This is a genomic window from Stenotrophomonas sp. SKA14, assembly GCF_000158575.1.
Classification (GTDB): Bacteria; Pseudomonadota; Gammaproteobacteria; order Xanthomonadales; family Xanthomonadaceae; genus Stenotrophomonas; species Stenotrophomonas forensis.
Map to the genome: position 1 here is coordinate 1,523,926 of NZ_DS999412.1, position 57,082 is coordinate 1,581,007.

Annotated in this window: 51 protein-coding genes (2 of these 51 running past the window's edge); 33 read left to right on the forward strand and 18 right to left on the reverse strand. The window is 66.1% G+C overall.

Translation table 11 applies throughout. The features are described from left to right. Positions 1 to 139 carry the final stretch of a LysR family transcriptional regulator gene (locus tag SSKA14_RS06970; protein ID WP_008268675.1) on the forward strand. Its footprint begins 752 nt before the window's first position, so 139 of the gene's 891 nt are visible here — the last part of the coding sequence; the start codon falls outside the window, past its left edge; the stop codon is at positions 137 to 139. Positions 140 to 174: 35 nt separating this feature from the next. Here SSKA14_RS06970 and SSKA14_RS06975 read toward each other — a convergent pair whose 3' ends face one another. Beyond that, entirely contained in the window at positions 175 to 480 is a 306-nt protein-coding gene (locus tag SSKA14_RS06975; RefSeq protein WP_033940882.1) for a helix-turn-helix transcriptional regulator, read from the reverse strand. A 121-nt stretch (positions 481 to 601) separates the two neighbouring features. Between SSKA14_RS06975 and SSKA14_RS06980 the strand changes: the two genes are divergently transcribed. Then, positions 602 to 1,243, forward strand: a complete 642-nt coding sequence (locus SSKA14_RS06980) for a substrate-binding domain-containing protein (RefSeq protein ID WP_033940883.1) — start codon at positions 602 to 604, stop codon at positions 1,241 to 1,243. Between the two features lie 440 nt (positions 1,244 to 1,683). Further along, positions 1,684 to 2,517, forward strand: coding sequence for a hypothetical protein (locus tag SSKA14_RS06985; RefSeq protein WP_040007209.1), 834 nt, complete (start codon positions 1,684 to 1,686; stop codon positions 2,515 to 2,517). On the opposite strand, the gene SSKA14_RS06990 is transcribed toward SSKA14_RS06985, so the two are convergent. Continuing rightward, entirely contained in the window at positions 2,504 to 2,869 is a 366-nt protein-coding gene (locus tag SSKA14_RS06990; RefSeq protein WP_232281370.1) for a hypothetical protein, read from the reverse strand. The two genes, SSKA14_RS06985 and SSKA14_RS06990, sit on opposite strands and share 14 nt — an antisense overlap. Positions 2,870 to 3,034: 165 nt before the next feature. Here SSKA14_RS06990 and rimK point away from each other — a divergent pair, with 165 nt between their 5' ends. The 12 genes from rimK to SSKA14_RS23310 all read left to right on the forward strand — a co-directional run bounded on the left by rimK (position 3,035) and on the right by SSKA14_RS23310 (position 15,760). Continuing rightward, positions 3,035 to 3,913, forward strand: a complete 879-nt coding sequence (gene rimK / locus SSKA14_RS06995) for a 30S ribosomal protein S6--L-glutamate ligase (RefSeq protein ID WP_005410807.1) — start codon at positions 3,035 to 3,037, stop codon at positions 3,911 to 3,913. Between the two features lie 246 nt (positions 3,914 to 4,159). Further along, positions 4,160 to 4,636, forward strand: coding sequence for a hypothetical protein (locus SSKA14_RS07000; protein WP_008267453.1), 477 nt, complete (start codon positions 4,160 to 4,162; stop codon positions 4,634 to 4,636). Between the two features lie 89 nt (positions 4,637 to 4,725). Then, on the forward strand, positions 4,726 to 5,199 hold the full coding sequence (locus SSKA14_RS07005) for a hypothetical protein (RefSeq protein WP_040007214.1): 474 nt from the start codon (positions 4,726 to 4,728) through the stop codon (positions 5,197 to 5,199). 8 nt (positions 5,200 to 5,207) lie between these two features. After that, the gene (locus tag SSKA14_RS07010; protein ID WP_005410804.1) at positions 5,208 to 5,885 is read left to right on the forward strand and encodes a response regulator transcription factor; all 678 of its coding nucleotides are present in this window, start codon (positions 5,208 to 5,210) and stop codon (positions 5,883 to 5,885) included. Further along, complete coding sequence (locus SSKA14_RS07015; RefSeq protein WP_040007217.1) at positions 5,848 to 7,218, forward strand: HAMP domain-containing sensor histidine kinase; 1,371 nt, start codon at positions 5,848 to 5,850, stop codon at positions 7,216 to 7,218. The genes SSKA14_RS07010 and SSKA14_RS07015 overlap by 38 nt, the downstream gene beginning before the upstream one ends. A gap of 264 nt (positions 7,219 to 7,482) precedes the next feature. Further along, positions 7,483 to 7,887, forward strand: coding sequence for a hypothetical protein (locus SSKA14_RS07020; protein ID WP_008267008.1), 405 nt, complete (start codon positions 7,483 to 7,485; stop codon positions 7,885 to 7,887). 232 nt (positions 7,888 to 8,119) lie between these two features. Next, a complete protein-coding gene (tssI, locus tag SSKA14_RS07025) occupies positions 8,120 to 10,729 on the forward strand; it encodes a type VI secretion system Vgr family protein (RefSeq protein WP_050413347.1) in 2,610 nt (869 codons plus the stop codon). Next, positions 10,722 to 11,537, forward strand: a complete 816-nt coding sequence (locus SSKA14_RS22985; RefSeq protein ID WP_050413348.1) for a DUF4123 domain-containing protein — start codon at positions 10,722 to 10,724, stop codon at positions 11,535 to 11,537. Before tssI ends, SSKA14_RS22985 begins: the two co-directional genes overlap by 8 nt. Next, entirely contained in the window at positions 11,534 to 12,172 is a 639-nt protein-coding gene (locus SSKA14_RS22990) for a DUF3304 domain-containing protein (RefSeq protein ID WP_050413349.1), read from the forward strand. The genes SSKA14_RS22985 and SSKA14_RS22990 overlap by 4 nt, the downstream gene beginning before the upstream one ends. Further along, on the forward strand, positions 12,169 to 12,795 hold the full coding sequence (locus tag SSKA14_RS22995) for a DUF3304 domain-containing protein (RefSeq protein WP_083797315.1): 627 nt from the start codon (positions 12,169 to 12,171) through the stop codon (positions 12,793 to 12,795). Before SSKA14_RS22990 ends, SSKA14_RS22995 begins: the two co-directional genes overlap by 4 nt. 176 nt (positions 12,796 to 12,971) lie before the next feature. After that, the gene (locus tag SSKA14_RS07045) at positions 12,972 to 14,957 is read left to right on the forward strand and encodes a DUF2235 domain-containing protein (protein ID WP_232281371.1); all 1,986 of its coding nucleotides are present in this window, start codon (positions 12,972 to 12,974) and stop codon (positions 14,955 to 14,957) included. Between the two features lie 416 nt (positions 14,958 to 15,373). Then, positions 15,374 to 15,760: a hypothetical protein gene (locus tag SSKA14_RS23310; RefSeq protein WP_008267903.1), complete on the forward strand. Its 387-nt coding sequence runs from the start codon at positions 15,374 to 15,376 to the stop codon at positions 15,758 to 15,760. 58 nt (positions 15,761 to 15,818) lie between these two features. On the opposite strand, the gene coaE is transcribed toward SSKA14_RS23310, so the two are convergent. From coaE to SSKA14_RS07065, 3 genes are read right to left on the reverse strand one after another with little or no spacing between them, the layout of a single operon-like run. Continuing rightward, a complete protein-coding gene (gene coaE / locus SSKA14_RS07055; RefSeq protein ID WP_008266008.1) occupies positions 15,819 to 16,430 on the reverse strand; it encodes a dephospho-CoA kinase in 612 nt (203 codons plus the stop codon). A gap of 11 nt (positions 16,431 to 16,441) precedes the next feature. After that, complete coding sequence (locus SSKA14_RS07060) at positions 16,442 to 17,305, reverse strand: A24 family peptidase (protein ID WP_008268831.1); 864 nt, start codon at positions 17,303 to 17,305, stop codon at positions 16,442 to 16,444. 7 nt (positions 17,306 to 17,312) lie between these two features. Next, complete coding sequence (locus SSKA14_RS07065; RefSeq protein WP_040007221.1) at positions 17,313 to 18,572, reverse strand: type II secretion system F family protein; 1,260 nt, start codon at positions 18,570 to 18,572, stop codon at positions 17,313 to 17,315. Positions 18,573 to 18,926: 354 nt separating this feature from the next. Between SSKA14_RS07065 and SSKA14_RS07070 the strand changes: the two genes are divergently transcribed. From SSKA14_RS07070 to pilB, 3 genes are all read left to right on the forward strand, one after another. Beyond that, on the forward strand, positions 18,927 to 19,349 hold the full coding sequence (locus tag SSKA14_RS07070; RefSeq protein ID WP_008268066.1) for a pilin: 423 nt from the start codon (positions 18,927 to 18,929) through the stop codon (positions 19,347 to 19,349). Positions 19,350 to 19,476: 127 nt separating this feature from the next. Further along, entirely contained in the window at positions 19,477 to 19,890 is a 414-nt protein-coding gene (locus SSKA14_RS07075; protein WP_008265158.1) for a pilin, read from the forward strand. 221 nt (positions 19,891 to 20,111) lie between these two features. Further along, entirely contained in the window at positions 20,112 to 21,842 is a 1,731-nt protein-coding gene (pilB, locus tag SSKA14_RS07080; RefSeq protein ID WP_040007223.1) for a type IV-A pilus assembly ATPase PilB, read from the forward strand. Positions 21,843 to 21,949: 107 nt separating this feature from the next. On the opposite strand, the gene SSKA14_RS07085 is transcribed toward pilB, so the two are convergent. Next, positions 21,950 to 23,323 carry a sigma-54 dependent transcriptional regulator gene (locus tag SSKA14_RS07085; protein ID WP_008265059.1) on the reverse strand — a complete coding sequence of 458 codons (1,374 nt, stop codon included), beginning with the start codon at positions 23,321 to 23,323 and terminating at the stop codon, positions 21,950 to 21,952. Positions 23,324 to 23,383: 60 nt separating this feature from the next. Beyond that, positions 23,384 to 24,997, reverse strand: a complete 1,614-nt coding sequence (locus tag SSKA14_RS07090) for an ATP-binding protein (RefSeq protein WP_008267659.1) — start codon at positions 24,995 to 24,997, stop codon at positions 23,384 to 23,386. 404 nt (positions 24,998 to 25,401) lie between these two features. Between SSKA14_RS07090 and sucC the strand changes: the two genes are divergently transcribed. From sucC to SSKA14_RS07105, 3 genes are all read left to right on the forward strand, one after another. Beyond that, on the forward strand, positions 25,402 to 26,571 hold the full coding sequence (gene sucC / locus SSKA14_RS07095) for an ADP-forming succinate--CoA ligase subunit beta (protein ID WP_004154430.1): 1,170 nt from the start codon (positions 25,402 to 25,404) through the stop codon (positions 26,569 to 26,571). 21 nt (positions 26,572 to 26,592) lie between these two features. After that, entirely contained in the window at positions 26,593 to 27,468 is an 876-nt protein-coding gene (gene sucD, locus SSKA14_RS07100) for a succinate--CoA ligase subunit alpha (protein ID WP_005410793.1), read from the forward strand. Positions 27,469 to 27,674: 206 nt separating this feature from the next. Then, a complete protein-coding gene (locus SSKA14_RS07105; RefSeq protein ID WP_008264628.1) occupies positions 27,675 to 29,309 on the forward strand; it encodes an NAD+ synthase in 1,635 nt (544 codons plus the stop codon). Positions 29,310 to 29,456: 147 nt separating this feature from the next. Here the strand turns inward: SSKA14_RS07105 and SSKA14_RS07110 are convergent, their stop codons facing one another. Then, complete coding sequence (locus tag SSKA14_RS07110) at positions 29,457 to 30,344, reverse strand: outer membrane protein assembly factor BamD (protein WP_004154436.1); 888 nt, start codon at positions 30,342 to 30,344, stop codon at positions 29,457 to 29,459. Between the two features lie 113 nt (positions 30,345 to 30,457). Here SSKA14_RS07110 and rluD point away from each other — a divergent pair, with 113 nt between their 5' ends. The 4 genes from rluD to SSKA14_RS07130 are packed head-to-tail and all read left to right on the forward strand — an operon-like array spanning position 30,458 to position 33,150. Continuing rightward, entirely contained in the window at positions 30,458 to 31,447 is a 990-nt protein-coding gene (rluD, locus tag SSKA14_RS07115) for a 23S rRNA pseudouridine(1911/1915/1917) synthase RluD (protein WP_008267489.1), read from the forward strand. Beyond that, positions 31,447 to 32,217 carry a peptidoglycan editing factor PgeF gene (pgeF, locus tag SSKA14_RS07120; protein ID WP_008266573.1) on the forward strand — a complete coding sequence of 257 codons (771 nt, stop codon included), beginning with the start codon at positions 31,447 to 31,449 and terminating at the stop codon, positions 32,215 to 32,217. The genes rluD and pgeF overlap by 1 nt, the downstream gene beginning before the upstream one ends. Before the next feature lie 20 nt (positions 32,218 to 32,237). Further along, complete coding sequence (locus tag SSKA14_RS07125) at positions 32,238 to 32,744, forward strand: DUF4166 domain-containing protein (protein ID WP_008267991.1); 507 nt, start codon at positions 32,238 to 32,240, stop codon at positions 32,742 to 32,744. Continuing rightward, entirely contained in the window at positions 32,719 to 33,150 is a 432-nt protein-coding gene (locus SSKA14_RS07130) for a thiol-disulfide oxidoreductase DCC family protein (RefSeq protein WP_008265349.1), read from the forward strand. The genes SSKA14_RS07125 and SSKA14_RS07130 overlap by 26 nt, the downstream gene beginning before the upstream one ends. A gap of 19 nt (positions 33,151 to 33,169) precedes the next feature. On the opposite strand, the gene SSKA14_RS23000 is transcribed toward SSKA14_RS07130, so the two are convergent. From SSKA14_RS23000 to SSKA14_RS07155, 5 genes are all read right to left on the reverse strand, one after another. Beyond that, positions 33,170 to 34,468 carry an OmpA family protein gene (locus SSKA14_RS23000; protein ID WP_008265838.1) on the reverse strand — a complete coding sequence of 433 codons (1,299 nt, stop codon included), beginning with the start codon at positions 34,466 to 34,468 and terminating at the stop codon, positions 33,170 to 33,172. 351 nt (positions 34,469 to 34,819) lie between these two features. Continuing rightward, positions 34,820 to 36,184 (reverse strand): alpha,alpha-trehalose-phosphate synthase (UDP-forming), encoded by a 1,365-nt coding sequence (otsA, locus tag SSKA14_RS07140; protein WP_040007228.1) that lies wholly within the window; start codon positions 36,182 to 36,184, stop codon positions 34,820 to 34,822. Then, entirely contained in the window at positions 36,181 to 37,962 is a 1,782-nt protein-coding gene (locus tag SSKA14_RS07145) for a glycoside hydrolase family 15 protein (protein WP_040009428.1), read from the reverse strand. The genes otsA and SSKA14_RS07145 overlap by 4 nt, the downstream gene beginning before the upstream one ends. A 43-nt stretch (positions 37,963 to 38,005) precedes the next feature. After that, a complete protein-coding gene (gene otsB / locus SSKA14_RS07150; protein ID WP_004154453.1) occupies positions 38,006 to 38,764 on the reverse strand; it encodes a trehalose-phosphatase in 759 nt (252 codons plus the stop codon). Between the two features lie 147 nt (positions 38,765 to 38,911). After that, positions 38,912 to 41,347 (reverse strand): TonB-dependent receptor, encoded by a 2,436-nt coding sequence (locus SSKA14_RS07155; protein ID WP_008265489.1) that lies wholly within the window; start codon positions 41,345 to 41,347, stop codon positions 38,912 to 38,914. Positions 41,348 to 41,564: 217 nt separating this feature from the next. Between SSKA14_RS07155 and SSKA14_RS07160 the strand changes: the two genes are divergently transcribed. The 4 genes from SSKA14_RS07160 (at position 41,565) to SSKA14_RS07175 (ending at position 47,004) form a co-directional block, all read left to right on the forward strand. Continuing rightward, positions 41,565 to 42,047 (forward strand): DUF3574 domain-containing protein, encoded by a 483-nt coding sequence (locus SSKA14_RS07160; RefSeq protein ID WP_008265564.1) that lies wholly within the window; start codon positions 41,565 to 41,567, stop codon positions 42,045 to 42,047. A 36-nt stretch (positions 42,048 to 42,083) separates the two neighbouring features. After that, the gene (locus SSKA14_RS07165; RefSeq protein ID WP_040009431.1) at positions 42,084 to 42,941 is read left to right on the forward strand and encodes a hypothetical protein; all 858 of its coding nucleotides are present in this window, start codon (positions 42,084 to 42,086) and stop codon (positions 42,939 to 42,941) included. Positions 42,942 to 43,050: 109 nt separating this feature from the next. Then, a complete protein-coding gene (locus SSKA14_RS07170) occupies positions 43,051 to 44,769 on the forward strand; it encodes a thiamine pyrophosphate-dependent enzyme (protein WP_040007231.1) in 1,719 nt (572 codons plus the stop codon). Between the two features lie 630 nt (positions 44,770 to 45,399). Further along, positions 45,400 to 47,004, forward strand: a complete 1,605-nt coding sequence (locus tag SSKA14_RS07175) for a hypothetical protein (protein WP_008267572.1) — start codon at positions 45,400 to 45,402, stop codon at positions 47,002 to 47,004. A 79-nt stretch (positions 47,005 to 47,083) separates the two neighbouring features. Here SSKA14_RS07175 and SSKA14_RS07180 read toward each other — a convergent pair whose 3' ends face one another. Next, the gene (locus SSKA14_RS07180) at positions 47,084 to 47,794 is read right to left on the reverse strand and encodes a glutathione S-transferase (protein WP_008265275.1); all 711 of its coding nucleotides are present in this window, start codon (positions 47,792 to 47,794) and stop codon (positions 47,084 to 47,086) included. Between the two features lie 171 nt (positions 47,795 to 47,965). On the opposite strand from SSKA14_RS07180, the gene SSKA14_RS07185 reads away from it, so the two are divergent. Further along, positions 47,966 to 48,790, forward strand: coding sequence for a DUF3014 domain-containing protein (locus SSKA14_RS07185; RefSeq protein WP_008266821.1), 825 nt, complete (start codon positions 47,966 to 47,968; stop codon positions 48,788 to 48,790). 74 nt (positions 48,791 to 48,864) lie between these two features. Further along, positions 48,865 to 50,217, forward strand: coding sequence for an aspartyl protease family protein (locus SSKA14_RS07190; protein WP_157635917.1), 1,353 nt, complete (start codon positions 48,865 to 48,867; stop codon positions 50,215 to 50,217). 7 nt (positions 50,218 to 50,224) lie between these two features. On the opposite strand, the gene SSKA14_RS07195 is transcribed toward SSKA14_RS07190, so the two are convergent. The 4 genes from SSKA14_RS07195 to SSKA14_RS07210 are packed head-to-tail and all read right to left on the reverse strand — an operon-like array spanning position 50,225 to position 55,653. Then, entirely contained in the window at positions 50,225 to 51,322 is a 1,098-nt protein-coding gene (locus SSKA14_RS07195; RefSeq protein WP_008264995.1) for a cytochrome c peroxidase, read from the reverse strand. A 35-nt stretch (positions 51,323 to 51,357) separates the two neighbouring features. Further along, positions 51,358 to 54,147, reverse strand: a complete 2,790-nt coding sequence (locus tag SSKA14_RS07200; protein WP_040007233.1) for a TonB-dependent receptor plug domain-containing protein — start codon at positions 54,145 to 54,147, stop codon at positions 51,358 to 51,360. Positions 54,148 to 54,200: 53 nt separating this feature from the next. After that, a complete protein-coding gene (locus SSKA14_RS07205) occupies positions 54,201 to 55,169 on the reverse strand; it encodes a FecR domain-containing protein (RefSeq protein ID WP_008267341.1) in 969 nt (322 codons plus the stop codon). Beyond that, positions 55,159 to 55,653 (reverse strand): sigma-70 family RNA polymerase sigma factor, encoded by a 495-nt coding sequence (locus SSKA14_RS07210; protein WP_008267485.1) that lies wholly within the window; start codon positions 55,651 to 55,653, stop codon positions 55,159 to 55,161. Before SSKA14_RS07210 ends, SSKA14_RS07205 begins: the two co-directional genes overlap by 11 nt. A gap of 12 nt (positions 55,654 to 55,665) precedes the next feature. On the opposite strand from SSKA14_RS07210, the gene SSKA14_RS24245 reads away from it, so the two are divergent. Then, positions 55,666 to 55,800, forward strand: coding sequence for a hypothetical protein (locus SSKA14_RS24245; RefSeq protein ID WP_269724173.1), 135 nt, complete (start codon positions 55,666 to 55,668; stop codon positions 55,798 to 55,800). 106 nt (positions 55,801 to 55,906) lie between these two features. Beyond that, positions 55,907 to 57,082: the beginning of an ATP-dependent chaperone ClpB gene (clpB, locus tag SSKA14_RS07215; protein WP_040007235.1), read on the forward strand. Its footprint extends 1,410 nt past the window's final position; 1,176 of the gene's 2,586 nt are visible here — the first part of the coding sequence; it begins with the start codon at positions 55,907 to 55,909; the stop codon falls past the right edge of the window.

The following is a 57,082-nucleotide window of genomic DNA, read 5'->3' on the forward strand; positions in this document are numbered from 1 at the left end:
GCGCTCCGATGTGGTGATCCGCCCCCTGGCCATGGATTCCGCAGTCATCACGACCTACTTGCTTCGGCCCGTCAGCGAGGATTTGCCGGTGTCGGCTGCGCGGTTCATCGCGCGCCTGCACGAGCACTCGGGCGATTGATCGGGCGGCAAGAGCTGCTACTGAAGCTCGGGCTGTTATGGCGAGCCTGGCGGCTCACTGCCAGAGTTGAGGTTCTTTTCAGTCGCCGCCATCAACTCGCTGGCGCTGATTCCGAGCGCGGCAGCAATTTTCAGTATCAAGGGAAGCGTCGGCACATGCTCCCCACGTTCGATCTTGCCCATGTGCGAACGCGATATTCCAGCCTGAAATGCAAAGTCGTCTTGAGCGACGCCTTGCGCGACGCGAGCGGCACGCACGGCCCGCCCGAAAGCTAATGCTGGTTCGGATTCATAGGTGGGTGTGCCAGGTGGGCGACCTGGCTGAATAGTAAGCTTCTGCATCGACAGAAGCGTCAAACAATCCTCTTAAATTAACCACGTTAAACATATAGACGTTAAAGTTCTCTCTTTACTATGATGCTGGTTTGCCCTTGACCTGCTTCGTCGCTTCTGTGGGTTCTCCATGGACAACATCACCAGCCAACCTGCCCACCTCAGGCTTGCGATAGCGCCAGGCATATCGCCATCGCAACTTTCGGCGCTGCTCGCGCTGCAACGTGCGCAAGAGCCCGAGGTCAGCATCGCGTTCTTTGAGGTTGCAGGTGACGAGTTGCTTGATGGATTTCGTGAAGGCCGCTATGACGTAGGGATGTCGCTTCAAGGGTCGAGCGATCCGGCCATCCAAACCCAGCCCTTGTGGATTGAGCACATGGCCGTTGCGATGCCGCTGCGGTTTCCCTTGCTGGATCAGGCATCGCTCACCATCGCCGATCTACAGGACTACCCGATCTTTCGCTGGAGGGCTGAGGCGTGTTCTTCGCTGGATCATCGGCTGCTCTCGCGCCTGCCTGCCGACCAGAAAAATCTTCAGTACGTCACGTCTTTCGAGATGATGGCGCTATGGGTTTCCGCCGGCTACGGTGTCGGGGTATCCGCGCAATCGCGCATCAAGCGCGCCCACGGATGGGGAATCAGCATGCGACCGCTGGACGACGGCCCCTGCGAGATCGTGACGCACCTGCATAGACCCCAGGGACAAGCGAACTCTGTTTCCGAGCGATTCGAGCGAAGGGCACTGCAGATCGCAAAATCGGTCACTTCCTGATCGCCGTGGCTGTCGGTAGCCGCCAGCGGAAGGCGTTGGAAACTCGCCTTTCGTCAAGAGGGTTGAGGTGGTATACTGATAGGCGATTTCTGGTCTGGGCAACCAGAAAAATCCTTTATTAATCAAAGGGTTGGTTGTCATAAGTGATTCCCATCGCCCGCTCCATCGCACCTCCTTCTTTCTTCTCTTGCAATGCAGATACGGGCTCTCGATGCCCGCTTTCGTGTGCCTGTCGATCCAGGCTTGTGAGCGGCATGCGGCATCACTAGAGTGAATGTCCTTCACGCCGGATGATGACGTTGGGACAAGGAATGAGGATGCGGGCCATCTCACGATGGAACACGGTTCTGCTGGCTCCAGTGCTGGCACTGGCACTGACAACCACAGCGTGCACGGACAGCACGGCCCCTTCTGAAGCCGGACATGCAGCGCGCACCGCAATGGCCCCTGCCATCCCCGCCACAGAAATCGCGAGTTCCAACATGGCGGCCAGGGGAAATACGCCCGCCGCTTATCAGAAGTACTACACCGCTCGAAACGTTCAACCGTTGTTGGCGGACCTTGAACTCCTGTCCAGGAGTGGCGACGCGAACGCGAGTTTTGTACTCAGCCGCATCCATGACGACTGTGCCGTCATTCCTGACTGGGGCCCGCTCGCGGGGTTGGACATCGCACAGGAAAAGAAGGTCGCACTCCAGCGCAGCTCAGCGTGGTTCAAGGCGCGATGCGAGGGAGTATCCGAGGACGTTGTGAGCGGCTTCCGCAATCGGAAGCGCTACCGGGAACTGGCGGTGAAGCAGGGGAGCCTCGCTGCACAGATCGAACAGGCGGCGCCTGGCCTCCACCTCGCGGATCAGGATCTTTCGGTGGAGGACCACAAGACGTTTGTCGAAGCCGTGCTGATGCAGGATGACGGCGAAGCCTACATGGCGCTTGCGGCAATCATGGGGGAAGCCGCTTCCCACCGCATCCAGGAAATGAAGCCCTACAAGGTGGGCAGTCCCGTCGAGGAGGCCGCGTGGATGCTGGCGGGCTGCCGAAAAGGCGTGCCGTGCGGCGCCGACTCCCCCATCCTCCAACGCATGTGCCGCGCCAGTGTGTGTGGTTACAACTCGCTTGAGGAGCTGTACAGCCATGGGATGCTTGCGCCCGAGCAGATGCAACAGGCGCGCGCACGCATGGAGGAAATCATCGCACTGTCGAAAGGTGTCTCCGGCGACGATGGCTCCATCGCCGGAGACGTTGCCGCGGGGCGGCCGGTCAGTCGGAATTGAATCCGGGCGCCAGCGGGCCGGGCAACGTGTGTTCCGGCCACGGCATCAACAAGGTGCAGGCGTCATACAGGCCGCAGAAATCCTGCCGCAGGTCGGCCGGTACCCAGCCTCCGTAGCTCACCTCGGTCGAGTCGCCGTTGCAGGCATAGGTGACATCGATCCAGCGGGTGTTGGTATGTGAGGCAGCCCCCTGGTGCTGGGTTCTGCCGGTGCAGTAGCGCAGGCTCTGGCCAATCAGTGTGTTGTTGGCGTCGAAATAGAGCCGGGAGACTGCATGGGTGGGCGCGGCATGCACTTCGGTGGCGCCCCCCACCAGGCCAAACAGCAACAACAGCGGAATTCCCATTCGCATCTGTGGTTCTCCTTGGGTTGTGTAAGCCGGCCGTGTTCCTGTCCTGTGGCCGGCGTGGCCATCTTGGCACAGCCTGTGCGGCGGTGCTGGCGCCACCCGGCGCGACATCATCCGTCCGCCACACGCGCGCGCTATGCTGCGCGCCTGCCGCCCGATCCCACCGCGATGAAACTCGCCATCCTGTCCCGCAACAGCTCCCTGTATTCCACCCGCCGGCTGGTCGAGGCGGCGCGCGCGCGCGGCCACACCGTGCGTATCCTCGACCCGCTGCGCTGCTACATGCGCATCGCCGCCGATGGCTTCTCGATGCACTACAAGGGCCGGCCGATGACCGGCGTGGACATGGTCATCCCGCGCATCGGTGCCTCGATCACTCGCTACGGCACGGCGGTGCTGCGCCAGTTCGAGCTGATGGGGGCCCGCACGCCCAACCCGTCCGATGCGATCCTGCGCTCGCGTGACAAGCTGCGTGCGCACCAGCTGCTGGCTGCCAAGGGCATCGACATGCCGGTCACCGTGTTCGGCGACAACCCCGACGACACCGTCGACCTGCTGTCCATGCTCGGCCCGCCGCCGCATGTGGTGAAGCTCAACGAAGGCACCCAGGGCCGCGGTGTGATCCTCACCGAGAAGGCCAGCGCCTCGCGTGGCATCGTCGAGGCGCTGCGCGGGCTGTACGCCAACTTCCTGATGCAGGAATTCATCGGCGAGGCCAAGGGCGCGGACCTGCGCTGCTTCGTGGTCGGCGACCAGGTGGTGGCCTCGATGCAGCGACAGGCACCCGAGGGCGACTTCCGCTCCAACCTGCATGCCGGCGGTACGGCGGTGGCGGCCAAGGCCAGCCGGGCCGAACAGCAGGTCGCGGTGCGCTCGGCCAAGGCGCTGGGCCTGTCGGTGTGCGGGGTGGACCTGATCCGTTCCGCGCGCGGCCCACTGGTGCTGGAGGTCAACTCCACGCCAGGGCTGGAGGGCATCGAAGCGGCGTGCGGCGTGGACGTGGCCACGCGCATCATCGAGCATGTGGAGAAGCTGAAAAAACCCTGACTATTCAGTTAGTTATAAATCTCATGGGTTGATGAGGCCGGGTTTAACATGCCTTTAATCGGCCCGGGCGTAGCCTTCAGCGAACCGCAGCTCTGCCTCTCAGCAGGATCGGTATCGGGATACAACTTCAGACCCAGGCGGGGGCACCGCCTGGGTCTTTTTTATGGGCCAGTCGCGCCGCTTGTGGAGGCGCCGTGACGGCCGTAGAGTGGCCTCCATCGTTCCAGGATGGATCGGAGGCAAGCGATGTATCGCGTCACCATGATCGCGTTGTTGCTGGGGCTGGCAGGCACGGCTGTCGCCAAGCCGGAAAAAGCCGTTGTACAGATGGACCGGCAGATGCCGGTGGCCGAGCAGGTCCGGAAGGTCGAAAAGGCCCTGGACGACGGCGACTACAGTGAGATCTCTGCGGATGACCGCGCCCAGGTGCGACAGGCACTGGCGCGCATCACCCAGCGGATGGGGGACCACAAGACGCTGCAGGAACTGCCGCCGCAGGTCCAGAACGACGTCTTCAACGACCAGGAACGGGTCAATACCCTGCTTGCCCGGGCCCATGATGACAGCCGGCAGGTCTGCCAATACACGCGCACCACCGGCAGCAACATGCCCAAAAGCCGCTGCATGACCGTGGCCGAACGGCGGCGCATCGAGGAGAAGGGCAAGGCCCTGCTCCATGACCAGCGCACCTTCACCGACCTCTCGCCTCCCGGCAACCGCTAGGCCGTCCGCCGCCCCTGCGCTTGGCACTTGCTGGCGTGAAGGCGGTGCGAATACAGTCAGCGATCCATTCAAACAAGGATTCGTTTGTCATGAAGTCCCTCCTGATGTCGGCGATGCTGTTCTCGGGGCTGACCCTGGCCACCGCCGCCTCCGCGTCCAAAGAGGCCGGTGAAGTCTTCATCCCCGGCAAGCCGCTGCAGCAGCAGATCGAGCGCATCGAAATCGAACTCAACGATGGCGAGACCTACAGCGAATTGAAGCAGACCGACCGCAGCCGCGTGCGCGAGGCGCTGGTGCGCATGCGTACGGCCGTCGAGCAGCATCCGAACCGCGATTCGATGCCTGAACAGGTGCGAACCGACATCTTCAACGACCAGCAGATCGTGAACACGGTTTTGACACAGGCGCGTGAGGATAGTCGTCTAATATGCCAACGTGAAAAGGCGACGGGTTCGAACCGGTCTACGACGCAGTGCACCACCGTCGCCGAGCGCGCCCGGCAGAAGGACAGGGCACAGCGTGATATGAGCCAGGCCCAGCGCACCGGCAAATTCGTCAATTAGAGGTGACAGTGAGAATTCTGGTAATCGAAGACAACAGCGACATTGCGGCCAATCTGGGTGACTACCTGGAGGACCGCGGGCACACGGTGGACTTCGCGGCTGACGGGGTCACCGGCCTGCATCTGGCCGTGGTGCACGAGTTCGACGCGATCGTGCTGGATCTCAACCTGCCCGGCATGGACGGTATCGAAGTCTGCCGCAAGCTGCGCAATGAAGCGCGCAAGCAGACCCCGGTGCTGATGCTGACCGCGCGCGATTCGCTGGACAACAAGCTGGCCGGCTTCGATTCCGGCGCCGACGACTACCTGATCAAGCCGTTCGCGCTGCAGGAAGTGGAAGTGCGTCTGAATGCCCTGTCGCGCCGCGGCAAGGGCGTGCAGACCCGCGTGCTGGAAACCGGCGACCTGGAGTACAACCTGGATACGCTGGAAGTGCGTCGCCAGGGCAAGCTGCTGCAGCTCAACCCGACCGCACTGAAGATCCTGCAGGCGCTGATGGAAGCGGCCCCGGCCGTGGTGACCCGCCAGGAGCTGGAAACCCGCGTGTGGGGTGAGGAACTGCCCGACTCCGATTCGCTGCGTGTGCACATCCATGGCCTGCGTGCGGTGGTCGACAAGCCGTTTGAAGTGCCGCTGATCCAGACCCGCCATGGCATCGGATACCGCATCGCCACCCCGGAAGCCTGATTCGGTGGCAGCGAAAGGGGAGCGTCGGCGCACGCCTTACCGGCGGCGCCTGCGCAGCCGCATCATCGTCTCGTTCGTGTTGTTGGGCTTCTGCCTGACAACACTGTTCGCGTTCGCCACCAACTGGGCCCGCATGCGGGTGGAAAACCAGTTGGTGGAAGACGTGATCAACCACAACATCGAAGAGTACGCGCGTCGCTTCTACGAGCACCCGGGGCGCAACCCCGCCGTGCCGGTGCAGCAGATCCGCGCATACGCCTACTCGGCGGACAAGTTCGACAAAGCGCGCGAGTCCTGGCCGCAATGGGCCGATCTGCAGACCGGCAACTACAACCTGAGCGGCACCGACGAGCAGGGGCAGCCGTATGCCTACAAGCTGGCGGTGCGCAAGAGCGATGACGCCTGGTTCTTCCTTGCCTATGACATGACCGACAGCGTGCGCGGTGGCAAACAGCTCAACCGCGCGCTGGTGTTGTCGGTGCTGGTATTCAGTGTGCTGTCGCTGGTGCTGGGCTGGTGGTCGGCGTCGAAGGTGATGAAGCCGGTCTCGGACCTGGCGGCTCGGCTGCGCGCGTACCGTGGAGGCACCAGTGATCCCGAACCGCTGGCGCCGCGCTTCCCCGACGATGAAGTGGGGCAGCTGGCACAGGCGCTGGATGATTATTCTTCGCGGTTGACCGAGGTGGTGCAGCGCGACCGCGAGTTCAATGCCGACGTCAGCCATGAACTGCGCACGCCGCTGGCGGTGATCCGCGGCGCCACCGAGCTGCTGCTGACCCGTCCCGGCCTGGATGAGAAGGTGCTGCAGCGTCTGCAGCGTATCCAGCGCGCCGAACAGCAGTGCAGCGACCTGATCGGCGCGCTGCTGCTGCTGTCGCGCAACGAGCGCGGGCAGGGCACCAGCAACGTGGCCAGGGTGGCCGAGCAGCTGCTGGATGCGCACCGTGCGCAGCTGGGTGGCAAGCCGCTGGAACTGGCGCTGGAAGGCGAACGCGATCTGGTGATCGACGCGCCGGAGGCAGCCTTGTCGGTGGCCTTGGGCAATCTGATCGGCAATGCCGTGAAGTACTCGCAGGATGGCGAAGTGCGCGTGCATGTGAGCGCCAACGCAGTCTCGGTGACCGACAGCGGCCCGGGCCTGAGCGAAGAAGATGCAGCCAAGCTGTTCCAGCGGGGCTATCGCGGCACCCATGCCGGCCATTCGCAGGGCGGCGGCATCGGCCTGTCGATCGTCAGCCGCCTGTGCGATCTGTATGGCTGGCAGGTAAGCGTGCGCCCGGGCGGCGAGCGCGGCGTAATCGCCACCCTCACGTTCTCGCCGAAGCCGTTGTAAGGGCCCCTGCTTTGGTAGGTGCCGACCTTGGTCGGCACGTGAGCCCCACGCAGCGCGCGAATCCACTGTCGTACGCAGCACGAATACGCCTGTTCGGGGCCGTCCGGCTCGCGATCTCCGCGGGCGTTGTGGCGCTGGTGCGTGTCAGGGCTCACGGTTCGGCGATCTGATTGCGCTGTTGGCGCATTTGCCCCCTGACGGACCGACGTGCAGACAGTCAGATGCTTCTGCCGGGATCACCCGCCGTCCGCCAGGAGCTGCGCCATGTCATACCGCACCCATTACCCGAACCTGTATCAACTGGTCGGCGAATCGATCAGCCAGCTGTCCGTCGACATCGCCCAGCGCGTCGAGGACGTACTGTCCGGGCCCGATGGCCTGATGCCGATGCTGAAGGGGCAGATGGACATCGACGGTTCTACGCAGCGCACCGGGCTGAGTTCCCCGGAGGCTGGCACGCTGGCAGGCATCCGGCACACCGTCGCAGGAATCACGAGCTTGACCCGGATGATGTATGCCGTGCATGTCGCGCGCACCCGGGGAAGCCCGTCGCAGGTCGTGCCCGCCGATGCGATGAGTGGCCTGCTGCTGGCTGCGCGGGAGCTGACCTGCCACGCACAACGGCAGTTGCAGGCCGAAAGGAATCGGGGTTCGGCGACGCTGCAATAGTCGTCGCGCCTCAGGTGCCGCCCCGCAGCCGCTGTCGTATTCCGCCTTCCTGGCGGCTCGGCAACGGCTGCACGCCCCCGCGATGCATCGTGCAAGCGCTGTAATACCGGGCAGAAATTGATCTTCGACGCTTTTCAGAAACTTTTCGGATTGCGTCCCCGGCATTGATCCGCCAAGGCTTGAAGCATGGAAAGCGCGTTTCTTCGCGCGCTGTGTCTGTCAAGGAACTGCCATGGATCACCGATCATCGTTCGTTGCTGCCCACGAGGCGTCGTCGCGCGTCCACCGATTCTGCGGTCCCACCGCATTGCGGTTGATCGTGGAGCGCTGGCACGGCAGCGAATCGTTGTCCGAAGGCCTGCGCTGCCAGATCGATCTGCTGGGCGAGCCATGCGAGCACAGCCTGGATGATTGGGTGACCCGGCCGGCAAGCATCACCACACGCCTGCCGGACGGTACAGACGTTGTCCGGGTAGGGCTGATCCGTAGTGTCGAGCGCCTGGCCTGCGCAGGCCGTCTCGTGCGGTACCGCGTGCACTTGGCCGACTGGACCGCCTGGCTGCATGACAGCCGCCACAGTCGCGTGTTCCAGGATCAGGACGTGGCCAGCATCATCAGCACCGTGCTCTCGGTGCACGCGCCGCTGGCGCATTGGTCCTGGCACGTTGGAAGTACTGCTGCAATCGACCGCCGCTGCCGGGGCTATCGTGTGCAGTACCGCCAATCGGACATGGCTTTCCTGCAGCAGTTGATGGCCGATGAAGGCCTGGGCTGGTGCATCCGCACGCTGCCCGATGTACCGGGCGGGCATACACTGATGATCTTCGGCGACAGTACCCGATGCTCGCTGCTGTCACGGCCCCGGCGGCTGCACCAGACCCAGCGCGTGCCCGATGACGCGGGCATCGCGCTGTTGCATGAGACCTGTCGCGTCGTGCCGACCCACATGACCCGGGTAGCAGATCTGGACGATCCGTTGCGTGTGGTTTCGGCCAGCCTGCCTGTGCGCACTGTGGCCAGTGGCCCATTGGAGGACTATTCGCCGGCACGCCACGCGGCGTGGGAGACCTCGCGCGAGGCCTTGGCCGAGGTGATGCGCGACACCGAAACCGCGTTGTGTGAGCAGCGGCGCTGGACCGGCGAAGGCACCGAGCCGGACTTCCAGCCCGGCTACGCATTCGAGGTGTTGCCAGAGCCCGGCCAGCGAGCGGTACCCGCGTTGCTGCTTACAGCGGTGCAGCACGCAGCGGTCAACACGCTGCCTGAGGTTCTCGAACTGCAGCAGCACCTGCCGCTGCACGCACTGCCCGACACCGTGCCTGCCGACCGCGCGCAGAGGCTGGGCTATGCCAATCGCTTCGAGGCCATGCCGTACGACCGTCGATGGCGACGTTCTCCGGATGGCAGGGCTGGGCGGTCGACGGCCCCCGGCCCACAACTGGCCACCGTGCTCGGCGGCGATGACGGTGCACCGCTGTATATGGACAGCAACGGGCGCATCCGTGTGCGGTTCGGCTTTGCCACCGACAGCAGGGCCGACAGCGGCTGGCTGCGCGTCGCCCAGACCTTTGCCGGCCCCGGCGTGGGCAGCCAATTCCTGCCCCGCGTCGGCCAGGAAGTGATGGTGGACTTCATCAACGGCGACCTCTGCCGCCCCGTCGTGATGGGTGCGCTCTACAACGGCCAGGGCGAGTCACGCGCTGAAGCGCTGGCGTTGTCCAGCGATGCTGGCAGCAGTGCCCAGAACAACCTGGCCGGTGGCAACGCCCCACGCTGGCATGCTGCAGGCGCGGCTGAATCGGCCCAGCGCAATGCCGGCGCCGTATGGGGCATCAGCTCGCAGAGCTGGGACGGCCATGGCGGCAACAGTCTCGAGTTCGACGACAGCGACGACCAGCTGCAGGTACGGCTTGGCACAACGCAATGCCACAGCGCGATCAGCATGGGTCATCTGCGTCACCTGCAGCACAACTTCCGCGGCAGCCTGCGCGGAAGTGGATTCGAGCTGCGCAGCGACGCGTGGGGCGCCGTGCGTGCCACGGCAGGCCTGTGGCTGGACAGCATGCAGCGCTCTGCGTCCACCCCGGCTGGTCTGCGCGCTGCGCCGGTCGCGCTGTTGCGGCAGACGCTCGTGCTGGCGCACTCCTTTGATGAATCTGCACGCCAGCAACGTACGGTGCGGCTGCGCGGCCACGCCGCCGACGGCGACGGTGCCAGCGTGCTGCAGACCCTGGCCGACAGCGTGGCGGCATCGCAGCGGCTGCAGGGCGCTGACGAAGACATCCCTGCAACCGGGTCGGCGGTGTTGGGCCTGTCCGCACCGGCAGGCATCTGCCAGGTGGCCGGGCAGGCGATCCAGCTGGGGGTGGGGCACAGTACGCTGCTGGCCAGTGGCGGCAGTTCGGCGGTGACCGTTGCCGGCCATGGGCGTTGGCAGTGCCGCCAGGCCATCGGCGTGCTGGCTGGCGCGACACGCACTCCGGGGAGTGCCGGGTTGAGCGTGGTGGCTGGCCAACAGGTGCTTGATATGCAGGCGCAGGCAGACGCCGTGCACCTGCAGGCGCGCGCTGGGCTGGTGGCGGCCAGCCAGCACGGGGAGGCGCAACTGGCGGCAGGCAACACGCTGCACATCGCAACGGCCGGCGGCGCTTCGATCACCCTGGCGGACGGGCACCTGCGGGTGAGCTGTCCAGGCACATTGACCATCAAAGCCGGCAACCGGCACTTCACCGGTCCGGTGCAGGAGCTGTTTCCGCTACCGCAGTTCGCACAGACGGTCTGCGTGGAGTGCCTGCTGAAGGCGATGCAGGCCGGCCTGCCATGGTCTGCGAAGAATGGCTGACGCCCCGTGGATCGATCCGTGGCGGCATTCCCGGTTGCCGTGGCAGGCCCCCGGCGACCAGTGTGTGGACGCGCGGCCCGCCTGTGCGCTGCTGGACATGGCATTCGCGCCGGACGCCTGGACGCAGCTGCGCGCGCTGGCCGTTGACGTGGTGCCGCTGTTTACGCATCGCTATACCGGCAAAGGGTTGGACCGGTTGTCGCCATGCCTGGTGGTCCTGCCGGACGAAGCCAGAGCACGCGAACGCTGCTGGCAGGCGCTGCTGGACCTGAGCAACGGCGCGCCGATGCTGTCGGTGCTGCGCAGCACCGGCGACCCGCATGCATTGGCCGAACATCTCCGGGGCATCTGGGAGGGTCGTTCCAGCACCGGCCAGCCGTGGTTGCTGCGCTGGGCCGATGGGCGTGCCGCCGCCCGTCTGCTGGATGCGCTGGACGATGCGCAGCGGACACGCGTACTGGGCGGTCTACACGACTGGCACCTGCCTACCCGCATCGGAGATTGGATGTGCGTGACCGGCAAGGGGGGAGTGCCGTTCGATGCCGACGCCAGGCCACTGACGTTCACTGCGGCTCAGGAGGCCGCACTACGGAGCGGAAGCCAGGCCGATGCCATCACGCGCTTCATTCTGCAGCGGCCCGTGCTGCGCCCGGACGCCACGCTGCCCTCGCAGGTGCATCGCTGCGCGGAGCACGTGCTGGCACGTTTGGCACGCCGAGGCATCGATCACCCCGCGCTGGCGCATCGGATGACGATCAAGGAGGTTGCCGTGAGGAATGGGCGCCATGGCGAAGATGAGACGCCATGAAGAAGTTTCTGACGAGGGTGATTCTGATTGGACTGGCGCTGCTTGCTGTGGCAGGTCTGGTGCTGAAGTTCATGGACTTCAGGATTGGACCACTACCGCCCGGTCCTCCGAAGCCACGCATCATCGACTCTGCTTCTGGTCACGACATTACTGATGCATCGCCAGAGATGCATCTAATGATTGGCATCGCCAACTATTCTGACGAAGGGCTGGGGAAAGTCTTCATCAATGATGTTTGGGGGGGCGGTATGCAACCACGCGCGAGCAGTAACGGACGCATCTGCTGCGTGACGCTCCCTCGTATTTGGCATCCGGGACTGAAAGTGTCAGTGGCATATCGCACCAGTAGCATGTTCCTGAATGATCCCAGCAGCTACGCGGAAAGAGATGTGATAGTGCCTCGCTATGAGCCATTTCTTGGTGGGTATATATATTTTATGTACTTTCCCGGCGATCACGTGCGAGTTGTTGCGACGCCGTACGAGCCTGGATACTCAAAGTTCGCGTACGACATTGACTTTGCACATTCCGAGCGTGACCGGGTAAAGGTCCGCGCATTTCTTGAAGTGACAGCAGGCGACAGGGGGCGGGTGAACGTGTACGCATCTCCTGTAACCGAGGGTGCATTCGAATGAGCAACCTTGAGCGAATAGCTGTTGTGAAGAAGGTGCTTGTCAGGGCTGCTCTGCTCGGGCTGGCGCTGTTTGCCTTGACTGGCCTGATGCTGAAGTTTATGGATTTCAGGATGGGTCCACCACCGCCCAGTCCTCCGAAGCCACGCATCATTGACGCTGCGTCTGGCCACGATATCACCGACGCGCCGTCAGAAATGCATCTGATGATTGGAATTGCGAACTACTCTGATGAAGGATTAGGAAAAGTCTTCATCAATGATGCGTGGGGTGGTGCGATGCGTGCCCGAGCCAGTAGCAATGGCCGAACCTGCTGCGTGACGCTTCCTCGGCTTTGGCATCCGGGCCTGAAAGTAACGGTTGCTTACCGTACGAGTAGCATGTTCCTTAAGGATCCGCATAGCTATATTGAGAAGGAGATCTTTGTGCCGCGCTACAAGCCCTTCTTGGATGGTTTCATCTTCTTTATGTATTTCCCTGATGATGAGGTAAGGGTCATAGCTACGCCATATTTTCCGGGATTCCCTAAATTTGCTTACGATCTTGATTTTGCCGACAGCGAGCGTGATCCAGAAAAGATCAATGGATTTCTTGAGGTGACGGCAAGGGGCGGGGTGGCAGAATGAGAGTAAATGTGGCGCCTCCGGTGTCAGATCCTTCGACGCAACTCAGTTTGACTGAGCTAGGGAGATACTCCTCTTCCCGCATGGGGACTGAAACGGATTGCGGAGTAGACGTGTCAATGGGCTGCTTCTTCGATGGGACTCGTAATCACAGGCTGGCATCGAAGAAGCGTAAGGACATGAGCGAGAGCAATGTGTCTCGACTCTTCGACGTCTATGATCTAGGGCGAGCCAAAGGAATTGGTCGTCGGCCAACCAATTTTGCGAGCTACATCCAAGGCGTCGGCACCGAGGCGCTGAGAGAAATTGGCGACACCGGTACCGGCTGGCATGCCCGTGCCGGCGCGGCAGCGGGCTGGGGCGGCGAGGGGCGGGTGAATTGGATGCTGATGAAGGTCCAGGACCACCTCTTGACCCATTTTGCAGAGACAACCGTCACGACCGCGATGGGCTTCGATTCCACCGTCCCCATCGCGCGCAAGATGAGTGCCGATCTCCGCTTGCACCTGCAGGACGTAGAGCGCTTGGCGCAGGCGGCGCGGATGTCGCTGTCCAACTACCTAGCGGTCAACCAGGGGCAAGAGGAAATCGATCTTCGCAACTCGCTGAGCGGCGGCTTCTGGAACATGGTCGGTGCGCTGCAACGGGTGCGTGGTACCCATCTGGCGCGTGCCGATCACACCTCGCGTCGCGCGGTGTTGCAGGAGCGCCGTGCCTTTCTGGCCAAGAAGGTCGCCCCGTTCCAGCAGCAGAATCCCCGGGTAGACCGCATCCGTTTATCGGTGTTCGGATTCTCGCGCGGCGCTACCGAGGCGCGCGTGTTCTGCAACTGGCTCGGCGATGCGTGCGACCCAGGCCCCGGGCCCCTGCGCTTGTGTGGAATTCCGGTGCAGATCGATTTCGTCGGCTTGTTCGATACGGTCGCGTCGGTAGGTGCCGCGCAGAGCTTCTTTGAGTCGATGTTCGATGGCCACGGTGGTTGGGCGTCGGCCGAAGACCTGCGCATTCCAGCCGATGTACGCCGCTGTGTGCATATGGTGGCTGCGCATGAAGTACGCGGTTCGTTCCCGGTGGACCTGGTGGACGGCGCGAACTGCGAGCAGATCATCTACCCCGGGGTACATTCGGATGTGGGCGGCGGCTACACGCCCGGTGAGCAGGGGCGTTCGCCGAAGGATGCCGACAAGCTTTCGCAGATTCCGCTATGCGACATGTACCGGCATGCGCTGGCAGCAGGGGTGCCGTTGCTGCCGATGGACGAAGCGGATAAGGAAACCGCCGCTCAGTTCGAGGTCTCCCCGAAACTGCGCCAGCACTACAACGCGTACCTGCAGGCGATGGCGCCGTTCCTGCCGGCCAGCACCCCCGCCTCCAAGGCCAACCGCACCGCGGTGCTGATGTATGCCCATTATCGCCAGTACCTGCTGTGGCGTCGGCAGCATCTGGATGACTTCGATCGCCTGCCGGGCTACCTGCAGGCGCCTGCGCAGGACCGCGCGGACCTGGGCGGCGGCAATGCCGAGCTGGTACAGGAGGCGCGGGCGATGCGCTACAACAACGCCACGGCCCGCCTGCGCACCGAGGAACCTTTCGCTGCCCACCACGGCATGGCCACGCCGCCTCGGTTCCAGGGTATTCCCGTGCAGGATTTCGTGCAGGCGAGGTTGCGGGGCAAAAAGGAACAGCAGTGGCTGGATGGCCATATCCAAGCGATCTGGGACTCGCGGCAGGCCCCGCCGGCGCCCGTGGCAGCGTTTCTGGATGGATACGTGCACGACTCGCGGGCGTGGTTCAAGCCGTTCGGGCTGGACGATGACGAGTGGGTTCACGTGCAGCGGCGCGAGCGTGAGGCGTATCAGCAGCGGATGCGCGAGCTGGATGCGATTGAGCGGTCCCATCGGCAGGAGCGCGAGCGCATCCAACGCTCCGGGCAGATGTTCCAGCCACGGGTGCCGTTGGGAATGTCGGTGCAGGAGCTGGAAGCGCTGACTGACTGGCGGCAGCGCCCTGACGACTTCGATGAGGCGTTGCAGCTGACCGGGCGCGAGTACCACTGGCAGTGGGGCTATCTGCGCTGGCGCACCTGCTATCTCAATCCGCCCGGTGTGACGGTGGCCGAGGCATCGGCGCGCAGGTCGCAGCGTGCGGAGGAGGCGGCCGCCTAGGGCGCGCGCGGAGTGTCGTAACCGGCGTGCTCGGCGCTACTGGTGCGCCTCAGCACCGAGGTGCATCGCGACACCTATGTGATGCGTTGCGCGCCTCGGGCGTGTGTCGTTGCACGAATCCTTGCAGTGGCGATTTTCCCTACAGAAATGCGCTTTGTGAGGTGGCGTGATGGCTGGGCCGGGGCGGGTGCCTTGGCCGGGATTGGCGTCCTGAAATCAACTCCAAGATGGAAAGCTTCCGATGCCCTGCACGGCGTCGCGGACAATGCACCGCGTCTGTCTTATGGCGGACGGTGCGTGGGGATTCGTCAGGATCCGCCGGAGTTTTCATCCATCTGGGAGTTGTCCGGTACGCCAACCCGCACCGTCCGCCACCTTGCTTCTGCAGGTGGCTTGCCGTCTGCGAGGAACTCACCATGTCCGTACGCCCCGAATTTCCCCATCTTTCCGCCCTCATTGGCGATGCCGTCAACCGACTGCCTGCCAATGCGGCCGAGCGGCTCGAAGCCCTGCTCGATGACCCTGAAGACCTGTTGCCGACGCTGTTGGCCCGCATGGATGGCCATGACGGCCCGGACGGCCGGCGGTGTGATGCGCAGGGTCTCAGCCCCGCGCAGGCCGCAACCCGGGCTGGGCTCGGGCGCACGCTGGCGGGCTTGGATGTGCTGGTCCAGGTGCTGCACGCCGCTGCAGCCGCACGCGAGCAGGGCGGTGCCCACCAGCAGCTCAGCCCGGATGTGGTGGACGGCTTGCTGTTGGGCGCCCGAGAGCTGGTCCGCCACGCGCGGCAACAGGTGGAGTAGAGCCGCGCGATGCGTGGACGCGCTTCGGTAGTGCCGGCCGCTGGCCGGCAGCCAGGTCTCAGCCCGCGGCCAAGCCCAGATACCGCGCATGCAGCTGTTCCACCTGCACCTGCAGATCCTCCGGCCGCCCATCGTTGACCACCACGTCATCGGCCAGCGCCAACCGCTGCGCACGGCTGGCCTGCGCAGCAATCATCCGGTCAGCCAGTGCGGCGTCGATACCATCGCGCTGCATCAGCCGTGCGTGCTGCACGGCCTCGGGGGCATCCACCAGCAGTACCCGGTCCAACCACGGGTAGGCCTGCCGCCCGCCAACCTCGGTCAGCAGTGGAATGGCGGCAATCGCATAGGGGCTGGCGGCCTGCTCGCACTGCTGTTGCATCAGCAGGCGGATGGCGGGGTGGGTGATGGCTTCCAGCGCCACCCGTTCGGCCGGGTCGGCGAAGACGTGGGCGCGCAGGCGCGCCCGGTCCAGGTTGCCGTCGGCCAGCAGCATGTCAGCGCCGAAACGTTCGGCGATGCGGCCCAGCGCCGGGCTGCCGGCGGCCACCACGGCGCGCGCGGCCAGGTCGGCATCGGCCACCACGATGCCGAGCGCCTCGAAGCGCCGGGTCACCTCGCTCTTGCCGGCGGCGATGCCTCCGGTCAGGCCAACCACATACCGGCTCATGGGGAATCCCCTCAGCGCAGGCCGCTCAGGACCAGATACTGCTCCACCAACGGCCCGCCCCACATGAAGTACAGCCAGCCGGCGATGGCCAGGTAGGGCCCGAACGGGATGGGCGTGGCGCGGTCACGGCCCCGGCTGTACAGCCAGATCGAGCCGATGATGGCACCCAGCACCGAGGACAGCAGGATGATCGGTAGGATGCCCTTCAGCCCGCACCAGGCACCCAGTGCCGCCAGCAGTTTGAAGTCGCCGTGGCCCATGCCTTCCTTGCCGGTCAGCTGCTTGAACAGCCACCAGACCGCCCAAAGCGACAGATAGCCCAGCGCTGCGCCGATCAGAGCAGGCTTGGCCGGCATGTACAGGTTGTCGATGCTGCCTATCAGCCCCAGCCACATCAGGGGCAGGGTCAACTGGTCCGGCAACAACTGGGTGCGCAGGTCGATGCCGGACAGGGCGATCAGGAAGCAGGTCAGCACGATGGCACCGAAGCCCTGCCAGCCGAAGCCGAACTGCCAGACGCAGGCCAGCACCAGCAGGGAAGTCATGGCCTCCACCAGCGGGTACTGCAGCGAGATCGGCGCCTTGCAGTGGCGGCACTTGCCGCCCTGGATGATCCAGCTGAACAGGGGGATGTTCTCGTACCAGCTCAGCTTGTGCTTGCAGTGCGGGCAGTGCGAAGGCTCGACCACGATGCCCGGTGGGGGCGGCTCGTAGTAGTCCGGTTCCTCCAGGACCTCGCGCGCATCGCGCTTCCACTGCCACTCCAGCCGCTTGGGCAGGCGCAGGATGACGACGTTCAGGAAACTGCCCAGCAGCAGTCCCAGGGCGGCCGCGGCGGGGTAGCCGAGGCCGGGATGCTGGTCGAGAAAAGCCATGTATGTGTTATCCGACGACGGAAGCGAGCTTGAAGATCGGCAGGTACATGCCGATGACCATGCCGCCGACGATGGTACCAATGATCACCATGATGATCGGTTCCAGCAGGCTGCTCAGGGCGTCAACGGCATTGTTGACCTCCTGCTCATAGTACTCGGCCACCTTGAACAGCATCGCATCCAGGGCGCCGGCCTCTTCGCCGATGCCGGTCATCTGGATGACCATGTGCGGGAACAGGTTGCGCTGCTTCATCGCCACATTCACGGGGTAGCCCACCGAGACATCGTCTCGCATGCGCAGCACGGCCTCCTCGTACACCGTATTGCCGGTGGCGCCGGCCACGATGCCCAGGGCCTCCACCAGCGGGACGCCTGCCTTGAAGGTGACGGCGGTGGTGCGGGCAAAGCGCGCGATGGCACTGTTGTGCATCAGCTGCCCGATCACCGGTACCTTCAGGACCAGTCGGTCCATGTTGTGCTGCAGTTTGGGCGAGCGCTTGTAGGCGGCGATGAAGCCGAAGATGGAGCCGATGATGACGATGAGTATCAGCCACCACCACGACACCATGAACCGGGACAGGTTGACGATCATCTGCGTGAAGGCCGGCAGGTCCGCGCCGAAGCCCTTGAACACGTCTTCGAACTGCGGCACGACCCACACCAGCAGGATGCCGCTGACGATCAGTGCGACTGCCAGCACCATGGCCGGGTAGAACATCGCCTTGCGGATCTTGCCCTTTAGGGCTTCGATGTTCTCTTTGTAGGTAGCGACGGTATCAAGCACCGTCTCCAGTACACCGGCGCCTTCACCGGCCTTGACCAGATTCCGGTACAGCTCATCGAACTGCACCGGGTGCTTGCTGACCGCCTCGTAGAGCGACGAGCCGCCTTCGATATCGGTGCGGAGCGAGTCCACCATTTTCTTCATGCGCGGGTTCTTGTGCCCGCTGCCGATGATGTCCAGCGCCGATACGATCGGCACGCCGGATTTCATCATGGTCGCCATCTGGCGGCTGAAGAAGGCGATGTCCTTCGGCGATATCCTGCTGCCTGCCGCACCGAAAAGCGGTTTGGGCTTGACCTTGACCTGGCCCGGGTTGATGCCCTGTCGGCGTAGTTCGGCCCTGAGCAGATTGGCGTTCTTTGCCATCTGCTCGCCCTTCATCTTCACTCCGCGTTTGTCGGTCCCCTCCCAGACAAACGGCTGCAGCTCCGTGGTGCTGCGCGCCACGGGCTCCTTCTTGATCGCACTGCCACTGACAGACATATAGGCTCCCCAAGACCCGCCATCCCCAGCGGGCGTCTAGCCGTCGATGGTAGCCGGTTCATGGCCGTCTGGGCAGCTGGAGGGCGGCCCAGCGTGCGATTTCGTGCCGGGGGCCGGCCAAAGGTGACGCACTGCGTCACATTGCCGCGTCCATCGCAGATTCGGATATGGGGGGTTCCCATCCGCAGAATTACTGCCATCATGGGCGCGGGGAAATCCAGGGGGAGGCGTGCCGGGGTTGGCACGCAACCTGCGTTGATCCACCCGCAGGGGGCAGGACCCGCTCAACCGGCCGCTGGCCGGACCGAACCTGTCAACTGAAATCAACCACCACTATCTTGGGGATGTACCACAATGAAGAACCAGAAGGGCTTCACCCTTATCGAACTGATGATCGTCGTCGCGATCATCGCCATCCTGGCCGCCATCGCTCTGCCGATGTACCAGGACTACGTGGCCAAGTCGCAGGCCACCGCCGGTCTCGCCGAAATCACCCCGGGCAAGACCCAGGCCGAAGTTCTGCTGAACGAAGGCAAGCCTTTCGACAAGTCTGCAGCTCAGCTTGGCCTGAAGAACTCGGATCGTTGCACCATTACCGTTGATGGTGATTCTGCAGCTGGCACCGCTTCCATCACCTGCGCGCTTGCTGGTAATGCAAAGGTTGCCAAGGGCTCGCTGGTCCTGGCTCGTGCTGCGGATGGCACTTGGTCCTGCACTGCCAGCACTCTGGATGCCAAGTACATTCCGGGTGGCTGCAATGAGGCTAAGGCGCCGTAATCGGCTCGCCATCAGTCACACGTACAGGAGCCCCGCGATGCGGGGCTCTTGTTTATGGGGGCTGCAGCGTGCGGCTTTCGTGCCTGAAGTTGAAGCTTTGACAATCTGTTTTGGGGACAGACTCGTCATGAAACATCCAGATCAAGAGGGATTCACCCTCATTGAATTGATGATCGTCGTCGCGATCATTGCGATTCTTGCCGCAATTGCTGTTCCTCTCTATCAGGACTACATGGCCAAGGCACAGGTTGGCGCAGCGTTGGCAGATGTGCGTCCCGGGAAAACCACCATGGAACACGTGGCCCAAGACAGCAGGGATGCCAGCGTTGTAACGGCAGCCTATATCGGCCTGGTGCCGACACAGCGTTGCCCGACGATCGAAGCGAAGCTGGACAGTGCGGGTATCGGCAGCATCACCTGCACGCTGCAAGGTGGTAGCGCGGTGCAGGGCAAGGATCTGATCCTCCGCCGTGCGGCGGATGGCATCTGGAGCTGCGATGGCAGTGCCTTCGAAGCGCGGTATCGTCCGGCAGGCTGTTGAGTGAAATCCGGCCCGCCAATGGGATGTTGGCGGGTCGTTGACGGGGCTATCATGCCCGGGGGAGTCAGGATCATGCCTGCCGGGCCGGAAGGTTCAGGCATGGCAGTGTTGCTTATGGATGGGCAATGCCGACGGTCACGGGGCCGTGGCAGGTTCTGCTGCCCGGTGCTGCGCCTCTGGAAGGTGCGTGGTACCGCCAGACCCATGAGCCAAGGATTCATATGAATGCTGTAACCACCGCCAACCTCGTCGGCATCACCGGCCTGGCCCGCCGCCTGGTCCAGGACGGCGCCCTGGATGAAGCGGGCGCGCGCGATGCCATGGCCAAGGCTGCCGCCGCACGCCAGCCCCTGCCGACCTGGTTCGCCCAGAACAGGGTGGTCGGTGCCGCGCAGCTGGCCGCGGCCAATGCGGTCGAGTTCGGCATGCCGCTGTTCGATGTCTCCACCTTCGACGCCAGCCAGAACGCGATGAGCCTGGTCAGCGAGGAACTGCTGCGCAAGCACAACGTGCTGCCGCTGTTCAAACGCGGCGGCAAGCTGTTCGTCGGCACCAGCAACCCGACCCACTCGTTGGATGAGATCAAGTTCCACACCAATCTGGTGGTGGAACCGATCCTGGTGGATGAAGACCAGATCCGTCGCACGCTGGAGCAATGGCATGCCAGCCACGACACGCTCGGTGACGCGCTGGGTGGTGACGACGAGGGCATGGGCAACCTGGATGTAGCGGCGGGTGACGAGGACCTGGGAACCGGCGGTGATTCCGGCATCGATGCCAAGGGCGATGACACCCCGGTGGTGAAGTTCGTCAACAAGGTGCTGGTCGATGCTATCCGCAAGGGCGCCTCGGACATCCACTTCGAGCCCTATGAAGACGACTACCGCGTGCGCCTGCGCATCGACGGGTTGCTGAAGATGGTGGCGCGCGCGCCGGTGAAGCTGAACCAGCGCATCGCCGCGCGCCTGAAGGTGATGGCGCAGCTGGACATCGCCGAGAAGCGCGTGCCGCAGGACGGCCGCATCAAGCTCAACCTGTCCAAGACCAAGCAGATCGACTTCCGCGTGAGCACGCTGCCGACCCTGTTCGGCGAGAAGGTAGTGCTGCGTATCCTGGATGGCAGTGCGGCCAAGCTGGGCATCGACAAGCTGGGCTACGAGCCGGACCAGCAGAAGCTGTTCCAGGATGCCATCCACAAGCCCTACGGCATGGTGCTGGTGACCGGCCCGACCGGCTCGGGCAAGACCGTGTCGCTGTATACGGCGTTGGGCATCCTCAACGACGAGACGCGCAACATCTCCACCGCCGAAGACCCGGTGGAAATCCGCCTGCCCGGCGTCAACCAGGTGCAGCAGAACAACAAGCGCGGCATGACCTTCGCCGCTGCGCTGCGCTCGTTCCTGCGCCAGGACCCGGACATCATCATGGTCGGCGAAATCCGCGACCTGGAAACGGCGGAGATCGCGATCAAGGCGGCGCAGACCGGCCACATGGTGCTGTCAACGTTGCATACCAACGATGCGCCGCAGACCATCGCGCGCCTGATGAACATGGGCATCGCGCCGTACAACATCACCAGCTCGGTGACGCTGGTGATCGCCCAGCGCCTGGCGCGCCGCCTGTGTGGCAACTGCAAGCGCCTGGCCACGCTGCCCGAGCATGCGCTGCTGGCCGAGGGCTTCACCCAGGCGCAGCTGGATGCAGGCATCCAGTTGTACGAGGCGGTCGGTTGCGACGAGTGCACCGAGGGCTACAAGGGCCGCACCGGCATCTACCAGGTGATGCCGATGACCGATGAGATCGCCACGATCGTGCTGGCCGGTGGCAACGCGCTGCAGATTGCCGAAGCGGCGCAGCAGATTGGCGTGAATGATCTGCGGCAGTCGGCATTGAAGAAGGCGGCTGCGGGCATTACCAGCCTGGCCGAGATCAATCGCGTCACCAAGGATTGATGTAGGTCCACGCCATGCGTGGATGCCGCGATGCATGAGGTTGCCGGCCAGCGGCCGGCACTACCGCTTGGGCCTGCGTTCGTGATCGGGATTGGGTGGTCCCGGCTCTACTCCATTCCCAGCTTCTTCAGCTTGTAGCGCAGCGCACGGAAGGTGATGCCCAGCTGCGCGGCGGTGCGGGTCTTGTTCCAGCGGTTTTCTTCCAGCGCACGCTGGATGGCGCTGCGCTCGAGCTGCTCGATGTAGGAGGGCAGGGCGGCGCTGCCCGGCTGCAGGTCGGCCACCGCCTCAGCGGGGGCGGCACTGCCCGGCGCGCGCGGCGCGTGCTGCGGCAGGCGCAGGTCATCGGCACCGATGCAGTCTTCCTCGGCCAATGCCAGCGCACGTTCCAGGATGTTCTCCAGTTCGCGCACATTGCCGGGGAAGGCGTACTGGGCCAGCGCCTCGAGTGCCGAGGGCGCCAGCAGCGGGGTGGCACGGCCATGGCTGCGGGCCAGCCGCGCCAGCACCGCCGCGGCCAGTTCCGGTAGGTCCTGGCGGCGCTCACGCAGCGGCGGTACCTTCAGTTCGATCACGTTGATGCGGTAGTACAGGTCGTGGCGGAAGCGCCCGTCCTCGACCAGTTCCGCCAGGTCGCGGTGGGTGGCCGAGAGAATCCGCACGTCCACCGGTTCCTCGTTGGGCGCACCGACCGCGCGCACCGATTTTTCCTGGATCGCACGCAGCAGCTTCACCTGCATCTGCAGCGGCAGTTCGGCCACTTCGTCCAGGAACAGGGTGCCGCCATGGGCAGCCTGGAACAGGCCCGGCTTGTCGGCGTGCGCGCCGCTGAAACTGCCCTTGCGATGGCCGAAGAATTCACTCTCCATCAGCTCGCCGGGAATGGCGCCGCAGTTGACCGGCACGAATGGGCCGGCCGCACGCGCACCCTGGGCGTGGATGGTGCGCGCGACCAGCTCCTTGCCCACCCCGGACTCGCCCAGGATGTAGACCGGCGCCTGGCTGCGCGCAACCTTGCCGATGGTGGTGCGCAGCACGTCCATGGCCGGCGAATCGCCAAGCAGGCGCGCACCCTGTTCGGCACTGGGGCCGGGCGCGGGGCGTTCGGTGTTGTTGAGTTCCAGTGCGTGCTTGACCAGGCCGCGCAGCACCGAGATGTCCACCGGCTTGCTGACGAAGTCGAAGGCGCCGGCCTTCAGCGCTTCCACCGCCAGATCCATGCTGCCGAAGGCGGTGATCATCGCCACCGGCGTGCGCGGGTAGTGCTGGGCGATCTCGCTGACCAGTTCGATGCCGTTGCCATCCGGCAAGCGCATGTCGGTGATGCACAGGTCATACGGATTGCTGGCCAGCAGTTCACGTGCTTCGGCCAGGTTGGCGGCGGTACTGATGCGCAGCCCCATGCGGCCGAGGGTCAGCACCAGCAGTTCGCGGATGTCGCGTTCGTCGTCGACGACGAGGGCGCTGCGGGTTTCGTTCATGGGCGTGAAAGATAAACGAGGGGGCTGGAAGCGACAAATGTTTGACGCACGGAATCGGAATCAGGAGGGCAACAGCGTGTGCGGACCGGGCAGCACCAGGCGGAAGCAGGAGCCACCGGCCGGCACCGGAATGTAGTCGAGCCGCGCCTGGTTGGCCCGGCACAGCTCGCGGGCGATATACAGGCCCAGGCCAGTGCCGTGCTCGGAGGTGGTGAAGAACGGGCGGAACAACTGCGCGGCCACGCTCTCGGGAATGCCCGGGCCGCGGTCCATCACGTCGATCACCGCGCTGCGCTCGTGCTGGGCCACGCGCAGGCGCACCCGCGCCGGCTGCTGGCCGATGCGCCCGTACTTGAGCGCGTTGTGCACCAGCACGGTCAGCACCTGGTACAGGTGGCGGGTATCGACCTGGGCCATCACCGCGGTGTCATTGATGATCGGTTCGATGCTGTCCGTTTCCAGCGTCTGCCCCTGCTTGTACTCCAGCACGAAGCGGCGCACGAAGGCGGCCAGGTCCACGTTCTCGGGCGTGGCGCGCTCGCGCCGGGCCAGCCCCAGCACGCTTTCGACGATGCCGTTGGTGCGCTGGCATTGCTGGCGGATGATCTGCAGCAGGCGGCGGTCGCTTTCGTTGAAGCCGGTACCTTCCTCGAGCAGCTGCACGGCGTAGTTGATGGCCGCCAGCGGGTTGCGGATCTCGTGGGCGAGGCTGGCCGAGAAGCGGCCCATCGCTGACAGGGTGAGCGATTCGGCGCGGCGGGACACCACGCTGGAATCGTCCAGGAACACCAGGGCGAGGTCGCTGCCGGCCAGCAGGCGGGCGAAGCGCGGCTGCACTTCCGGCTGGTCGGGATTGAGCTGCAGCGGCAGTTCGTCCTGCGCCCAGCCGTTGCGCCAGCGCTGCAGGCGGCGGGTCAGTTCCGGCGCGGCGCTGGCCAGGTCCAGGCGCCCGCTCTCGCCGTTGCCGTCATTGTCGCCCAGCAGCATCGAGGCGGCCTCGTTGGCCAGGGTGATGCGGTTGTCGGCGTCCACCACCAGCACGCCGGTGCGCATGCGGCGGATGATCAGTTCGTTGATCTGGAACAGGTTGGCTACTTCGTCGCCGCGCTGGTTGGCCAGCTGCTGGTTGCGCCGGGCGCGGTTGCCGACCTGGTAGCTGATGAAGGCCAGCGCCAGGTAGCTGGTGGTGAACATCGCCAGCTCGGCCAGGGTGCGGGTGGGGTCGCCACCTTCCAGCAGCTTCCAGGTGTACTCGACGCCGGTGGCCAGGCTGGCGGTCAGGGCCAGGCCCAGGCCCAGGCTGAGTGGCAGCAGGGTGGCGGCGGCGGCGATGTTGAACAGCAGCGACATCGAGATGCCGGCGCTGGCACCGGGCAGGGCATGTGACAGCAGGGTGGCGGCAACGATGTCCACCAGCACGCCGCTGACCACGATCGGCCGCAGCCAGCGTTCGTTGCGGCCGATCACCAGGGCCAGCAACGACAACGCCAGATAGATGACCGCAACCACATCGGCCAGCCGCGGGTGATGGGCCTCGCCGACCAGGCCGGACAAGGGGCTGTAGAGCAGGGCGGCGATGACGGTTGCGATCAGCACCCTGTACAGCGCGAAGAAATACAGCTCACGCCGCGGGATCGATTCGATGCGGTCGATCAATGAAGCACTGGGTGACACGCCGGAACTCCCCTTCTGGCTGCCTGGGTCTGGAATCTGCGATGCACCGGTCCGGCGTCCCCTGAAGCCGGGCCGGCGCGTCGCTTCTATGTGGCCGTGGTGGAAGCGGTCGAGCAGGCTCGACGCTGCACACCCTGGCTGACCAGTATAGGGCCCCGCAAAGCGCGCCGTGGGCGTGGCCCGGATCGCGCAATTGGCCGGCCGCGGACACCGGTGGCCAGTGCCGGGCCCGGCGCAACTGCCTGAATGACGGTGGAAATCTGGCCAGGTCTGGCGTTTTGTACAGACTTCTTTGCGCCCCGGCGCTGGCTCGGCCACAATAGTGGGCCCGCCGCGGTCCATGCCGGCGCCCCGCCGGGGCCCTGAGGAATTGCGTGCGGTCGTTCCTATTCCCACGGTGACGCATGAATTTCCACGAATACCAGTCAAAACAACTGCTTGCCGAGTACGGCATCCCGGTCCCGGCCGGCAAGGTCGCTGCGACCCCGGACGAAGCGGTTGCCGCTGCCAACTCCCTGGGCCAGGGCCCCTGGATGGTCAAGGCGCAGATCCACGCTGGCGGCCGCGGTAAGGCTGGCGGCGTCAAGTTCTGCAAGACCACCGACGACGTGAAGGCCGCTGCGGCCAAGATGCTCGGCACCAAGATGGCCACCTACCAGACCGCTGGCGTTGAACTGCCGGTCAACCTGGTGCTGGTGACCACCGCCGGCGAGATCGTCAAGGAACTGTACCTGTCGGTGCTGGTCGACCGTGGCACCAAGACCATCACCTACATCGCCTCTTCGGAAGGCGGCGTGGAAATCGAGCAGGTTGCGGCTGAAACCCCGGAGCTGATCCACTCGCTGAACGTCGACTTCGTCGAAGGCGTGCAGGGTTACCACGGCCGTGATTTCGGCTTCAAGCTGGGCCTGACCGCCAAGCAGGCCGGCCAGTTCGCCAGCATCATGGTGAACCTGTACCGCCTGTTCAACGAAAAGGACCTGGCCCTGGTTGAAATCAACCCGCTGGCCATCCTGGACGACGGCAACCTGTACGCGCTGGACGGCAAGTTCGACAGCGACGACAACGCCGCGTTCCGTCAGAAGGCGCTGGTCGCCATGCGCGACAAGACCCAGGAAGATCCGACCGAAGTGATCGCTTCGGAACTGGACATCAACTACGTCACCATGGACGGCAACATCGGCTGCATGGTGAACGGCGCCGGCCTGGCCATGGCCACCATGGACGTCATCAAGCTCAACGGCGGCGAGCCGGCGAACTTCCTGGACGTGGGCGGCGGTGCCAACAAGCAGCGCGTCATCGAAGCCTTCAAGCTGATCCTGTCCTCGGACAAGGTCGAAGGCATCTTCGTCAACATCTTCGGCGGCATCGTCCGCTGCGACATGATTGCCGAAGGCATCATTGCCGCCGTGAAGGAAGTGGGCGTCAAGGTTCCGGTCGTGGTGCGCCTGGAAGGCACCAACGTGGAAGAAGGCAAGCAGCTGCTGCGCGACAGCGGCATGGCCATCATCCCGGCTGACAACATCAACGATGGCGCCAAGAAGATCGTTGAAGCTGTCAAGAACGCCGCCTGATACCGACACCAAGGAATTCCAATGTCTGTTTTGATCAACAAGAACACCAAGGTGATCGTGCAGGGCTTCACCGGCCAGCAGGGCACCTTCCACGCCACTCAGATGATCGAGTACGGCACCCAGGTTGTGGGCGGCGTGACCCCGGGCAAGGGTGGCACCACCCATATCGACCTGCCGGTCTTCAACACCGTTGCCGACGCCGTGCAGAGCACCGGCGCCAACGCTTCGGTCATCTACGTGCCGCCGCCGTACGCTGCTGACGCGATCCTGGAAGCCGCTGCTGCCGGCATCAAGGTCATCGTCTGCATCACCGAAGGCATCCCGGTGCTGGACATGCTGCGCGTCAAGAACGTGCTGACCCGTTCGCATCCGGACACCGTGCTGATCGGGCCGAACTGCCCGGGCGTCATCACCCCGGGTGAGTGCAAGATCGGCATCATGCCGGGCCACATCCACCAGCCGGGCAAGATCGGCATCGTGTCGCGTTCGGGCACCCTGACCTATGAAGCGGTCAAGCAGACCACCGAAGTCGGCCTGGGCCAGTCCACCTGCATCGGCATCGGCGGTGACCCGATCAACGGCCTGAACTTCGTCGACTGCCTGAAGCTGTTCAACGAAGACCCGCAGACCGAAGGCATCATCATGGTCGGCGAAATCGGCGGTGATGCTGAAGAAGCCGGTGCCGAGTACATCAAGAACCACGTGAAGAAGCCGGTCGTCGGTTTCATCGCCGGTGCGTCGGCTCCGGCCGGCAAGCGCATGGGCCACGCCGGTGCGATCGCTTCGGGTGGCAAGGGCACGGCGGAAGGCAAGTTCGCCGCCATGGAAGCCGCTGGCGTCGTCACCGTGCGTTCGCCGGGCGACCTGGGCGCTGCCATCGCCAAGCTGGTGAAATAAGATCGACTGCCTCCGGCAGACGATTCTGTAGAGCCGGCCACTGGCCGGCTGCTTGAAACAGAAAGGCCGCCTTCGGGCGGCCTTTCTGCGTCGGGTGTCCTGGTCATCCGGCCAACCCCATCCACGCATGGCGTGGATCTACTGGGCAGGGTGCGTACACGGTGCGGCGCTACAATGGGCGCATTGCAACCACAGGCTGGATTCCCATGGCTTCGATCCGCATCGCGATGGCGCAGTTCGACTTCCCGGTCGGCGATGTCGCCGGCAATACCGAGCGCATCATCGAGATGATCGGCCAGGCGCGCGACGAGTACGGCGCCGAGCTGGTGATGTTCCCCGAGCTGGCCGTGAGCGGTTACCCGCCGGAGGACCTGCTGCTGCGCCCAGGCTTCCTGTACGAGTGCGAGCAGGCGATGGGCCGCATTGCCGCCGCCTGCCGCGGCATCACCGCCGTGGTCGGTTGGCCGCAGGCCGCCGGCGCGGTGGTCTACAACGCCGCCAGCGTGCTGCGCGACGGCCTGGTCGAGCAGACCTACCGCAAGCGCGAGCTGCCCAACTACGCGGTATTCGACGAGCGTCGCTACTTCGATGTGGACCCGGACGGCGGCAGCTGCGTGTTCGAGGTCAATGGCGTTCCGGTGGGACTGCTGATCTGCGAGGACCTGTGGTTCGCCGAACCGCTGGCCGACACCGTGCGCGCCGGTGCGCAGCTGGTGGTGGTACCCAACGCGTCGCCGTACGAGCGGGGCAAGCACGCCCAGCGCGACGCGGTACTGGCCGCACGTACCCGCGAGAGCGGGGCGGCGATCGCCTACCTCAACGTGGTGGGGGGGCAGGATGCGCTGGTGTTCGATGGCGCCTCGGTGGTGGCCGATGGCGACGGCACCGTGCACCCGGCGGCCGCTGCCTTCGTCGACCAATGGCTGGTGGTGGACTACGACGGCCAGAGCCGTCGGTTCCTGCCGCACGTGTGGATGGACGACGGCGACGAGAGCATGGATGCGCTGGCCTGGCGTGCGGTGACGCGCGGCATCCAGGACTACTGCCGCAAGAACGGCTTCAAGAAGGTGTGGCTGGGCCTGTCCGGCGGCATCGACTCGGCCCTGGTGCTGGCCATGGCGGTGGATGCGATGGGCGCGGAGAACGTAACCGCCGTGCGCCTGCCGTCGCGCTATACCGCTGGCCTGTCCAACGACCTGGCCGCCGAGCAGTGCCAGGCGCTGGGGGTGAAGCTGGACGCGGTGTCGATCGAGCCGGCGTTCAAGGGCCTGATGGAATCGCTGGCGCCGATGTTCGAAGGCACCACGCCGGACGTGACCGAGGAGAACCTGCAGTCGCGCAGCCGCGGCGTGATCCTGATGGCGCTGGCCAACAAGTTCGGCGGACTGCTGCTGACCACCGGCAACAAGAGCGAGTACGCGGTGGGCTACGCCACCATCTACGGCGACATGTGCGGGGGCTATGCGCCGCTGAAGGACCTGTACAAGACCGAGGTGTTCGGCCTGTCCAAGTGGCGCAATACCGTGGGTGGCGCGCCGGTGATCCCGCCGGCGGTGATCAGCCGCCCGCCGTCGGCCGAGCTGCGCGAGAACCAGCTGGACCAGGATTCGCTGCCGGCCTACGACGTGCTGGACGGCATCCTGTACCGCTACATCGATCAGGAGCAGTCGCGCGGGGAGATCGTGGCGGCCGGCTACGATGCGGCCGTGGTCGACCGCGTGCTGCGCCTGGTGCGCATCAGCGAGTGGAAGCGGCACCAGGCCGCGCCGGGGCCGAAGGTCTCGCGCCGCGCCTTCGGCCGTGAGCGTCGCTACCCGATCAGCAACGGCTACAAGGGCTGAGGCAGGCGCGCCGGGCGTGGCCCGGCCGATGGGTGGAGCCGGCCGCTGGCCGGCTGTTCCATGACCCTCAGACAGGCCATCGGGTTGCCGGCCAGCGGCCGGCACTACCGCTACAAAAGAAGAGGGCCCCTTGCGGGGCCCTTTCTCTTATTTCTTTTCCAGTCGCGCGTTGCGCTGGCCGGTGCTGGCGGACTTCTCGCCGGCGAACGGGTTCAGCTTGCGGATCATCCACGGGTACTTCGGCCACTTGCCTTCCAGCCACGGGTGGTCCGGCTGGTTCAGCTGCAGGACGCGGCGCGCGTCATCGGCCAGGGTCTTGTTGCCCAGGTGGGTGTAGGAATCGGCCAGTACAGCGACGGCATCGTACTGGAACGCGCTCTGCGGGTAGGTTTCCAGCAGGTAGTTGGCGCGGCCGGCCGCCGAGACCCAGGCGCCGCGGCGCATGTAGTACAGGGCGTTGTCCAGCTCATGCTGGGCAAACACGTCACGCAGCTCCAGCATGCGGCTGCGCGCATCGGCGGCGTAGCGGCTGTTCGGGTAGCGGTCGACCACGATGTTGAAGTCCGAATACGCCTGGTGCGGCGTGGACAGATCGCGGCGGCTGGCGTCCAGCGACCATACGCGGCGCAGGAAAACCGTACTGCGGTTGGAGTTGGCAAGACCGCGCAGGTAGTACAGGTACGCGATGTTGCGGTGGGTCGGGTAGGTACGGATGAAGCGGTCGATGCTGGACACCGCATCGTCGTGCTTGCCGGCCTTGTACTGGGCGTAGGCGGTTTCGATCATCGCCTGCTCGGTATAGGGACCGTACGGATACTGGGCCACCAGGCGGCGGAAGCTGGTCTCAGCACCGCTCCAGTTGCCACCCTGCATCAGCTTGTGGCTCTTCTCGTACAACTGTTCGACCGGCGTCCCTTCATCGGGGCGATCGCCCTTCTTGGCGCCACGGTGGCAGCCGGTGGCGGCGATGACCAGCACCAGCAGCAGGGCGGTGAGGCGGACGGGCGCAGAGAGCATGGCGGAGCGTCGGATCATGGGGTCGAGGCGGGACGCGGCTGGAATACGAAGGGTCGATGATAGCCTAGTGTCCTGTCCAGCGACTGAAACCGGCCGCCGGGACCCCAAAATTTCAAAGAATGCCCCCTGCCATGTCTGAACAACCCTCTGAATCGGCCCGCCAGGCCATCGTCCCCGACACCGCTGCCGGCCGTCGTTTCGACGCCGTCGTGGCCGAACTGTTCCCCGAATACTCGCGCTCGCGCCTGACCGAGTGGATCAAGGCGGGCGACGTCCTGCTGGATGGCGCCCAGGTGCGCCCGCGCGACCCGCTGCGCGGCGGCGAGGTGGTCACCCTCACGGTGGTACTCGAGACCCAGACCGACGCCCAGCCGGAGGACATCCCGCTGGACGTGCTGTTCGAGGACGAGCACCTGCTGGTGATCAACAAGCCGGTCGGGCTGGTGGTCCACCCGGGCGCGGGCAACCACAGCGGCACCCTGGTCAATGCCCTGCTGTTCCGCGACCCGTCGGTGGCGGTGCTGCCGCGCGCCGGCATCGTGCACCGCCTGGACAAGGACACCAGCGGCGTGATGGTGGTGGCCAAGACCCTGGAGGCGCAGACCGCGCTGGTCGAGCAGTTGGCCGCACGCGACGTGCACCGCCAGTACCTGGCCATCGTGATGGGTGCACTGGTGGCCGGCGGCACGGCCGATGCGCCGATCGACCGCCACCCGCGCGACCGCCTGAAGATGGCCGTGCGCGAGGACGGCAAGGAAGCGATCACCCATTACCGCCTGCGCGAGCGCTTCCGTGCGCACACCGCGCTGGAGTGCCGCCTGGAAACCGGCCGTACCCATCAGATCCGCGTGCACATGGCGCACGTGCGCCACCCGATCATCGGCGACCCGCTGTACGGCGGCGCGCTGAAGCTGCCCAAGGGCGCCAGCGACGAGCTGGTGGCCGCGCTGCGTGGCTTCAAGCGCCAGGCCCTGCATGCCGAAACCCTGGAGTTCACCCACCCGATCACCGGTGAGCCGGTGCGCAACACCGCGCCGGTGCCGGAAGACATGCTGCACCTGATGAAGGTGCTGCGCGACGACAGCGAAGCCTTCGCCGCGCGCGAGCGGGACCGCTGGTGATGGCGGCCGCGCTGCCGTTGCTGCAGGCCGACTGGCCAGCGCCAGCAGGCGTCCATGCGTTGACCACGCGCCGGCATGGCGCGGGCATCTCGCCGGCGCCGTTCGCGCAGTTCAACCTGGGCAACCGGCACGCGGCCGATGGCGATACCCCGGCCAATGTCGAGCACAACCGCCAGCTGCTGCAGCAGGGACTGGCGCTGCCGTCCGCGCCGCATTGGCTGCGCCAGGTGCACAGCAGTACCGTGTTGCGCTTCAACGCACCACCGGTGGAAGGAACGAGCGAGCCGGTGGCCGACGCCGCGGTGACGTCGGTGCCGGGCGTGGTGCTGGCGATCCTGACCGCCGACTGCCTGCCGGTGGTGTTCGCGGCCACTGACGGCAGCGAGATCGGCGCGGCCCATGCCGGCTGGCGGGGCCTGGCCGACGGCATGCTGGAGGCCACCGTGGCCGCCCTGCAGACACCACCAGCGCAGTTGCGGGCCTGGCTGGGCCCGGCTGCCGGGCCGGCAGACTACGAGATCGGCGAAGAGGTCTTCCACGCCTTTGTCGGGCATGACTCGGCTGCGGAGGCGGCTTTCGTGGCGACCCGGCCCGGGCACTGGAAGGTGGACCTGTTCGCCCTGGCCCGCCAGCGGCTGCAGGCCGCCGGCATGGACCCGGCGCAGGTGTATGGCGGCACGGTGTCGACCATGGCCGACCCGGACCTGTACTCGCACCGGCGCGACCGTCGCACCGGGCGCATGGCGACGCTGGCCTGGATCGCGCGCTGAGCACGCCGCTGTTCGCGCGCGTGCTGGGGCCGGCCTTTGCCACCCTGGCGGCGCCGGTACAGGCACTGCACACCGCTGCGCTGCCCTTCCGCTACGTGGGGCAGGCGCGGATCGAGCGCGGACGGCACTGGCTGGTGCCGCTGCTGGCCGCCCTGGCGCAGTTGCCGAGGGAAGGCGAGGCACTGCCGACCGAAGTCGTGTTCAGCGCACACGGGCAGGGCGAGCGCTGGGCACGCCGCTTCGGCCGCTGGCCGATGGTGTCGCGGCTGTGGGCGCACGAAGGCCATCTGCGTGAGCAGCTGGGCGCGGTGCGTTTCGAGTTCGATTTGCAGGCCCGCGAGGGCGGCATCGATTGGTCGGTGCGCCGGGTGTGGGCCTTCGGGCTGCTGCCGCTGCCCAGGCGCTGGTTTGGCGGCGTGCGCTGCCGCGAAGCGGGGCAGGGGCAGCGTTACACTTTCCGGGTTGATGTGACCTTGCCCTGGGCAGGAGCCCTGATCCGCTATGAAGGCTGGCTCGAACCGCAGTGATGCCGCCGCCCCCGGCGCGGTGATCGTGTTCGACGGTGTCTGCGCGCTGTGCAACCGGTGGGTGCGCTTCCTGCTGCGTTTCGACCGCAAGGGGCGCTATCGTTTCGCGGCGATGCAGGGCGCCCGGGGCAGTGCGCTGCTGCGCGCGCATGGACTGGATCCGCAGGACCCCAGGTCATTCCTGCTGCTGGATGCGCAGGGCGCATGGACCGACACCGACGCGATCCTGCGCGTGCTGGCCGGGTTGGGCGGCGCCTGGCGCCTGAGCGGAGTGCTGCGTGCGCTACCGCAGCGCTGGCGTGATGCGGCGTATCGGGTGCTGGCCCGCAACCGTTACCGCTGGTTCGGACGGCATGACGCCTGCCTTATGCCGGCACCGGAGCAGCCCGCGCGTTTCCTGGACTGAGTGCGCCCCTTCGGCTGGCTCACTCAAGCAGCCGGTAGCTGATGCGTCGATTCAGCGCACGCCCGTGGTCGCTGCGGTTGTCGGCGATCGGCTGCTCCTGCCCGTAGCCGGTGGGAACCAGTGCGGCCGAGCCCACCCCTTGTTCCTGCAGTGCCTGGGCTACGGCCTCGGCACGCAACTGGCTGAGCTGCTGGTTGGTTGTGGCCGAACCGGCGCTGTCGGTGTGCGCAGCGACCTCTACGCGTGCACCGGCCGGGACAGCACGCAGGGCGGAGGCAACGGCGCCGATCGTCTGCCGCGAGTCGCCGGTGAGCGTGGCGGTGCCGGCGTGGAACTTCAGGGTGGTCCGGTTCAGCGCTTCAATCCGCTGTGTGGCATCGGCCTGCGCCGGCAGCTGCGCCAGCGCAGCCAGTCCCGGTCCCCACAGGCCCGTCATGTCCAGTGCCGGGAAGTCCTGGCGCAACCTGTGCGAGATGGCCAGCCGCTGCGCGTCCTCCATCTGCGAGGTGTCGATGCGCAGCTGCGACCCGGCGAATTCCAGCCGCAGCCCATCGCCCTGCAGCTGCGGAAGATCGGCAATCAGGCGATCCAGCCAGCGCGGCGCGCGCGCGCGTGGGTCCAGCGTTATCCCGCCCTGCACGTTCTGCCGGCCGTGTACCGCCAACAGCGCGCTCCAGATACGCCGACGATCCCCTTCGGTGGGCAGGTTGCCGTGCACCCGCATCTGTGTGCCGTGCTGCTGCAGGGACAGGTATGCGTCGTGTTCGAGTGGAATGTCCGGCACCGTCCACAGGGGCGTGCGGGCCTTCAGCTGCAGCCAGGTGGTGAGGCCAAGGACAACGAAGATGGCCAGCAGCCACAACAGGCTGCGCACGGCCATCCCATACATCGCGCGCGATGGCACCGTGCCGGTCATGCGCCGGGGCGATGGGCCGGCGATGCTGCGATGGACATGGGGGGAAGGCACCAGGCCGCCGGGCGCATCCATCAGTGTGACCACCCCGGGCAGAAGATGGCAGGCGACCACCCTGAAAGCACCGGGTGACATGCCACAGCGGTGCGCGATCATGGCCAGCGTGTGCGCGCCCAGCGCGCGTTCGAGCTCACTGGCGACGATGGGCAGCCGCAACGCTGCCGGTTGCCGCCAGGAATGAAAACGGGAGGCCAGGCCTGCCTGTTCAAACCGCTGCTGAAGACCGTCCAGGCCCCGGTGATGGGAGGCTATCCAGACGCTGATGACCTCCACCACCCAGCGGGTGCGATGGCCCAGCTCCAGGCGTGTAGCGGCATCTTCGATGAAACGGTCGTACGCAGACATGCAGTGACTCCCCGGAATGTGATGTGCATCGCACCGCGCAGCAGGCGCGACGGATTGCGATAGCTCTGGGGGCGCCACTCTGGGGAGCGCGCGTCAATGCATGGTGAAAGGCTGGCGGTGGTGCCTCTTTCGTTCCGGCGGGCGATGCGGCAAAGCGTGCGGCAGGACACGATGAGGCCTTGTGCGACGCGAGCCTTACGCGCCTGCCCGGGAACGCTGGGACGGGCAGGGGCGCCATTCTCCTGTTCGGCGAATGGTTTCACGTGCACCTACTTTCGGGCTTAAAGCGACAATCTGCGAGCGCTCTTGACGCTCTTCTGTCGCTTCATGCTGGCCTGGTTGCGCAGTCCCTCAGTTCTCCAGCGCGTCCAGGTAACTGCGCCGCCAGTGGTTGATGTCGTAGGTGCGCAGGTGGTCCATCATCGCGTGCCAGCGTTCCTTGCGCCTGCGCAGCGACATCGTCGCCGCGGTGGCGATGGCATCGGCCACGCCGTCCAGGTCGTGAGGGTTCACCAGCAGTGCCTGCTTGAGTTCGTCGGCGGCACCGGCCAGCAGCGACAGCACCAGCACGCCGGGATCCTCCGGGTCCTGCGAGGCCACGTACTCCTTGGCCACCAGGTTCATGCCGTCGCGCAGCGGCGTCACCAGGCCCACCGCCGCGGCCCGGTAGAAGCCGGTGAGGGTGGCATGGGTGAAGTTCTGGTTGACGTAGCGCAGGGGGGTCCAGTCCGGCTCGGCGTGACCCCCGTTGATGTGGCCGGCGATCTGTTCCAGCTGGCTGCGCAGCTGCCGGTACTCGGTCACGTCGCCACGCGAGACCGGGGCGATCTGCAGGTAGGTCAGCGAGCCGCGCTGGTCGGGATGGCGTTCCAGGTAGCGCTCGAAGCCGAGGAAGCGCTCGGGCAGGCCCTTGGAATAGTCCAGGCGGTCGACACCGATCGCCAGCTGGCGGTCACGCAGGCTGTTGCGCAGATTCTTCACTGCGGCCTTGGTGGCGGCGGTGCCGGCCTGGCGCGCGATCAGGTCGGTGTCGATGCCGATCGGGAAGGCGGCCGCGCGGAAACGGCGCCCCCCGGGGGCTTCCAGTTCACCGTTGTCGAGCACGCGGCCACCGCCAAACAGGCGCAGGTAGGTCTGGAAGCGATCGGCATCGCGCTGGGTCTGGAAGCCGACCAGGTCGTAGGCGTACAGCGCGGAGAACAGGCGCAGGTGATCGGGCATCGCCTGCAGCAGGTCGGCCGAGGGCATCGGGATGTGCAGGAAGAAGCCGATGCGGCAGCCGATGCCGCGTTCGCGCAGCAGCGCACCGAGCGGGATCAGGTGGTAGTCGTGGATCCAGACGATGTCGTCCTCGCGCAGCAGCGGGGCGAGCTTGTCGGCGAACAACGCGTTGACCTTGTGGTAGGTCTCGCGGGTGCCACGGTCGTAGTCGACCAGGTCCAGGCGGAAGTGCAGCAGCGGCCACAACGTGCGGTTGGCAAAGCCGTTGTAGTAACCATCAACTTCGCGCTTGCTCAGGTCCAGGGTGACGAACTCGATGTCGCCGTCCTTCTGCGTGTGCAGCGTGCCACTGCCCTCGCGCACGCTCTTGCCGCTCCATCCGAACCACATGCCGCCGCGTTCCTTCAACGCGGCCAGCAGGCCGACCGCCAGGCCGCCGGCGCGGTTCTCGCCGGGCACCGCCACGCGGTTTGAAACCACTACAAGACGACTCACGATGCCTCCTGCCAGGACCGCGACAGGCGCATCGCGGCGGTGATCAGGCCGACGTGCGAATAGGTCTGCGGGAAATTGCCCCAGGCCTCGCCACTGTCAAAGGCAAGATCCTCAGACAGCAGGCCCAGATGATTGCGCTGCTTCAGCAGCACCTCGAACATCGCGCGCGCCTCGTCCAGGCGGCCGATCGCCGCCAGCGCATCGATGTACCAGAACGTGCAGATGGTGAAGCTGGTTTCCGGCTCGCCGAAGTCATCCGGGGCGACGTAGCGGTACAGCGAATTGCCATGCTTGAGGTCGCGGCCGATGGCGTCGACGGTGGCGATGAAGCGGGCGTCCAGCGCATCGATGAAGCCGATGTCGGCCAGCAGCAGCAGCGAGGCATCCAGGCGATGGCCACCGAAGGTATCGGTGAAGTGGCCCAGCTCCTCGCTCCAGGATTCGGCCATGATGCGCGCGTGGATGGTGTCGGCACGTTCGCGCCAGTAGCGTGCGCGGTCGTCGCGCTTCAGGCGCACGGCGATCTTGCACAGGCGATCGCAGGCCGCCCAGCACATCGCGCTGGTGTAGGTGTGCACCTCGGTGCGCCCGCGGAATTCCCACAGGCCGGCATCGGGTACGTCATGCAGGGCAAAGGCCTGTTCGCCGAGCGGTTCCAGGCGGGCAAACGTGTGCGCATCACCCGGGTCCTGCAGGCGGCGGTCGAAGAACAGCTGCGTGGAGGCCAGCACCACGCTGCCGTAGACATCGTGCTGGCGCTGCACCCAGGCCAGGTTGCCACGGCGCACCGGGCCCATGCCGCGGTAGCCGGACAGGCTGGGCACTTCGTCCTCATCCAGCTTGGCTTCGAAGCCGATGCCGTACAGCGGCTGCAGCGTGCCGTCGGTGGTGGCCAGGTTGAAGATGTAGCCGAGGAACTGTTCCATCGTGCGCGTCGCGCCGAGGCGGTTCAGCGCACGCACCACGAACGCGGCATCGCGCAGCCAGCAGTAGCGGTAGTCCCAGTTGCGCACGCTGCCCGGTGCCTCTGGAATGGAGGTGGTCATCGCCGCGATGATCGCGCCGCTATCCTCGTACTGGCAGAGCTTCAGGGTGATCGCGCTGCGGATCACCGCGTCCTGCCATTCCAGCGGAATGGACAGGTAGCGCACCCACTCGCGCCAGTAATCGCGGGTGCGCTGGAAGGCTTCCTGCACATAGCCGCTGATCGAGCGGTTGAGTGATTCATCGACACCCAGGATCAGGTGGATGGGATGGTTGAGTACGAACGGCAGGCCCTCGCGCACGAAGCGCACCGGCACATCGGTGGTCAGCCGCAGCACGTGCTCGGGCAGGATCCAGCGCACATGGTTGCTGCCCCAGGTGGACTCGGGCACGCGCGCGCCCCAGTCGGCCAGAGGGCGCGCATGCACGGTGATGCGTGGGCTGCCGGCCAAAGGGCGCACCTGGCGGATCAGGCTGACCGGGCGGTAGAAGCGGTCGTTCTGGCGCCAGCGCGGGGCGAAATCGAGGATTTCCAGTTCGCCACCGTGCGCGTCACGCAGCACGGTGCGCAGGATCGCGGTGTTGGTCAGGTACTCCTGCTCGCTGCTGGCGAAGTCTTCCAGCTCGATGGCGAAGTCGCCACCGGTCTGCTGGTTGGGGCCGAGCAGGGCGCAGAAGGTGGGATCGCCGTCGAAGGTGGGCAGGCAGCTCCAGACAACGCGGGCATGTTTGTCGACCAGGGCGCCGAAGCTGCCGTTGCCGACCACGCCCAGATCAAGATCGGGTTGGGTCATCACGCGGTACATCTCGTCGGTTGCGGCCGTGGGGGTGGCCGGGTCAATAGGCATTCTCACGCAGCCAGGCGTGCACGCTGCGTATGTCGGGCAGCGCGAACACCGCCGCGCTGGGTTCACGTTCGCCCACCAGCACGCTCCAGCCATGCTGGCCGTTGGCGGCGTCGAAGCCGAATTCGTCGGTGAGGTCATCGCCGAGGAACACCGGCAGGCGCCCGCGGAAGGGCAGGTACTGCATCATCCGGCGCACCGCGCGGCCCTTGTCGGTACCCACCGGGACGAACTCGACCACATGGTCGCCCGGCTGCAGGCGATAGCTGGTACGGCCGCGCACGTGGCGGTCGGCGAAGGCGCGCACCTCGCTGGCCGCGTGCGGAGCGCCACGCCAATGCAGGGCCAGGCCGACGCCCTTGTCTTCCACCAGCACGCCGGGATGGCCATGGGCGAAACGCATCGCCTGCTGGTGCAGTGCGTGCAGCCACTCGGCGGTGTCATCGTCATGTGCGTCGCGCAGCACGCGACCATCCTCGCCGCGCAGCTCGTGGCCATGCAGGCCGGCGGCCGGAAGCTGCAGAGGGGCGAACAGCTGATCCAGCTGTTCAAGGGGACGGCCACTGACCAGTGCCACGGCACCTTCCAGGCGGTCGCTGATGCGGCCGATGGCTTCACGCACATCCGGCAGCAACTGCACGGCATCCGGGCGTGCAGCAAATTCGATCAGGGTGCCATCGACATCGAGGAACAACGCGCAGGCGTCGTCCAGCAAGGGCGGTGGCGGACGCAGGGGGAGCGGTTCAGCCATGACGCTCAGCTTGCCTGCGTGGGCGTGTACGTGGGGTCGAGGTCAGGCTACGGATTGGGGTAGTGCCGGCCGCTGGCCGGCAACTTCATGGCCCATGGATGCACCTCGCGGTTGCCGGCCAGCGGCCGGCACTACCGCACGGGTGAATCAGAACGTGTAGCGGACCCGGCCGTAGTAGTACGCGCCGTTGCTGCCGATTGGCGACAACACGTCGTACGGCAGGTTGCCGAAGTAGTGGATATCGCTGTTGGATCGATCCGGGTAGTTGTCGGTCAGGTTCTGGCCACCGATCGCCACGCTCCAGCGCGGGGTGATGCGGTATTCGACTTCGGCATCCAGCTGCCATTCGGCCTGGTAGGTCTGGCGCGGGATATAGCCATCACCGAAGTTGAACACGCGGGTAGCGCTGCCATAGCGGTTCACCCGCGTGCTCAGCGACCAGTGGTCGTTGCTCCACGCCGCCGAGACGCTGCCTCGCGTGCGCGGCGTGGCATCGGTGAGCGTGTTGGTCTCTTCGATGCCGAACAGCACGTAGTCCGGGTTCAGTGCGCGCAGCTGTGCCGGCGTGGCCAGCACGTTCTTCAGCGTGGTCTTCGTGTACGCATAGGTGCCGGTCAACAGCAGCTGGCCGTTGCCCAGCGACTGGCGCCAGTTGCTCACCAGTTCGGCGCCGCGGGTGCGGGTGTCGGCGGCGTTGACGAAGAAGCTGGCGCTCTGCAGGCCGCTGACGCCGTAGTTGGCCGCCACGTAGTCGGTCAGCGCATCACCGGTGATGCTCTCCGACAATGCGATGCGGTCGTCGATGTCGATCTGGAAGAAGTCCAGCGACAGGTCGAAGTGCTCGCCGATGCGGCTGGTGAAGCCCAGCGAGGTGTTGATCGACTTTTCCGGCTTCAGGTTCTGCGCACCCAGGCCGCGCGCGATCGGGTTGTTGACCGACAGCAGGCGCCCCTGCACCAGCTGGCCGCCGGCGTTGTAGCCGGTGGAGGTGGATTCGTAGCCGATCTGTGCCAGCGACGGCGCACGGAAGTTGTTGGAGATGGCACCGCGCAGGGCGAAGGCCGGGGTGAATTCGTAGCGCAGGCCGAGCTTGCCGGTCAGTTCGCCGCCGAAGTCATCGTTGTGCTCGTAGCGCGCGGCCAGGTCGGTGGAGAACTTGTCGCCGAACTGGCTGGACAGGCTGGCATAGGCGCTGGCCACGTCGCGCGACAGGCTTGCCGCGTCCTGCGGGGTCAGACCGCCACCGGCCTGCGACCCGGTCGGGCGGTCGGTGTACGGGCCGGCGGCGTAGCTGGCCGGATCACCCGGGCGGGTCTGGTAGCGCTCGTGGCGCGCTTCCACGCCCAGGCCCAGCGTGTGGCTGATGCTCTCGCTCTGGGTGAACACACGGCTCAGGTCGAGGTTGCCCACGGTCTGCGCGTACTCGTAATCGGCGGTCTTGAAGCGGGTCGGGCTGGTCGGGCCCAGCGACGCGTTGAGCGAATCACGCAGGCGGTAGGTGAAGTCGTTCTGGCCGTAATCCAGGCTGCCGTCGTAGCTCCATTCGCCCCACTGGCCGCGCACGCCGGCCACCGCCTGCACGTCGCGGTTCTCGCCCTCGGAGATCGGCCGGTAGCCGTTCGGATAGACCTGCTTCCAGTTGGCATCGCCATCGGGGTAGCGGAAGTAGTTCGCGCCTTCGGTGTCACGCTGGTTGAAGGTGCCGAAGGCGTAGAAGGTCGAGGTTTGGCCGACCGGAATCTCGGTGTTCAGCCACAGGTTGATGTCCTTGCTCTTGCCATCGCCCAGCACGTAGTTGCGCTTGCCCTGCAACGCCAGGTTGTCCGGGGTCTGGTCCCACGGCGGAATCTGGTCGAAGCCTGCGCGGTTGGTGCCGTTGCGGTGCTTGTATTCCAGGCCGACGCGCAGGAAACCACCGTTCTCGCCCAGCGAGGTGCCGACCTTGGCACTGATGTTGCCGGTCTGGCCGTCGGTGAGGGTGCGCCCGATCGGCTTCAGGTCGGTGTGGTTGGCGCCGTAGCTGGCTTCAATCTCGCCACCGTCGCCACCGTTGTCGAGGATCACGTTGATCACGCCGGCCACGGCATCCGAGCCGTACAGCGCACCGGCGCCATCGCGCAGCACTTCGATGCGCTTGATCGCACTGACCGGAATCGAATTGAAGTCGACCGGGGTGGTGCCCTTGCCGATCTTGCTGTCGGTGTTGACCAGCGCGGTGTGGTGGCGGCGCTTGCCATTGACCAGGACCAGCACCTGGTCCGGCGACAGGCCACGGAGCTGCGCGGCGCGCACGTGGTCGGCACCACCGGAGTTGGACTGGCGCGGGAAATTGAACGACGGCAGCAGCGCCTGTAGCGCGCTGCCCAGCTCACCGTTGACCACGCCGGCCTTGCGGATGTCCTCGGCGGTGAGCACGTCCACCGGCGAGGTGGATTCGAGCACGGTGCGGTCGGCGGCACGGGTGCCGGTGACGATCACCGTGTCCAGGTTGGTGGCGTCCTGGGCCAGCGCCGGGACGGCGACGGAGGAAAGCGCGAGGGCGATGGCGAGGCCGAGTGGCGACGCGGGCAGGCGGGCGGACATGGGGGCTCCAGCAACAACGACGACGGGGAAGGGGGGAGATAGTTTCACTTACATCCATCCGGATGAAGCGATATATTATCTTCGCGTGATGACCGCTGCCGACGCAAGTCCCTGCCGGTCCGGCATGAGCTGATGCCCGGTTGGCATCAGCACGCCGGGCCGGTGGCGCTGTACGCTGCCGGCTCGCCCTGTCCCCCCATTGCCCGGAGCTGTACCGATGAAACACCTTGGCCTCGTCTTTGCCGTGCTGCTGGCCACCAGCGGCTGCGCCAGCCTGTCCTCGCAGGCGCCCAGCGCCTATGCCACGGCCACCACCGCCGAACTGAAGGGCGATGCGGCACGCCCGTCCGACGGCCACGGCTGGGTGCGCAGCGAGCTGTATTTCGGCGTGGGCGAAGAGCAGGGCGCAGGCAGCCGTCCGCAGGCCGACACCATCAGCGAGGCGCAGTGGCGCGCGTTCCTGGACAAGGAAGTCACTCCACGCTTCCCGGATGGCCTGACCGTGTTCGATGCCTACGGCCAGTGGCTGTTCCGCGGCGATGCTTCGCCCAACCGCCTGCGCACCAAGGTGCTGGTGGTGCTGCACGAGGACACCCCGCAGCGCCGGGCCGACATCGAGGCGATCCGCCTGGCCTGGAAGCAGCAGACCAGGCATCAGTCGGTGCTGTGGTCGCGGCAGCCGGTCGAGGTATCGTTCTGAGTTGAAGGTGCCGCCGCGGTGCCGCAGGGAGCGATGATGGATTACAGGAAGTGGGTGCTGGGCGTGGTGCTGGCAGGCGTGCTGGCCCCGGCCGCGCGGGCGGGCGGGGACGGCAGCGAAACGCTGCGGTTCCAGGTGGCCGCTCACGTGCAGGCGCACGCCGATCCGCAGCAGGACGGCAGCATCACGGTGCAGCTTTCGCCGTCGGGCAAGCGCCAGACGCTGGCGGGCGCGGCGGATGCGGACGGCAACTCGCGATGGGGTCTGGAGGATGTCGACTTCGATGGCTACCCGGAACTGGTCGCGCGCGCGTCGGTGGGCATGGTCAATGAAGCGGTGGCGGTGTACCGCTTTGATCCGGCCAGTGGCGGGTTCCGTGCGCTGCAGGCTGAAACCCATGGCAAGGACAGCTGCGGTGACCTGATGGGGCTGACGGTCGATCGTGCGAGTCGCACCCTCACCAGCAGCTGCCGCAGCGGCCCGATGTGGTACGCCGACCAGTACCGGTTTGCAGGCTCGAAGCTCTATCTGTACCGCGCCGAGAGCGTACTGATGCTGGGCGACACGCTGAACGCCGCGCTGCATTGGGAGCAGAGCGACGAGCAGGGCCCGCTGGCCGTCTGGCGTACCTATGACCCCGCTGGAAAAGTACGTGAGAGCGCTATCGCCGATGGCCTGGGCGCACCGCCTGACGGGCCGCTGCGTGGTCAGCAGGCGACCGTGGTGCCAGCGCGCCTGTTCCTGTTCGACAAGCCCGGCGCATCCAGCACCCCGCGTTATCTGGTGCAGGGAGACCGTGTGGAAATGCTGGATGAACAGGACGGCTGGATGAAGCTGCGCTACCAGAATCCGAAACACGGTGCGGTGCTGGGCTGGATCAACGTCAACGATTGACCGGACATCTGTCCGCAGTTTGCACATCGAGGTGATGCGCAATTTGACCACGGAGGCATCACTTCCCCGGGTCTAGCCTCGGACGTTCCCCCGTTCGAGGATGTATCCGATGAGCAAGCGCGTGGCCGAGATTGTGGTGGACGCCCTGCAGCAGGCAGGCGTCCGCCGCTGTTATGGCATCGTGGGCGACACGCTCAACCATGTGACCGATGCGATGCATGGCAGTGACATCGCCTGGGTGCACGTACGCCATGAGGAAGTGGCCGCGTTCGCTGCCGGTGCCGATTCGCTGGTGAGCGGCGAACTGACCGCCTGCGCCGGGTCCTGTGGCCCTGGTGGCCTGCATTTCATCAATGGCATCTTCGAAAGCAACCGCAATCGTGCGCCGATGGTGTTGATCGCCAGCCAGATCGTCACCAGCGAGCTGGGCATGGAGTTCCCGCAGGAAGTGGATTTCAAGGCTGTCTATGGCAGCTGCACGGTGTTCTGCGAACAGGTGCACAGCCCGGCGCAGGCGCGGCGCGTGGTGGCGCTTGCCTGCCAGGCCGCGATCAGCCGCCGCGGCGTGGCGGTGGTGATCCTGCCGGCCGACATCAGCGAGGCCGACGTGAAGCACGATGTACCGTTCTCGGTGCACTACACCCAGCCGGTGCTGCGCCCGTCCGATGCTGAACTGCAGCGCATCGCCGAGCTGCTGGGGCAGGGCAAGCGCATCGGCATCTATGCCGGTGCCGGTTGCCAGGGCGCGCACGCGCAGCTGCTGGAACTGGCGCGGCGCCTGCAGGCGCCGGTCGCGCATACGTCGCGGGCAAAGGATTTCGTCGAGCCTGACAACCCGTACAACATGGGCATGACCGGCATCTTCGGCATCGAATCAGGCTTCCACACGCTGATGGAGTGCGACACGTTGCTGCTGCTCGGCGCCGATTTCGCGTGGGGCCAGTTCTATCCGGACAAGGCCACGATCATCCAGATCGACCGCGACGGCAGCCATCTGGGCCGCCGCCATCCGGTGAACCTGGGCGTGGTCGGTGACATCGCGCCGACGCTGGACGCCTTGTTGCCGATGCTGCCGCCGCGCGAGGACAGCAGCTTCCTGGACGAATGCGTCGAGCGCCGCGACAAGGCACTGAAGAAGCGTGAGCAGGAAGAGCAGCCGGGCGAGGGTGAGTTGATCCATCCGCAGCATCTGACGGCGTTGTTGTCGAAATACGCGACGGACGACGCGCTGTTCACCGCCGACGGTGGCTCACCGATGGTGTGGGTGCTGCGGCATATCCGGGTCAACGGCCGCCGCCGTACGCTGACCAGCCTGCTGCACGGCACGATGGCCAACGCGATGCCGCAGGCGCTGGGCCTGCAGAAGGCGTTTCCAGGGCGGCAGGTGATCTCGTTGTCCGGCGACGGCGGCCTGGCGATGCTGCTCGGCGACCTGCTGACCGCCGTGCAGGAAAACCTGCCGATCAAGGTGGTGGTGTTCAACAACGGCTCGCTGAATTTCGTCGAGCTGGAGCAGAAGGTGGAGGGCCTGCTGGACAACTACACGGACCTGAAGAACCCGGATTTCGGCCGCCTGGCCGAGGTGATCGGCTTCCATGGCCGCACCGTCACCCGCAGCGAGGATCTGGAAGAAGCGGTGCAGGACTTCCTGTCCCAGCGCGGCCCGGCGTTGCTGGATGTGCATACCAGCCGCGCAGAGCTGGTGATGCCGCCGCAGATCGAGGCGAAGCAGGTCGCGGGTACCGCGCTGTATGCGGCCAAGGCGGTGTTGAACGGCCGCTTCGACGATGTGAAGCATCTGCTGGTGGACAACTTCCTGAAGAAGTAACGGGGGGGCAGGGCTGCGCCCTGCACCCGCTACGAGCCGGAGCCAGGGCAGAAGCAGGTTTCCTGAGGGGTGGCGGGGTGGGTCCGGTTGCGGGGGACGCCGTAAACCCGTCCCTGGGCGCTTGGCCGCGGCATCCATGCCGCGGACACCCCCGCAACCGGACCCACCCCGCCTTCGACAGTTTCCTGCGATCTGTCGGAACGGCATGTTGCGCTGGTGGGTGTCGACCTTGGTCGACACGGTAGATCCACGCCATGCGTGGATAGCGTGGAAATGATCGAATTGTTCGTGTAGAGCCGAGCCATGCTCGGCTCAGAGCGAAGCGACCCGCCTTTGCTTTTGATCTTTTGATTCTTTTCCGTGGCTGGCACGCGCAGGAAACTGTCAGGGGTCGGGCGGGTAGGTGGCGCGGGGGTGTCCGCGGCATGGATGCCGCGGCCAAGCGCCCAGGGATGGGTTCACGGCGTCCCCCGCGCCACCTACCCGCCCGGCCCAGCCGAGGAAAGCGCTGTTCGCGCCCCAGCCACGAGGGGCTCCGCCGTTGGCTGGAACCCATCATTCCATGACGGAATTGGCGCGCCGGCCCCGCTGGGCCTACCATCGGCGGTCCCCACCCCCACCGCCCCTTCCATGTCCGCTCCCGCTTCCGCCGCACCGCGTCGCTGGTTCGTTGCCGGCGACTTCAACGGCTTCTTCGGCCTGGTCGTCGACAACCTCTCCATCCTCGGCTTCATCGCCATGGCACTGGTCGGCATCTTCCAGTTCCCCGCCGACGTAGTGTTCGGTCGCATGTTCCCCGGTACCGCCTTCGGCGTGCTGGTCGGCAACCTGCTGTACACGCTGATGGCGCGACGGCTGGCCGCGCGCACCGGCCGCGACGATGTCACCGCCATGCCGCTGGGCCTGGACGCGCCGACCAGCATCGGCATGGCCCTGCTGGTGCTCGGCCCGGCCTTCATCGCCTTCAAGCAGCAGGGCCTGGACCCGCATGCCGCCGGCATCGCCACCTGGCAGCTGGGCATGGCCGCGCTGGTCATCATGGGCGTGCTGAAGTTCGTGCTGTCGTTCTTCGGCGAAGCGGTCACCCGCGCACTGCCACGTGCTGCGCTGCTGGGTTCCATCGCCGGCATCGCGCTGGTGCTGATGGGCCTGCTGCCGCTGCTGGAAACGCTGCGCTCGCCGCTGGTCGGCTTCACCACGCTGGGCCTGCTGCTGTACGTGCTGATTGCCAAGGGCAAGCTGCCGGTGCGTGGCCCAGGCGTGCTGCTGGCCTTCGTGTTCGGCACCGTGCTGTATTACGGCCTGGGCCTGGCCGGGCTGGGCGCGCCGGGCTTCCATGTGCCGGCGTGGGTGCCGCCGCAGGTAGTGCTGCCGCTGCCGACGCTGGGTTTCCTCGAGGGCCTGCCCACGGCGATGACTTACCTGCCGCTGCTGTTGCCGTTCGGCCTGCTGATGGTGGTCGGTGGCATCAATGTGTCCGAAAGCGCACGCGCGGCCGGTGATGACTACCGCACCCGCGACATCCTGCTGGTGGAAGCGGTGGCCACGCTGGTGGCCGGTGTCTGCGGCGGCGTTGCGCAGACCACGCCGTACATCGGCCAGCCGGCCTACAAGCACATGGGCGCACGCAGCGGCTATACGCTGCTGACTGGCCTGTTCGTGGGCATCGGCGGCATGCTCGGCATCATCTCCGGGCTGGTGCAGTGGCTGCCGCTGGCGGTGCTGGCACCGATCATCGTGTACGTGGCCATCGACATCACCACCCAGGCGTTCCAGGCCACGCCACGCCACCACACCGGTGCGATGGTGTTCGGCTTCCTGCCGTCGGTGGCGTACCTGCTGGCGATCAAGGCGCCGGGCTGGATCGCGCCGGACCAGCTGCCGCAGTTGCTGACCAAACTGGACGGCCACGGCCTGCCGGAACTGGCGGTGATCTTCACCCTCGGCAACGGCTTCATCATCACGTCGATGCTGTGGATCTCGGCAGTGGCGGCGATGGTCGATGGTCGCCTGCGCCGCGCCTGCGGTTTCCTGCTGGTGGCGGCGCTGTTGACCCTGTTCGGCCTGATCCACTCAGTGGACCCGCGCGGTGGCATCTACCTGCCGTGGGACCTGGACGGGTTGGCGCGCATCATCAGCTGGCAGTTCGCGGGCGCCTATGTGGCGCTGGCGCTGCTGCTGGGGCTGTTGTCGTTGCAGAAGCAGGCGGTGAAGCCGCTGGACGGGGTCAGCTGACCCCACGGAAGTGCCGGCCGGTGGCCGGCATGCTCATGGACCTTGGGCGCATCGTGCGGTTGCCGGCCAGCGGCCGGCACTACCGCTCTGCATCGAGTTCCGGGTAATGGCGGAAGATGCCGTTGGTATTGAACGCCAGCCGCCGTTCGGAAGCCAGGTAGGCGGCGATGTTCGGCCGCTTCGCCACACGCTCGTGTAGCGCACGCAGCAGCGGCAAGGTGGGCGCCAACGCCTGCATCCGCCGCGGGAACATGTAGTCCAGCCCACTCAGCAGCTGGAACAGCGACAGGTCCACATAGGAATGCTCGCGCAGGGCATGGCGGCCACCGTTGGCGGCCAGTACCTGTTCGAAATGGCCGAGGAACTTCGGCAGTCGTTCGCCACGCAGTGAAGCCGCACGCGCCTTGGCCTCGGTCTTCTGCTCTTCGTAGTATTTCGACGCGGCGATCGGATGGTGGGTGTCATGGACCTCGGCCACCAGGTCGGCGATGGTCAGTTGCAACTGCAGCGCCTGCATCCGCCGCGACGCGGCCTGCGGCACCAGATCCAGGGTCGGACCGAGAAAATCCAGGATGGCCGCCACCTGCGCGATCACCTGCCGGCCCGCCTTCAGGAACGGCGGTGCGAAGGGCAGTGCTCCCTCGCTGTTTCCATCGAGGAACGGCTGCATCACCGCATCGCCATGCATCCGCGCCATGTCGATGTAGTCGGCGCCGGCGTCTTCCAGCGCCAGCCGCACGAATTCACCCCGGCCCTGGATGCCGGTCCAGTAGTACAGCGCGTACTGCATGACAGCGTCTCCGCACGACAAGACCCACAGCCTCGCGCAGGGTGTGCAAAGCAGGCGTGAGCGTGGCGCATGCGCAGGCCCAACCCCAACGGCAGCGGAACAGGCAGGGAACCCATGGAAATCAACCGGGTCACACCTTGTCCATGCACGTGAACAACGAGGGACTGCATCATGCAGAGTGGAAAGGCGGTATGGCCCTGGGTGCTGGGCGTGGTGGTGATCGGTGGCGCGGGGGGCTGGTTGTTCCGCGATCAGCTGAAGGGCCTGGCAGACGGTGTGTCGGTGCCGGTGCAGTCCCCTCCCGCCAGCAGTGGTGCACCGCCACAACCGAAGGCAGCCGCAGCGCCCGCGCCAGCACCCCCGCCGATCAAGCATCCGCTCGATACCGGGGACGCGGCCGACCCGGCGCTGCCGAAGCTGGCTGACAGCGATGGCGCCGCCTGGGGCGCGCTGAGCCAGCTGTTCCAGGGCGAGGGGCCGTTGACCCTGCTGCTGCGCGACCACGTGATCCAGCGCCTGGTCACCCAGGTCGACAACCTGGACAAGCCCAGCGTGCCGCCGACCGCACTGGCCGCGCGCCCGTTGCCGGGCAACCTGCAGGTCGAGCCCGGTGAGGGCGGCGAACGCATCGCCGCCAGCAACGCAGCGCGCTATGCGCCGTACGTGCAGGCGTTCACTTCGCTGGACCCTGCGGCAACGGCGGCTGCGTACAAGCGATTCTATCCGCTGATCCAACAGGCCTATGTCGACCTGGGTCGGCCCGAAGGGTATTTCAACGACCGTCTGGTCGCGGTGATCGACCACCTGCTGGACACGCCGGAACTGGTGCAGTCGCCGCAGGTGGAACGCGATGAACGTGGCCGCTACCGCTTTGTCGATCCCACGTTGCAGTCGAGGTCCATCGGCCAGAAGGCGCTGCTGCGTATGGACGCGGCGCAGGCGCGGGCGGTCAAGCAGCAGCTGCAGGCGATCCGCAGCGCGATCACCCGCGTCTGAAGACTGAAGACTGCAGGGGCAGGTGTCATCGCCAGCGTGATACGGTCGGGGTCAGGTAGACAGGAGTGACCTCGATGCATCGAATGTGGTTGGGCGTGAGTGCGTTGTTCGCCACGACGGCGGCCTCGGCTGCGGCCGTTGAGACGCGCGATGGCGAACTGGGCGATCCCTACGGCTACACCCGCAGCGTGCGCCTTGCCGAACTGTCCCGGCTGCAGACGCTGGGCAAGTCACCCGGTGTGAAGGGCAAGCTGGGCCAGGCGGGTTTCTACCGCGTGCGCGGCGAGCTGGACCGCTCCAGCCAGGCGGCCCAGGAGTGCCTGGAGGCCGTGGCCAGCGAGGCGGCCGACAGTGTGAAGGGGGTCGAGTACCTGTGTTCGGCCACCCTGGCCGGCAATCTGCTCCTGCAGGGCGATATCGCGGGTTGGGCGACGCAGATGCTCCAGGTTCGCACGCTGATGGAGCGCGATATCCGGCCGATGCTGAGCCCCAAGCTGCGCGACATCCATCTTGCCGGCATCAGCGAGCCGCATTTCGAGCGGTTTACCGCATGGCCGCGCAACGCCATGGCAGCGCAGGCGCCTGCCAGCGACATCAGTGTCCCCTTGCAGTTGGACAACGAACTGCCGACGCTCAGCCTGAAGCTGCGCACCGCAGCCGGTGAACGCGAGCTGCGCGTGCATCTGGACAGCGGCGCCGCACACTCGCGCATCGGCCGAGCGCTGGCGACCGAGCTGGGCTTGACGCTGACCGAGGGCTTCATGGCGGTCGATGGCAGTCCTGGCAAGTTGTATGCGCTGGCGGCACCGGTCGAGTTGGACATCGGTGGTGTCGCCGTGCGCGATGTGTCCTTTGCGGTACTGGGCCAGGACGACCTGCCACGCATCGGCCTGGACGTACTGCGCGCGCTGGGCCGGGTGCGGGTCAACAAGGATGCGCTGGTGATCCAGGCCACGGCCAGCCCGGTGCCGTGCACGCGGCGGATGGCCACGCTGTCCTCGCTATGGGCGGATGCGTACGACGTCCGCTATCCGATCCGCGCTGGCAAGCAGAACGTGCTGGTCAAGGTGGATACCGGCTTCAACGGCGCCTTCCAGGCCCGCGGAACGTTGCCGGCCACGCCACCCGCGTCGGCGATCCGGCGCAAGAACGTGATCACCACCGAAGGCAGCGAAGACATCCAGTTCGTGGAAGCGACCACGCCGGTCATGATCGGGGAGGAAGTGCTGAACCTGCCGATGGACCTGGGGCTGTCGCCCGGGCCCAACCCGCTGTTCAACCCGGACTGGCGCGTGGGCTTTGCCGCGACCCAGCGCTACAGCCTGTACATGGATGTTGAAGGCACCTATGGTTGCCCGGTGGCTGTTGCGGTGGCGCCACCGCTGTTGCCGCCGAAGCCGGCTCCCACGCCGCCTGCGGGCGGCTGATCCGCGGCTACAGGCTCTGCAGGAACGCCTCGATGTCCTGCAGATCCTGGCGGCCCAGCCCGCGCGGCCGCAGCAGTGGATCCGGCTCTGGGAACGGCGCCGCATCAGCCGGCAGCGCGGCCGGGGCGCGCGGGCGCGCACCGCCGACGTTGTAGAACGCCAGGACGCCTGACAACCTGGGAATCAACCCGTTGTGCATGTAGGGCGCGGTGCTGGCAACACCGCGCAGCGAGGGCGTGCGGAAGCGCCCGCTGTCGGCAGGATCGCCGGTCACTTCGTAGCGCCCCAGATCCTGCCGCGCGCGGCCGTGGAAATGCAGGCCCAGGTTGTGGAAGCCGTTGTCGGTCAGCGCTGCCCCGCTGTGGCAGTTCATGCAACCGGCCTGCGTGCGGAACAGGTGCAGGCCGCGCAGCTGGGCGTCGTCCAGTGCACGTATATCGCCACGCAGGAAGCGATCGAAGCGACTGTTGCGCGGCGACAGGCTGCGCTCGAAGGCGGCGATGGCCTGGCCGAGCTGGGCGGCATCGATGCGCGGCTGCGCGAACACCGCGGCGAAGTCAGCACGATAGGACGCATCGCGGCGCAGGCGACGCACGGCGCCGCGGGCACTGAACCCCATCTCGATGGGATCGGCGATGGGATGCAGCGCCTGCGCTTCCAGCGTGGCCGCGCGGCCATCCCAGAACAGGGGTGCAACGTGTGCGCTGGCCGCGACGCTCGGCGCATTGCGGCGACCGGATTGGCGGTCGTGCCCGAACGACACGCGCCGACCGTCGGCCCAGCCCAGGTCCGGGTCGTGGCAGCTGGCACACGCCAGCTGTCGCGATTTCGAAAGAGCCGGGTCGAAGAACAGCCGCCGTCCCAGCGCCACCTTGGCTGGGGTAGAGGGATTGTCCGGTGGATCGACAGGCGACGGCAGCGGGGCCAGTTCCTGCCAGACGACGCCGGTTTCCACGTCGGGCGCGGGCCAGCCTGCGCTGGGCCCGGCGTACAGCGCACGCAGGCAGGCGCCATCCCAGCGTTCCGCCTTGCCCGGAGCGGGCGCGCAGACCGGCTGGGAAGGACGTGGCTGTGCAGCGCTGGCCAGCACGGCGCTGACCAGCACTGCAATCCAGCCAAGCCGGCGGCAGCGCGCGGGCCTCAGAAGCGATAGCCCACTTCGAGCCAGAACGAACGTCCCATCTCGTAGTACGGCGCGCGGCTGACGCTGCTGGATACGCCATTCACCGCGCGCCGATCCAGCACGTTGAACACATCCACGTTGGCGAACACCGTGCCCATCGTCGACAACGGCTGCTCCCAGCCAATGCGCATGTCCCAGATCAACGAAGGGGCAAACCGCCGTCTTTCCCAGACCGCAACACTCTGGCCGTCATGGACATCCTTCAGTCCGGTGTCCCGTATCGCGCGATAGCCGGCCCGGTAGCGCAGCGTATTGCCCCAGGTCAGCCGAGCTGCCGGGATATGCGTGGTGGTGGCCAGTCGCGCGGTCCATGGGCGGGTGAAGTTGTCTGCCGGACGATCGCGGTAGCGGATGTAGCTGCCGTCGTAGCGGATGATCGGATTCTCGTAGTAGGCGGTGCTGAAGTCGTCCTCGTAGTCGGGCGCAGAAGAGCGGCTGTCGGTCCAGTCCAGCGCCAGCAGGCCCGTGGTGCTGGTTCCTCCGAACTGCAGGCGGCGCAGGGGGCGCACGGTGAGGCTGATGATCTGCGTCTCGCTGCGGCCGTCATTACTCCAGGTTTCGTAGTGGGTGGCCAGCGAAGGGTCATCCGCGCGTTCGTCCTGTACCCGGCTGCTGGAACGCACGACCTGGTCACGCCCCTTGCGGTTGACGACCTTGCCGAGGAACTCCCAGCCCTTCCATTGCTGCTTGACGCCCAGCATCAGCTCATCGTCGTAGGCGATTTTCAGGCGATCGAAATGCAGGCCGTTGGCGGTCTGCGTGCCTGCGGTCCACTCGCTGTCGAGGGTGGGGCGGCGCTGGTTCCTGTATTGCAGCCGATCAAGGCCATCGCGCAGCCGCCACGTGGCCGCGTTGCGGCCGTAATAGCGGTTGGCACCCGCGATCAGCTGGGTGTCGCCGGCGGCGTCGAGATCCAGTGACATCGCCAGGCGCGGTGCGACCGTGGTGTGCTGCATGTAGCTGTCATGGTCGATGCGCAGGCCGGGGCGCAACGACAGGCGCCCCGCGCGGATGCTGTCTTCGGCGTAGGCGCTCCAGCTGTCGATCTGGAAGTCCAGCCGGCCGCGCGTGTAATAGGTGCGGCTGGTGAAGAACTGTCCGGGCCAGTTGCTGGTGTTGGCGCGGCCGGTGCGGGTCAGGCCCATCCAGCAGGTCTGCGTGTCGGTGATGCCGGCCTTGTTGGTACAGCTGGTGGTGCGCGCCGGCGAGACATAGATGTAGGTGTCGTCCAGGCGCTCGTAGTCGACATCCTGGTGCTGGTACTGGACGCCTGCCGCGAAACGATGCTCCATGCCCAGCCAGCGCTGCGGTGCGAGTATCAGATCGGCACGGTACTGGAGCGTCTTCTGCGCCTGGTCAATATCGCCGAATTCACCTTCCAGCGAGCTGCCTGAGGTTCCCCAGTCCTTGCCCTCGGCCCAGTACCAGCTCATGTAGTCCGCAGACTGCGGATGGCGGGACTGCTCGGTAGAACTCCAGCCCACCTGCTGGGTCAGAGTGCCCCATTGCGGCGACCACGTCGCCTTGAGCATCGCCTGGCGGCCACCGCCAATGATGTCGATGCCGGCACCGGGGACGTTGGAGCGGAAGTAGTGGGATTCCTCTGGCGCACGGGTAAAGCTTGCCTCGATGTCGAGCGTGTCGCTCGCTTCCCAGACCGCCTTGACGAACAGATTGTCGATGCTGCGCCGCTGGATCTGTTTCTCCGGATGCGCGTCGTCGACCAGGTGCGACTGCAGGTTGTAGGTGGGAATGGTCGAGCGCTTGCGGGTGAAACTGGCCAGGACGCCGATGCGGTCGGTCAGATAGCCTTCCAGATCAGCGCGCGTGGTTGTCTTCTTGAATTCCGGCTGCCCGTCGTTCGCGCCGGACGCCTTCTGGTAGCTGTCTGCGACGGTGGAGTCCAGGTGGTAGCGTGTCCACGAAGATCGCGAGGACTGGGTGGACAGGCGGCCGCTGAAGGCGCGTGATGGTCGCCGGGTGCTGGCTTCGACCACGCCGCCGTTGAATCCACCGTAGGCGGCCGAAACGTTGCTGTCATGCACGGTGACGTCTTCCAGCAGGCTGCTGTCCAGAGCCAGCGCCTGCGAGCCGCCTGGAACGGAGAACAGCCGGTACACCTCCGGATCCGCACCCGGGTCGATGTCGTTGTTGAAGTTCATGCCATCGACGATGAACGCGTTCTGATAGAACTTCGCACCATTGATGCTGATCTCCGCAGGGCGGATTTCGCCGGGGCTGAAGCTGCCCTGGTCGGCATTGTCGAACTGCACGGCGGGATGGATGCGCAGCAGCCGGGTGATGTCACCGTTGCCGGCGGCCTGGGCCGCGACGTAGCTGCGGTCCAGTTGCAGGCTGCCTCCGAAGGTCGAGCCGGCGTCCTGCCCCGGCACGTGCAGGGTACTGGTGCGTCGTGCGCCTGCCGACACCTGCGCACGCTGCAAGGTGTAGCTGCCATCGGCGCGCCGCACCGCGCGCAGCCCGCTGCCGTGCAGCAGTGCGTCGAACCCTGCGTCCACGTCCAGGCCTATGGCAATCGATGGAGCCTGGCGGCCACGGGTCAGCGCGGGGTCGAAGGACAGGGCCACGCCATGCTCGGCGGCGAACGCGCCCAGTGCACTGCCCAGCGAGACGGTGCTGCGCTGGACGTGCAGGGATTCATCGGGCGGTGATTGAGCCAGCGCGGGTGTGGCGGCGAGCGCGGTGGCGAGGAGGCTCAGTCGAAGCCGGGGCAGGTTCACTGTCATGGGGAGGAAAATGAGGGGTTCATAGCCTCTGCCACGCGACGCTCGGAAAAGTGTCAGCCGCGATGTCCCGCAGCAGACACGTGGATCCACAACCCCTGCTCGATCCGCAGCGCATGGGTGGCGGCAAGCATCGACAGGCTGCGTTGCAGGTCGTCCAGCGGGAATGCGCCGGACACCGGCAGGCCGGCGACGCGCGGATCCACGCGCAGCCAGCGGTGCTGGTAGCGCCCCAGCTCCTGCAGAACCTGTTGCAGCGGCATTGCATCGGCGACCAGCATGCCCCGGACCCATGCGTCAGCGCCGGGTGGTGCAGGCTTGGGAGGTGGCAGCCGGGTCAGGTTCCAGCGCAGCTGCTGCCCGGCGTCGACCTGGCGCTGTTGACCCGGTGTGGAGATCCGCACCGCGCCGTGCTGGACCACCAGCAGGGCGTCCTCGGCGAACAGGCGCACGCTGAAGCGGGTGCCGAGTGCCTGCAGCGTGCCGTAGGGGGTCGCAACCCGGAACGGCCTCGCCGGGCGTTGTGGATCAGCGGCTGTCTCCACCAGCATCTGCCCATGCCGCAGCCGCAGAAGGCGCGCATGTGCATCGAATGCGATGTCGACCGCAGTGCTGGTATCCAGGTGCAGCACACTGCCATCGTCCAGCACCTGCTGGGAGCGCTCGCCCATCGCCGTGCGCGCACTGGCATCCCACGCCGCGTCGTCCCACAACCGCCAGGCCAGCCATCCACCGAGTGGCGCCACCAGCAGAGCGGCGACGCCGCGCAGTACGGCGCGGCGCCCAGCAGACGCGGGCGGCTGCAGGGTGCGTTGGGCCAGCGCGGTAGGCACCTGAGCGGTCAGCGCCAACAGACGCTCCGCGCGCTGCCAGGCGCGGGCGTGTGCCGGATCGGCATCGTGCCAGTGTTGCCATTGCGCGCGTCGCGCCGCGCTGTCGTCCTCGTGCAGGCGCATCATCCAGTCGGCCGCCTGCTCCAGTACGCGCGGCGGAAGGGCCGATGCGGCGGCGGTCTCAGCCGGCATGCGCCAGGCAGCCCATCAGCGCCCGCTTCATGTGCCGCTTCACCGTGGACAACGACAGCCCCAGCTGTTCGCTGATGGCCTCATAGCGAAGCCCATCGAACTGCGCCAGCAGGAACACCCGGCGCGCCATCGCGGGCAGGCCGTCGAGCATCGCGTCGATCTGCTGCAGGGCCTCACGTACAAGGGCCTGTTCCTCCAGCGAGGGCAGCACCGGCTCTGGAAACTGTGCGAGGTAGTCCAGGTAGGCGCGCTCCAATGCCTGGCGCCGGAACCAGTTGGCGGCCAGCCCGCGCGCAACCGTAGTCAGGAACGCACGCGGCTCGCGCAGTGCGGCCGGGTCGCGGCCCTGCAGCAGGCGGGCGAAGGTGTCCTGGGTGAGGTCATCGGCCACATCGCGATTGCCCACGCGGCCGCTCAGCCAACCCTGCAGCCAGGCCCGGTGATCGCGGTACAGCACGCCCAGTTGTTCGTGGTGGGGAGGCATGGAGGGGGACGCGTGGCCTTGATCGAAATGAGAATGATTCGCAAGTATCGCATCCGTGATGCGCGGATTCCAGTGCCAGGCGCGCGCTGGCTTGCGCAGGATCAACGCGGCGGCAACATGCGGTGCGGCATGCTGGCCGCGGGCTGACTGGCCTCCGGATGCAGTCGCAGTCACCCTTGAAACGGGGTGGGGCAACCGCATCTTTCCAGCATCGCCGGCAGCGGCCGGCCCTGATCACCGATGAGGTTTCGCAATGCGGATGGACAAGCTCACCTCGCGTTTCCAGCAGGCGCTGGCAGACGCACAGTCGCTGGCCGTGGGCCGCGACAACAGCATCATCGAACCGGTTCACCTGTTCAGCGCGCTGCTGGACCAGCAGGGTGGCAGCACGCGCCCGTTGCTGGCCCAGGCCGGGGTGAACGTGCCGGTGCTGCGCGAGCGCCTGACCGAGGCGCTGGACGCGCTGCCGAAGGTGTCCGGCCAGGCCGGCAACGTCTCGATGGGCAACGACCTGGGGCGCCTGCTGAACCATACTGACAAGCTGGCCCAGCAGCACGGTGATGCCTTCATCGCCAGCGAGTGGTTCGTGCTGGCCGCGCTGGAGGATGGCGGCACGCTGGGCATGGCGCTGCGCGCCGCCGGTGCCGACAAGGCGCGCCTGCAGACCGCCATCGACAAGCTGCGTGGCGGCGAGAACGTGCAGTCGGAAAATGCCGAAGAGCAGCGGCAGGCGCTGGAAAAGTACACCATCGACCTGACCGCGCGCGCCGAGAGCGGCAAGCTGGATCCGGTGATCGGCCGTGACGAGGAAATCCGCCGCACCATCCAGGTGCTGCAGCGCCGGACCAAGAACAACCCGGTGCTGATCGGCGAACCCGGCGTAGGCAAGACTGCCATTGTCGAAGGCCTGGCCCAGCGCATCATCAATGACGAGGTGCCCGAGGGCTTGCGCGGCAAGCGCGTGCTGTCGCTGGATATGGGCGCGCTGATTGCCGGTGCCAAGTTCCGCGGTGAATTCGAGGAGCGCCTGAAGGGCGTGCTCAACGACCTGGCCAAGAGCGAGGGGCAGATCATCCTGTTCATCGACGAACTGCACACCATGGTCGGCGCCGGCAAGGCCGATGGCGCGATGGACGCTGGCAACATGCTGAAGCCGGCGCTGGCACGCGGCGAACTGCATTGCGTCGGTGCCACCACGCTGGATGAGTACCGCAAGTACATCGAGAAAGACGCCGCGCTGGAGCGCCGTTTCCAGAAGGTGTTCGTGGGCGAGCCGTCGGTGGAAGACACCATCGCCATCCTGCGCGGGCTGAAGGAGAAGTACGCCGTTCACCACGGCGTGGAAATCACCGATCCGGCCATTGTGGCGGCGGCCACGCTGTCCAACCGCTACATCACTGACCGCCAGCTGCCGGACAAGGCCATCGAT

Coding starts and splice junctions, on each gene's coding strand:
- SSKA14_RS07045 (WP_232281371.1), top strand. CDS start 12,972: ATGAGCGAGAGCAATGTGTCTCGACTCTTCGACGTCTATGATCTAGGG.
- SSKA14_RS07015 (WP_040007217.1), top strand. CDS start 5,848: ATGGCATCGGATACCGCATCGCCACCCCGGAAGCCTGATTCGGTGGCA.
- SSKA14_RS06990 (WP_232281370.1), bottom strand. CDS start 2,869: ATGCGAATGGGAATTCCGCTGTTGTTGCTGTTTGGCCTGGTGGGGGGC.
- SSKA14_RS22990 (WP_050413349.1), top strand. CDS start 11,534: ATGAAGAAGTTTCTGACGAGGGTGATTCTGATTGGACTGGCGCTGCTT.
- SSKA14_RS22985 (WP_050413348.1), top strand. CDS start 10,722: ATGGCTGACGCCCCGTGGATCGATCCGTGGCGGCATTCCCGGTTGCCG.
- SSKA14_RS23000 (WP_008265838.1), bottom strand. CDS start 34,468: ATGTCTGCGTACGACCGTTTCATCGAAGATGCCGCTACACGCCTGGAG.
- SSKA14_RS07000 (WP_008267453.1), top strand. CDS start 4,160: ATGTATCGCGTCACCATGATCGCGTTGTTGCTGGGGCTGGCAGGCACG.
- SSKA14_RS07155 (WP_008265489.1), bottom strand. CDS start 41,347: ATGTCCGCCCGCCTGCCCGCGTCGCCACTCGGCCTCGCCATCGCCCTC.
- SSKA14_RS06985 (WP_040007209.1), top strand. CDS start 1,684: ATGGCCCCTGCCATCCCCGCCACAGAAATCGCGAGTTCCAACATGGCG.
- SSKA14_RS07205 (WP_008267341.1), bottom strand. CDS start 55,169: ATGCCGGCTGAGACCGCCGCCGCATCGGCCCTTCCGCCGCGCGTACTG.
- SSKA14_RS07145 (WP_040009428.1), bottom strand. CDS start 37,962: ATGACCCAACCCGATCTTGATCTGGGCGTGGTCGGCAACGGCAGCTTC.
- SSKA14_RS07075 (WP_008265158.1), top strand. CDS start 19,477: ATGAAACATCCAGATCAAGAGGGATTCACCCTCATTGAATTGATGATC.
- pgeF (WP_008266573.1), top strand. CDS start 31,447: ATGGCGGCCGCGCTGCCGTTGCTGCAGGCCGACTGGCCAGCGCCAGCA.
- rluD (WP_008267489.1), top strand. CDS start 30,458: ATGTCTGAACAACCCTCTGAATCGGCCCGCCAGGCCATCGTCCCCGAC.
- SSKA14_RS07070 (WP_008268066.1), top strand. CDS start 18,927: ATGAAGAACCAGAAGGGCTTCACCCTTATCGAACTGATGATCGTCGTC.
- otsB (WP_004154453.1), bottom strand. CDS start 38,764: ATGGCTGAACCGCTCCCCCTGCGTCCGCCACCGCCCTTGCTGGACGAC.
- rimK (WP_005410807.1), top strand. CDS start 3,035: ATGAAACTCGCCATCCTGTCCCGCAACAGCTCCCTGTATTCCACCCGC.
- sucC (WP_004154430.1), top strand. CDS start 25,402: ATGAATTTCCACGAATACCAGTCAAAACAACTGCTTGCCGAGTACGGC.
- SSKA14_RS07160 (WP_008265564.1), top strand. CDS start 41,565: ATGAAACACCTTGGCCTCGTCTTTGCCGTGCTGCTGGCCACCAGCGGC.
- SSKA14_RS22995 (WP_083797315.1), top strand. CDS start 12,169: ATGAGCAACCTTGAGCGAATAGCTGTTGTGAAGAAGGTGCTTGTCAGG.
- SSKA14_RS07175 (WP_008267572.1), top strand. CDS start 45,400: ATGTCCGCTCCCGCTTCCGCCGCACCGCGTCGCTGGTTCGTTGCCGGC.
- sucD (WP_005410793.1), top strand. CDS start 26,593: ATGTCTGTTTTGATCAACAAGAACACCAAGGTGATCGTGCAGGGCTTC.
- SSKA14_RS07180 (WP_008265275.1), bottom strand. CDS start 47,794: ATGCAGTACGCGCTGTACTACTGGACCGGCATCCAGGGCCGGGGTGAA.
- SSKA14_RS07200 (WP_040007233.1), bottom strand. CDS start 54,147: ATGACAGTGAACCTGCCCCGGCTTCGACTGAGCCTCCTCGCCACCGCG.
- SSKA14_RS07130 (WP_008265349.1), top strand. CDS start 32,719: ATGAAGGCTGGCTCGAACCGCAGTGATGCCGCCGCCCCCGGCGCGGTG.
- SSKA14_RS07110 (WP_004154436.1), bottom strand. CDS start 30,344: ATGATCCGACGCTCCGCCATGCTCTCTGCGCCCGTCCGCCTCACCGCC.
- tssI (WP_050413347.1), top strand. CDS start 8,120: ATGGATCACCGATCATCGTTCGTTGCTGCCCACGAGGCGTCGTCGCGC.
- SSKA14_RS07065 (WP_040007221.1), bottom strand. CDS start 18,572: ATGTCTGTCAGTGGCAGTGCGATCAAGAAGGAGCCCGTGGCGCGCAGC.
- SSKA14_RS07185 (WP_008266821.1), top strand. CDS start 47,966: ATGCAGAGTGGAAAGGCGGTATGGCCCTGGGTGCTGGGCGTGGTGGTG.
- SSKA14_RS07105 (WP_008264628.1), top strand. CDS start 27,675: ATGGCTTCGATCCGCATCGCGATGGCGCAGTTCGACTTCCCGGTCGGC.
- SSKA14_RS07210 (WP_008267485.1), bottom strand. CDS start 55,653: ATGCCTCCCCACCACGAACAACTGGGCGTGCTGTACCGCGATCACCGG.
- SSKA14_RS06975 (WP_033940882.1), bottom strand. CDS start 480: ATGCAGAAGCTTACTATTCAGCCAGGTCGCCCACCTGGCACACCCACC.
- SSKA14_RS07005 (WP_040007214.1), top strand. CDS start 4,726: ATGAAGTCCCTCCTGATGTCGGCGATGCTGTTCTCGGGGCTGACCCTG.
- SSKA14_RS06980 (WP_033940883.1), top strand. CDS start 602: ATGGACAACATCACCAGCCAACCTGCCCACCTCAGGCTTGCGATAGCG.
- SSKA14_RS07085 (WP_008265059.1), bottom strand. CDS start 23,323: ATGAACGAAACCCGCAGCGCCCTCGTCGTCGACGACGAACGCGACATC.
- coaE (WP_008266008.1), bottom strand. CDS start 16,430: ATGAGCCGGTATGTGGTTGGCCTGACCGGAGGCATCGCCGCCGGCAAG.
- SSKA14_RS07190 (WP_157635917.1), top strand. CDS start 48,865: ATGCATCGAATGTGGTTGGGCGTGAGTGCGTTGTTCGCCACGACGGCG.
- SSKA14_RS07060 (WP_008268831.1), bottom strand. CDS start 17,305: ATGGCTTTTCTCGACCAGCATCCCGGCCTCGGCTACCCCGCCGCGGCC.
- SSKA14_RS07020 (WP_008267008.1), top strand. CDS start 7,483: ATGTCATACCGCACCCATTACCCGAACCTGTATCAACTGGTCGGCGAA.
- SSKA14_RS23310 (WP_008267903.1), top strand. CDS start 15,374: ATGTCCGTACGCCCCGAATTTCCCCATCTTTCCGCCCTCATTGGCGAT.
- pilB (WP_040007223.1), top strand. CDS start 20,112: ATGAATGCTGTAACCACCGCCAACCTCGTCGGCATCACCGGCCTGGCC.
- SSKA14_RS07165 (WP_040009431.1), top strand. CDS start 42,084: ATGGATTACAGGAAGTGGGTGCTGGGCGTGGTGCTGGCAGGCGTGCTG.
- SSKA14_RS07170 (WP_040007231.1), top strand. CDS start 43,051: ATGAGCAAGCGCGTGGCCGAGATTGTGGTGGACGCCCTGCAGCAGGCA.